Below are 56,099 nucleotides of genomic sequence, written 5' to 3' on the forward strand. Positions count from 1 at the left end.
GTGACCGATCGGCCCTGCCTTCGTTCCCCCGCACGGGGGACGGCACGGGAACTATGGATCTGAACCGAGGTGTACGCGCATGGAGGCCCCGCCGGACAACGACGTGCTCTGGGCACGCGCCCTGCACTTCCAGCACGACGACGGCTCGCCCGCGCTCTGCGGCGTCTCGCTCGGCGTGCGCGAGGGCGAGATCCTCGCCATCGGCGGCCCACGCGGCAGCGGCAAGACGACCCTGCTGCGGTGCCTGTCCGGCCTGGTGCCCGTGCGGCGCGGCGAGGTCTGGTTCAACAGCGTGCCCGTGCACACCATGGGCCCCCTCACCCGCGAACGGCTGCGCCGCGACCGCTTCGGCTGGATCGACCCGGCCCCCTCCCTGGTCCCGGAGCTGAACGCCTGGGAGAACGCCGCCCTGCCGCTGATGCTGCGCGGCACCAGCCGCCGCCGCGCCAAGACCGCGGCCCTGGAGTGGCTGGAGCGCCTGGACATCGGCGACAGCGCCCGCAAACGGCCGCACCAGCTGGTGCAGGCCGAGCGGCAGCGGGTCTGCATCGCCCGCGCGCTGGCCCCCGCGCCGTCGGTGCTGTTCGCCGACGAGCCCACGGCTCCGCTGCACCGCGCCGACCGCGCCCATGTGCTGCGCACCCTCACCACGGCGGCCCGCTCGCATCGCATCACCGTCGTGCTGGCCACCCATGACGCCGAGACCGCGGCCCTCGCCGACCGCACGGTGTCGCTGCTGGACGGGCGGCGCGTGCAGACGGTGCACCTGCCGCCGGTCGCCGAGCCCCGCGAGCCGGAAGGCCGGGCCGCGTGCTCGCTCTCCGTCTGACCCGCGGCGCCCACCCCGCCGTCCAGCTGCGCCGCCTGCTGGTCGCGGCCGCCTCGGCGGGCACGGCCTTCCTGCTGCTCTGCGCCCTCGGCTACGCCCTGGGCCACCCCGGCTCCCCCGGCACCGCCCTGCTGCGGCTGGCCTGGTGCGCCGCCCCACTGGCCGCCACGGTGTACTTCGCGGTCGCCGTGGCCCGTACCGACCCCGGCACCAAGCCCCGCGCCGGCCTCTCGGCGATCGGCCTCGGCCCGGTGCGCATGATGGCCGTCTCGGCGACGACGACGGCCCTGTCCTGCACGCTGGGCGCGATGCTGGCCCTGCTCGTCTTCCTGCACCTGCGCGGAGACCTGACGGGCATGCCCTTCGACGGTGCCGCCGCCGACTTCCTCGCCGCGGACCGGCCCCTGCCGCTGCCGGGCGCCCTGACCCTGCTGGCGCTCGTGCCCGTCGGCGCGTCGGTGGCGGTGGCGCTGGCCCTGCGTCCGCGCGAGGCGAGGGCCGCCGGGCCCGGGGCGGCCCGGCTGTACGGCCGCTTCGGCGCGTACCGGCGCACCAGCACCCGCGAGACGTTCGGGGCGTACGGCCGGTTCGGACGGCAGATCAACCGGCCGGGCACCGGCCCGGGGAGCGACGAGGCCGCACCGGGTGACGCCGAGCCCGCCCCGCCCGCGGCCCGGACCGGCGGCACCGCACCGGCGGCGGTCACCGGCCCCGGCGGCACCGTGAGCGCGATCGCGGCCCCACCGGCCCAGCTGCCCGACCACCAGCCCGGCGACCCGACCCGCCTCACCGCCCCGAACACGGACACCGGAACCCCGCACCCGGACGCGACAGGCACCCAGGGCCGTCCCGGCGACCCCGCCCGCTGGCCCAGCCCGCGCGCCACCGCCCCGAACACCCCCGGAGCCACCACCCCCGCCGCAGACCCCACCCCCCACCCGGACGCGACAGGCGCCCATGACTGGTCCGGCGACCCCGCCCGCTGGCCCAGCCCGCGCGCCGCCGCCCCGAACACCCCGGGAGCCATCCGCCCCGCCGAGGACCCCACCCCGCACCCCGACGCGACAAGCACACACACCCACTCCGGCGACCCCGGCCGCTGGCCCAGCCCGCGCGCGGCGGCGCCGGACGCGCCGGGGGCCATCAGCCCCGCCGGGGCCCTGGCCGTTCACCCCGGCCCGGGTGAGACGGAGTCCGGCGGGCCCGACGGCTCCCCGGCGCCCGACGCGGCGCTGCCGGACACCATCGTCGCCCCCTCCGGTCTCCCCTGGGGGATCACCGTGCTGGCCGCGGGCCTGGCCGTGGAGAGCTACACGAGCCGTACCTCCCCGACACCCCCCGACCTCTCGTTCTCCGGCGCCTCCCCGGGCGTGATGGCGGGCTGGGCGCTCGCCGTCGTCGGTCTGGCCCTGGCCGGTCCCGGCCTGACCCACCTGTGCGGACGACTGCTGCAGTCGGCCCGCCCCGGCGCCCTGCGGCTCCTGGCCGGCCGCATCCTCATGGCGGAGTCCGTCCGCATCGGACGCCCCCTGGGGGTCGTCTGCGCGGTGCTGTCCGCCGCGTGGGCCATGGCACTGCTGCACGCCCCGGACGGGCTCTCGCTCGGCCCGCTCACCACCCTCGGCGTGCTCCTCGTGACCGGCTGCACCACGGCCACGCTCCTCACGGCCGCCGTCGAGGCCCGGCAGGCCCGCGCCGCCACCACGGCCGCGCTGTTGCGCCTCGGCGCCCCCGCCACGATGCTGCGCAGCGCCGCCGCGCTGCGCGCCGTCGCACTGCTCGCCCTGTTCGGCCCGCTCACCCTGACGGTCGCCGAACTGGCGGCGCTGCCCTTGGCCCGCTGAGCCGCGCCCCCGCCGACCCTCACCCCGCTGGAAAACCCGTACGAAAAAACTCTCCGTACGGCGATGAGTTTCCGACCGGCCCCCGGTCTATCCCCGCGTAACGACACGGACTTGATGGGAGAGACCTCGCATGTACCAGCAGATGATCTTCGTGAACCTGTGCACCGGCGACCTGGGCGCCTCGAAGAAGTTCTTCACGGAGCTGGGCTTCACGATCAACGAGCAGTTCAGCGACGACACGACCGCCTCGGTGGTGATCAGCGAGACCATCGTGGTCATGGTGCACACCAAGGAGAAGTACCTCCAGTTCACGAAGAAGGAGGTCGTGGACTCGAGGAAGAACAGCGAGGTGCTGATCGCGCTGAGCGCCGAGAGCCGCGAGAAGGTCGACGAACTGGTCGAGAAGGCGGTCGCGGCGGGCGGTTCCGTCTCCGGCGAGACCCAGGACCACGGGTTCATGTACGGCCGCGCCTTCGACGACCTGGACGGCCACACCTTCGAGGTCGTGTGGATGGACCCCGCGGCCGTCCAGGGCTGACGGTGGCTGTGCCAGCATGGGCGGGTGCAGACGATGCCCGCCCATGCGGCCCACCACGACGACCGTGAGATAGAGACCCTCGAGGAGTTCGACGCCACCGTCTCGGCGCGCGGCACCCTCGCCGGACACCGCGTCCAGGCCGTCGACCTGACGGACCGTACGCGCGAGCTGCTCACCACGGACACCGCGGGCGCGGTCTTCCTCGGCTGCGCGATGCGCGAGGACGCGGACACGAAGGTCCGGGCCGACGGCGCCCTGGTCTTCCCGCCGGTCCCGGGCCTGCCCTTCGACCCGTACCGCGGCCTGCTGTACTCCCCGGACGAACTGTTCGCGTCACTGGCCGACGGTTACGAGGCCACGCCCGACGCCCTCGCCTACGCCTGGTTCCAGCGCACCAAGGCCGACCGCGACATCCACGCGTCCATGCTGCGCTCGGTCCACGACGACTCCGTCTCGGACGCGCTCGACGAACTCCTGACCGGCGCCCGGGTCGTGGGCGTCATGGGCGGCCACGCGATGGCCCGCGGCACCGAGGAGTACGCCGGTGCCGCACGGCTCGGCCGGGAACTGGCCCGCGCCGGGTTCACGGTCGCCACCGGTGGCGGTCCGGGCGCCATGGAGGCGGCCAACCTCGGCGCGTACGCCGCCCCCTTCGGCGACGAGATGCTCAGCGAGTCGCTCGAACTCCTCGGCAAGGCGCCGCACTTCACCCCGTCGATCACCGAGTGGGCCTCGGCGGCCTTCGAGATCCGGGCCCGCTGGCCCCGGGGCGGCGACTCGGTGGGCATCCCGACCTGGTTCTACGGCCACGAGCCGCCGAACGCCTTCGCCTCCCACATCGCCAAGTACTTCGCCAACGCCACCCGCGAGGACGGCCTGCTGGCCAGGTCCGACGCGGGCGTGGTGTTCCTGCCGGGCGCCGCTGGGACGTTGCAGGAGATCTTCGACAACGCCACGCCGAACTACTACGAGTCGCGCGGCGAGCCCACGCCGATGGTGCTGGTGAACCGCGCGCACTGGACGGAGAAGCTGCCCGCCTGGCCGCTGCTGCGGTCGCTGGCCGCGGGGCGCTCGATGGAGGCCCGGATCGCGCTGGTGGACCGGATCGAGGAGGCGCCGGCGGCCTTGAAACGTCTCGGCGGTTAATAAGAAGGCAAAGCAAGTGCTTGCAACCTGCATATGCGTTGACACTACTTATGCGGCGCTTATAGACCTGTGAGTCTCCCGGTAGTGCTGATACTCAGTCAACACTGCCTCAGCCCCCCGCTTTAGCAATCCTGTAAAGGACAAACGTGGCAGTTCTGTCCGTATCCCGCCGCTCACGCGCCGTGCGCGTCCTCGGTGTCGTCTCCGCCTCGGCCGCGCTCGCGCTCGGCGCCGCGGGCACCTCGTTCGCCTGCGACATCAGCGAGTTCTCCGCCGAGGCGAAGTGCGATGGCGACAAGGGCGTCATCACCGTCACCGACGTCGACCCCGCCGGCATCCCGGCCACGGTCACCGTGTACCTGCAGAACAACGGCGCCGACGCGAAGAAGGTCGGCACGCAGGTCGTCAAGGGCTCGCGCGAAGGCACCACCATCACCTTCGCCGACGACTGGAAGCCGAACGCCGAGTACCGCATCCACGTCAAGGCCGCTCGCTACGTGGACGAGGACATCAAGCCGAACCTCGTCACCCCGGCCACGGCCTGCAAGAAGGAGGAGGAGCCCCCGGCTTCGACTCCCCCGGCCACGCCGACCACCCCGTCGGCCTCCCCGTCCAAGCCGGCGGAGGAGACCGAGACCCCCGCTCCGGAGCCGTCGGAGAGCCAGAGCACCTCGCCGGCGGGCAACGTGCCCGCCCCGGCCGGTGACTCCAACCTCGCCGAGACCGGTGCCAACTCCAACACCGGCCTCATCGCCGGCATCGCGGCGGCCCTGGTCGTCGTCGGCGGTGGCGCGGTGTTCTTCGGCATGCGCCGTCGCGGGGCCAACAGCGACAGCTGACCCCCGCGCACACCCGGACGACCGTCTGTACCGTGGCCCGTCCCTCACCAGGGGGCGGGCCATGTGCCGTACGAGGGTGCGGGCCCGCGTCCTGCACGGGGGGGGGCGGGCCCACGTCCCGTACGGGGGGGGCGGGCCCACGTTCCGCACGAGGGAACGCGGGCCGCGGCCCGGCTCACCCGAAGGTCGCCCGCTCCAGCCAGAACTCCAGCAGCTCCCGCTCGCCCAGCACCTCCAGCTCCGGCGCGTCCAGCGGCAGCCGGCGGTAGAACGCCAGCAGCACGGAGGTGAGCGGCCCGCGCAGGGCGACGGTGGCCTTCTCATGGCCCCGTCGCCAGCGGACACCGTCCTCGGTGAGCTCGACGATCCACTCGGCGTGCAGAGCGGACTCGGTGTCGGTGGCGTGCAGATGGATGCTGCTGCCCGTGCCGACCAGCTCCCCCACCACGTCCTGCGGCTCCGTCCGCTGCACGTACTCCACTATCTGGAGCCACTCGTCGATCGCGTCGGCGGCGACCTCGGGCGCGACCGCGTAGGGCAGCCCGGCGGCGAGGGCGGCGTCGGCGCGGTGCACGGTGATCTCGTGCGTCATCCGGCGGGCCCAGAACCCGGAGCTCTGAATCCCGGCCCAGCCCCATACCTTCGCGTCCGGTCCGGCCTCCCGCAGCGTGGCGACGATCTGCTCGCCCGTCTCCTTCAGCCAGGCGTCCAGTGCGGCGGCGTCACCGACGGCCTCGGGACCGGCCGCGCCCGGCACCCGCTCCTCGGGCACCTCCTCCTCCGCCCGGGTGCGCACCATCAGCTCCGCCCAGCGCAGCGCGGCGCCGGTATGCCGGACCAGATCCTCCAGCGACCAGTCGGGGCAGGTCGGCACGGCGGCGGACAGGTCCGCTCCCGAGGTCACCACCTGCCGCAACAGGGCGGTCTGGTGGTCGATTTCGTCGCAGTAGCGGTGGTGTTCGAGTAGCGTCATGCCTCGCACCCTAGGCTGCGGACGATCAGCCGAGCACCACGATTTCTGCCGCGTCGAACTCCACGCCGACCTCGTCCCCGCTCTCCGGCGCGTCCCGCAGCGCGCAGGCCGCCTCCAGACGCGGCGCGTCGGAGGGCTGGAGGTGCACGGCGACATGGGTGCCCCGGAAGGTGCGCGCGGCCACGGTGCAGCGCAGGCCCGTGCCAACGGGCACCAGGCGCACTCCTGCGGGCCGCACCAGCAGGGTCCGGGTGCCCTGCGGGGCGCCGTCCGGCACCGGGACCTTGCCCCATGGCGTGTCCGCGGCTTCAGCACCGACCGTCGCCTCGACGACGTTCTCGAAGCCGAGGAAGCGGGCGACAAACGCGTCGGCGGGCCGCTGCCACACCTCAAGGGGCGTACCGGACTGGGCGATCCGCCCCTCCCGCATCACCACGACCCGGTCGGCCAGCGCGAAGGCCTCCCCCTGGTCGTGCGTCACGGCGAGCACGGTCGTGCCCAACCGTCCGAACAGTTCCTTCAGTTCGACCACCAGCCGTTCCCGCAGCGACCGGTCGAGCTGACCGAGCGGCTCGTCCAGCATCAGCAGCCGGGGGCTCGGCGCGAGGGCCCGGGCCAGTGCCACCCGTTGCTGCTCCCCGCCCGACAGCGCGGCCACGGCCCGGCGTTCCGCGCCCGGCAGCCCCACGAGGTCCAGCAACTCCCGTACCCGCTCGGCCTGCCGGCGCTTCGGCTCGCCGTGCATCCGCAACCCGAAGGCCACGTTGCCGCCCACGTCCCGCTGCGGGAACAGCTGATGGTCCTGGAACATCAGCCCGACCCCGCGCCGGTGCGCCGGCAGGCCCGCCTGGTCGCGCCCGTCGAGCAGCACCCGCCCGGCGTCCAGGGGTTGCAGCCCGGCCACCGCCCGCAGCAGGGTCGACTTGCCGCTGCCGCTGGGCCCGAGCACGCACACGATCTCGTGCTCGGCGACCTCCAGATCGACGGCGTCCAGCACGGCCCGGCCGCCGAAGCGGACCGTCGCGTCCCGCAGTGCCAGCAGCATCAGAACTCCCCCGTCCGGTCCGTGCGGAGCCTCTCCAGCACCAGCAGCGCCACGGCGCACACCACCATCAGAATCGTCGAAAGAGCCATCGCCTGGCCGTAGTTGAGGTCTCCGGGCCGACCGAGCAGCCGGGCCACGGCCACCGGCAGCGTCGGGCGGTCGGGCCGTGCGATGAACACCGTCGCCCCGAACTCCCCGAGGGACACGGCGAAGGCGAACCCGGCGGCGATCAGCAGCGCCCGCCGCATCATGGGCAGGTCCACCTCCCGCCACACCCGCCAGGGCGAGGCCCCGAGCACCGAGGCCGCCTCCCGCAGCCGCACGTCCACCGCCCGCAGCACCGGCAGCATGGTCCGTACGACGAACGGCACACCGACCAGCGCCTGCGCGAGCGGCACCAGGATCCACGAGGACCTGAGGTCCAGCGGCGGTTCGTCCAGGGAGATCAGGAACCCGAAGCCGACGGTCACCGCGGACACCCCGAGCGGCAGCATCAGCAGGGCGTCGAAGCCGCGCACGAACCGCCCGGCGTCCCGGCGGGTGAGCGCGACCGCGGCGAGCGCGCCGATCAGCACGGAGATGAGCGTGGCGACGACGGCGTACGACAGGGAGTTGCCGATCGCCTCGATCGGCGGGACCAGGAACATTCCCCCGTCCTCGCTGGTCAGCGCCCGGTAGTAGCCCAAGTCCGGCGCGCCGAGGGACCGCTGCACCAGCACGGCCAGCGGCAGCACCAGCAGTACGGCGACGGTGGCGAGCACCCCGCCGAGCAGCGCCCACTGCCCCGCTCCACGCGGCCGGCGTGCGGTCACGGACGCGTCCACCAGTCGCAGCGCGCTCTCCCGGCGTCGCACGGTCCAGGCGTGCACGGCGAGGATCGCACCCACCGCGACGAACTGGATCAGTGTCAGCACGGCCGCGGTCGACAGGTCGAAGATCTCCGAGGTCTGCCGGTAGATCTCCACCTCCAGGGTGGAGAAGGTGGGCCCGCCGAGGATCTGCACGACCCCGAAGCTGGTGAAGGTGAACAGGAAGACCATGAGCGCGGCGGCGGCCACGGCCGGGGCGAGTGCGGGCAGGGTGACCTGCCGCCAGGCCTTCAGCCGGGACGCCCCGAGCATCCGTGCGGCCTCCTCCTGCCGCGGGTCGAGCTGCGCCCAGAGCCCGCCGACGGTCCGCACGACGACCGCGTAGTTGAAGAAGACGTGCGCCAGCAGGATCGCCCACACCGTGGTGTCAAGGCGTACGCCCCACAGCTCGTCGAGCAGCCCGCCCCGGCCGACCAGCGCGAGGAACGCCGTACCGACGACGACCGTCGGCAGTACGAAGGGGACGGTGACGACCGCCCGCAGGACCTGCTTGCCCGGGAAGTCGAAGCGCGCGAAGACGTATGCGCCGGGGAGCGCGACGAGCAGCGTGAGCGCGGTGGAGACGAGCGCCTGCCAGGTGGTGAACCACAGCACGTGCCGGACGTCGGACTGGGCGAGCACCTCCCCGATCCGGCCGAGGTGCCAGGTGCCGTCGGTCTTCAGGCCGCGCGCGACGATCGCGGCGACGGGGTAGGCGAAGAAGACCGCGAAGAACGCGACGGGCGCGGCGAGCAGGCCGAACCGCGCCGCCGCGCCGCGCCGCCGGGCGGCTACTTCAGTACGAGTGAGGTCCACGACTTGACCCACTGGTCACGGTGGTCGGCGATCTTCGCCGGGTCCATGGTCTGGGGGTCCTTCGCCTGCGGGCCGTACTTCACGAACTCCGGCGGGACCTGGGCGCCCTCGGTCACCGGGTACACGAACATGTTGAGCGGCATGTCCTCCTGGAACTTCTTACTGATGAGGAAGTCGAGGAGGGCCTTGCCGCCCTTGCTGTTCTCGGCGTTGGCGAGCAGCCCCGCGTACTCCACCTGCCGGAAGCAGGTGCCCTCGGCGACACCGGTCGGCGCCGTGCTGGGCCTCGGGTCGGCGAAGACGACCTCGGCGGGCGGCGAGGAGGCGTACGACACGACGAGCGGCCGGTCGCCCTTGGCCTTCTTGCCGCCGGCCGAGCCGGAGAACTCCTCGTTGTAGGCCTGCTCCCAGCCGTCGACGACCTTCACGCCGTTGGCCTTGAGCTTCTTCCAGTAGGTCTCCCAGCCGTCGTCGCCGTACTTCGCGGCGGTGCCGAGCAGGAAGCCGAGGCCGGGCGAGGAGGAAGAGGCGTTCTCCGTCACCAGCAGGTTCTTGTACTGGGGCTCGACCAGGTCGTCGAAGCTCTTCGGCGGCTCCAGATCGTGGTCGGCGAAGTACTTCTTGTCGTAGTTGACGCAGATGTCGCCGGTGTCGATGGGCGTGACCCGGTGCTTGTCCTGGTCGACGCGGTACTCGGCCTCGATCCGGTCGGAGCCCTTCGGCTCGTACGGCTGGAACAGCCCGTTGTCGAGCGCCCGCGAGAGCAGGGTGTTGTCGACGCCGAAGAAGACGTCGCCCTGCGGGTTGCCCTTGGTCAGGATGGCCTTGTTCACGGCCTGCCCGGCGTCGCCGTCCTTCAGGATGTCGACCTTGTAGCCGGACTGCTTCTCGAAGGCCGCGATGACGTCCTTGGAGACGGCCCACGAGTCGTGGCTGACGAGCGTCACGGTCTTGGAGTCGCCGGACCCCTGACCGCCGTCGGACGATCCGCACGCGGCGAGCGTGCCGGCCAGGCCGAGCCCGACGACGACAGCCGTCAGCCGCTTTGCGTTGATGCTCACTGGATTCCTCCTGGAGTGACCAGGAGAAGACGCGGCCCTGCCCGGGACTTCCGTGGTCCCGGGCAGGGCGCAACAGCTCGAGTGGTGACCGATCTCCCTACCCAGAATGACCTGGGCCAGGTTCGGAGGGTCTGCGGCCGTGTGCCGCACTCTCAGCGCTGTGGCGCTCCCCTGTCGGAATATGCAGGTGTGGATGGTGCAGGTGTCGCTTATGCAGATGTGCTTACGACGGTCAGACTACCGTTCGGTGGCGGCGAGCTGACCACACGCCCCGTCAATCTCCTGACCACGGGTGTCCCGGATCGTCACCGGCACACCATGGGCGGCGATGGCCTCCACGAACGCCTTCTCGTCCTCGGGCCGGGAGGCGGTCCACTTCGACCCGGGCGTCGGGTTCAGCGGGATGAGGTTGACGTGCACGGGCCTGCCCTTGAGCATCCGGCCGAGCCGGTCACCGCGCCAGGCCTGGTCGTTGATGTCGCGGATCAGCGCGTACTCGATGGACAGCCGCCGCCCCGACTTGGCGCTGTACTCGAAGCCGGCGTCCAGCACCTCGCGGACCTTCCAGCGGGTGTTCACCGGCACGAGGGTGTCGCGCAGCTCGTCGTCGGGGGCGTGCAGCGAGATGGCGAGGCGGCACTTGAAGCCCTCGTCGGAGAACCGGTGGATGGCCGGGACGAGCCCGACCGTCGAGACGGTGATGCCGCGCTGCGACAGGCCCACCCCGTCGGGCTCAGGGTCGGTCAGCCGCCGGATGGCACCGGCGACCCGGTTGTAGTTGGCGAGCGGCTCGCCCATGCCCATGAAGACAATGTTGCTGAGCCGCGCCGGGCCTCCGGGCACTTCCCCGTCCCGCAGCGCCCGCATGCCGTCCACGATCTGGTGCACGATCTCGGCGGTGGACAGGTTCCGGTCCAGCCCCGCCTGCCCAGTGGCACAGAACGGGCAGTTCATCCCGCACCCGGCCTGCGAACTGATGCACATGGTCACCCGGTCCGGGTAGCGCATCAGCACCGACTCGACGAGCGTCCCGTCGAACAGCCGCCACAGCGTCTTGCGGGTGGTCCCCTGGTCGGTCGACAGATGCCGCACGACGGTCATCAGCTCGGGCAGCAACGCCTCCCGCAGCTTCCCCCGGACACCGGCCGGAATGTCCGTCCACTGCTCCGGATCGTGCGCGTACCGCGCGAAGTAGTGCTGCGAGAGCTGCTTGGCACGAAACGGCTTCTCCCCGACAGCGGCGACGGCCTCCTTGCGCTCGGCAGGAGTGAGATCGGCAAGATGCCGCGGCGGCTTCTTGGCTCCGCGGGGGGCGACGAAAGTGAGTTCTCCGGGCTTAGGCATGGCCGTACCAGTGTCGCAGATCCAATCGGGTGACTCGGGCGGCCGCTCGGGACGGCTGCCGAGACCCGGGCTGCGTGCCGGGCCGTCCGGCCGGGCCTCCAGGAAGCGGAGCCCTACTCGCCCGTGCCCTCCAGCCGGTCCTTGAGGAGCTGCTCGTTGCGTGGGAGTTCCTTGCGGACCTGGGGGCGTACGACGAGCGGGACCATGACCTTGCCCATGCCGTGGCCCTCGAAGTCGATGTCGATCGTGACGTGGGAGCGCCGGCCCTCGTCGTAGGGCTCGACCTCGCCGTGCACCTGCGCCCGGACCGGGCCGTCGACACCGCGCATGCCCCAGCTGTGCGGTGGGTCGTACTCGGTGACCTCCATGGTCATCGGCATGACGCGACGGCCCACGTGCCGGGTCACCCGGACCTTGCTGCCGATGCCGACGGGCCCCTCGTCCAACCGCTCCGCGGACACGGCGCTCAGTTGCCACTCCGGCATGTGACCGGCGTCCATGACGTACTGGTAGACCTCCTCGGGGCGGCGGTCGACATCGATGCTCTCTCGGATGATGGCCATGATGGCCTCCTTTGGGAGGTACACCTGAATCGTCCCACTTCGACCCCTCGGGGTCAGCCCGAGACGGCGCAGAGCCCCCGTCCGGTCGGGCGGGGGCTCTGCGGAAGACCGGTCGGCTCAGCCGGATCCCACGAACAGCACGAGCAACAGCCACACCACCGGAGCCGTGGGCAGCAGCGAGTCGAGCCGGTCCATGATGCCGCCGTGGCCCGGCAGCAGCGTGCCCATGTCCTTGATGCCGAGGTCCCGCTTGATCATGGACTCGCCGAGATCGCCCAGCGTGGCCGTGACCGCGACCGCGAGGCCCAGCACCAGGCCCTGCCACCAGGCCCCGTCGTCGATGAGGAACTGCATGCACAGCGCCCCCGCGACCATGGCGAAGGAGACCGCGCCCAGCAGGCCCTCACGCGTCTTGCCGGGGCTGATGCGCGGGGCGAGCTTGTGCCGGCCGAACCGCCAGCCGACGGCGTAGGCCCCGGTGTCGCTGACGACCGTGAGCAGCAGGAAGGTGAGCACCCGCTGCGGCCCGTCGTCCGCGGTCAGCATCATCGCGACGAAGGTCGCCAGGAACGGCACGTAGAACGCCGCGAAGACGCCCGCGGTGACGTCCCGCAGGTAGCCTTCGGGCGGTTCGGTCATGCGCCACACCAGCACCGCCAGTGCCGTGAGCGCCATCGCCACCCACGCGCCCTCGGCGCCCCGGACGTACCCGGCGACGACCATCGCGGCACCGCCGAGCGCCAGCGGCACGAGGGGTGCCCGGATGCCCTTGCGCTCCTCCAGCCGCTTCGTCAGCTCCCACAGGCCCACCACCACGGCCACGGCCACGACACCGACGAACACGGCCTTGACGACGAACAGCGACGCGACGATCACCGCACCGAGCCCGACACCGACCCCTATCGCGGCGCTCAGGTCGCGCCCCGCGCTCTTCTTCGGCGGCTTGGGCGCCGGCTGCGAGGCGTCGGGCATGGGCTCCGGATTCGTGTCGTTTCGGACCGGGGTGCCGCTCAGCCGAGCAGCCCCCCGGTCGTCATCCTGGTTTCCGCCGAATTCGGTCACGTCGGGCACGATGGGCATGGGGCGAGTCTGAGGCGCTTCATACGCATCGTATGCGGGACCCGCCGGAGCGGCCCCTTGGACGTGCCCGTGGCCGGGGCCGTGGACCTGCCCGTGGCCGGGGCTGTGGACCTGCCCGTGACCGGAGCCCTGGGCGTGGCCGTGGCCATGCCCTTGATCGGTGGGCCCCCAGTACCCGGCCTGTGGCGGCGCCCCCCAGGAAGAGTCGTTCATCAGACCTCGAGCAGCTCCGCTTCCTTGTGCTTCAGGAGCTCGTCCACCTGCGCGACGTACTTCGCGGTGGTGTCGTCGAGCTCCTTCTCCGCACGGCGGCCCTCGTCCTCGCCGACCTCGCCGTCCTTGATCAGCTTGTCGATGGCTTCCTTGGCCTTGCGGCGCACGGAGCGGATCGAGATCTTCGCGTCCTCGCCCTTGCCCTTGGCGACCTTGATGTACTCCCGGCGGCGCTCCTCGGTGAGCTCGGGGAACACCACCCGGATGATGTTGCCGTCGTTGCTCGGGTTGACGCCCAGGTCGGAGTCGCGGATCGCCTGCTCGATGTTGCGCAGCGCGCTCTTGTCGAAGGGGGTCACCACGGCCATACGCGGCTCGGGCACGGAGAACGAGGCCAGCTGGTTGATCGGCGTCGGCGCGCCGTAGTAGTCGGCCACGATCTTGTTGAACATCGCCGGGTGCGCACGGCCGGTGCGGATCGCGGCGAAGTCCTCCTTGGCGACCACGACGGCCTTCTCCATCTTCTCCTCGGCCTCGAGGAGGGTCTCTTCGATCACCACTTGCTCCTGCGTGTCTTGAGTAGGCCCGGCTGCGGTTCCATGTGGGCGGCGGCCGGCTGCGTCGCGTCTTCTTCCTGCACGGTTCCCGACCGGCAGGACATTGTCCATCCCCCGGCCCGGCTCCGACCCGTCCGTCCCCCGGACGGGGTTGTACCCGGGGTGTCAGTCCCGGCTGCCGGGGTCCCCCACCAGCGTGCCGATCTTCTCACCCTTGACGGCGCGTCCGATGTTGCCCTCGGCCAGCAGCTCGAAGACCACGATCGGGAGCTTGTTGTCGCGGCACAGCGTGACGGCCGTGGCGTCGGCGACCTTCAGATCGCGCGTGATGACCTCGCCGTAGCCGAGGTGATCGAACTTCACCGCGTCCGGGTTGGTCTTGGGGTCGGAGTCGTAGACCCCGTCCACGCCGTTCTTGCCCATCAGCAGCGCCTCGGCGTCGATCTCCAGGGCGCGCTGGGCGGCGGTGGTGTCGGTGGAGAAGTACGGCATGCCCATCCCCGCGCCGAAGATGACCACACGGCCCTTCTCCAGGTGCCGCACGGCGCGCAGCGGGATGTACGGCTCGGCGACCTGGCCCATGGTGATAGCGGTCTGCACCCGGCAGTCCACGCCCACCTTCTCCAGGAAGTCCTGGAGGGCGAGGCAGTTCATGACCGTGCCGAGCATGCCCATGTAGTCGGAGCGGGCCCGGTCCATGCCGCGCTGCTGGAGTTCGGCGCCGCGGAAGAAGTTGCCACCGCCGATGACGATCGCGATCTCCGCGCCGTCTCGTACGACGGCCGCGATCTCTCGGGCGATCTTGTGCACCACGTCGGGGTCGACGCCAAGGCCGCCGCCACCGGAGAAGGCCTCTCCGGACAGCTTCAGCAGAAACCGGCCGCGCACTTTGCCGTCGTCGCTTTTCTGGGCCTTGGTGGTCATGGGGGATCCCGCCTCTTTCACGTGTTGCACATACCAAGAAGGCCATTGCCGGTGGGGCGTGGTTCGCATCCCATACGGCAATGGCCTCCTCGTCAGATCTGCTGTCGTCCGCCACTCATGTGACGGCGTACGCGGACGACTGCTGTCGACCCTATAGGGGTCGGGCGTCGAGCGCGGTACGGACTCAGATGCCGACCTTGATGCGCGTGAAGCGCTTCAGGGTGACACCGGCCTCGTCCAGAACCTTCTGGACCGACTTCTTGTTGTCGAGCGCGTACGGCTGGCCGAGCAGCGTGGCGTCCTTGAAGAAACCGTTGAGGCGACCCTCGACGATCTTCGGCAGGGCGGCCTCGGGCTTGCCCTCGGCGCGGGTGGTCTCCTCGGCGACGCGGCGCTCGGACTCGACGACCTCGGCCGGCACGTCCTCCTTGGAGAGGTACTTCGGCGCGAAGGCGGCGATGTGCTGGGCGACGCCCTTGGCGATCTCCGCGCTCGGCTTGTCCAGCTCGACGAGGACACCGATCTGCGGGGGCAGGTCGGGCATCGTGCGGTGCATGTACGCAGTCACGTAGCCGTCGGCGAACTGCGCGAAACGGTCCAGGACGATCTTCTCGCCGAGGTTGGCGTTGGCCTCGTCGACGAACGCCTGGACGGTCTTGCCGGGCTCGATCTCGGAGGCGAGCAGGGCCTCGATGTCGGCCGGGGAGGTCTTGGTGACGTGCTCGGCGATGGTCTTGGCCACGGCCTGGAACTTGTCACCCTTGGCGACGAAGTCCGTCTCGCACTTCAGCTCGACGATGACGCCGGCGGAGTTGTCCTCGGCGATGATCGAGACGACGGCGCCGTTCTCGGCGGAGCGGCCCTCGCGCTTGGCGACGCCCTTCTGGCCCTTGATGCGGAGCGCCTCGACGGCCTTCTCGACGTTGCCCTCGGCCTCGTCCAGCGCCTTCTTGCAGTCCATCATGCCGGCGCCCGTGAGCTCACGGAGCTTCTTGACGTCGGCGGCGGTGTAGTTCGCCATGAGTCTGTGAATCTCTCTCGAAGTCTGGAAGATCGAAGATCTGCGGATCCTGCGGGGTGCGCCTCCATGGAGCCTGAGGGCGCTGTCCTTCCGCCGACCTACGGGTGAACGGCGGGAGCGGGCTTCACCGCGCCGAGGGCGCTGGTGCCGCGGCCGCTCCCGCCGTCAACTCGGACTGACGGGTCAGGCCTGCTCGGCCTCGGCCGGCTTCTCGCCCTCGACCGGCTTCTCGGCCTCGGCCGGCTTCTCGGCCTCGGCGGCCGGAGCGGCCTCGGTGGCCGGGGCGGCCTCAGCGGCCGGCGCAGCGTCGGCGGCCGGAGCGGCCTCGGCGGCGGGGGCGGCCTCGTCGGCCTTCTTCTCGCCCTCGAGCAGGTCGCGCTCCCACGCGGCCAGCGGCTCGCCCGCGGCCTTGTCGCCCTTGCCCTCGGTGGCGACACCGGAGCGGGCGATGAGACCCTCGGCGACCGCGTCCGCGATCACACGGGTGAGCAGGGTGACGGAGCGGATCGCGTCGTCGTTGCCCGGGATCTTGTAGTCGACCTCGTCGGGGTCGCAGTTGGTGTCGAGGATCGCGACGACCGGGATGTTCAGCTTCCGGGCCTCACCAACGGCGATGTGCTCCTTCTTGGTGTCCACGATCCAGACGGCGCTGGGCACCTTCTGCATCTCGCGGATACCGCCGAGGGTCTTCTCCAGCTTGGCCTTCTCGCGCGAGAGCACGAGAAGCTCCTTCTTGGTCAGACCGGACGCGGCGACGTCCTCGAAGTCGATCTGCTCGAGCTCCTTGAGGCGCTGCAGACGCTTGTAGACGGTCGAGAAGTTGGTGAGCATGCCGCCCAGCCAGCGCTGGTTGACGTAGGGCATGCCGACGCGGGTGGCCTGCTCCGCGATGGCCTCCTGCGCCTGCTTCTTCGTGCCGACGAACATGACCGTGCCGCCGTGGGCGACGGTCTCCTTGACGAACTCGAAGGCGCGGTCGATGTACGACAGCGACTGGAGCAGGTCGATGATGTAGATGCCGTTGCGCTCCGTGAAGATGAAGCGCTTCATCTTCGGGTTCCAACGACGGGTCTGGTGACCGAAGTGGACGCCGCTCTCCAGCAGCTCCCGCATCGTGACGACGGCCATGGCCGTATCTCCTTGAATTTCTCGGTTGTGCCGCGGATGCCGGACGGCTTCCGCGCCTGACGCCCACTGCGCGCCGTTCCACGAGGGACCGAGGGGCGCTGATACGGGCCCGTTGCCGGGGTTCGTATCGGGGCGTGCGAAGTCGACCCGATGACTCGGGTCGCCACCAGAAGTGTACGGGACCCGTGGGGTGCCGGGTGACGCCGTTGTCCACAAGCGGGCGGCCGCCCACAGCCGCGAGCGGCGGCGCCGGTGTTCCGGAACGCTTTCCGCATGCGAGCGAACCGATGCGCACGTGTCTGTGCGCGCCTGATCCTGCTGGTGATCGTCACCGCGACGGCCCTGCTGGCCCCGCCGCCACCGCTGTTCGCGGCGGACGCTCCCGCGGCCGAAGCCGACCCGCCGGCCACCGTGCCGGCCGTCGGCCGCGCCTGGCCCGTGGGCCTGCGCCCCCGGGTCCTGCGGGGCTGGGAGCCCCCGGCGACGGCCTACGGCCCGGGCCACCGGGGCGTGGACCTGGCGGCACCGGCGGGCACACCGGTTCGCACGGTGGCCCCGGGCCGGGTCGCCTTCACGGGCCGGGTGGCCGGCAGAGGGGTCGTCTCGGTGGACCTCACGGGGACGGGTGATCCACCCCTGCGCACGACGTACGAGCCGGTGACGGCGACGGTCGAGGAGGGCGCGGAGGTGGAGCCGGGCGAGGTGATCGGCACGGTGGACGCCGACGGCTCGCACTGCACGGCCCCCTGCCTCCACTGGGGCCTACGCCGCGCCGACACCTACCTGAACCCCCTCTCGCTCCTGCCACCGTGGCTCCTGCACCGGGGCCCGTCGAGACTGCTGCCGCTGGCGTAGGTGGGGTGCCGCGGGCGTGGGCTGGGGGTGTGGTGCCGCGGGCGTGGGCTGGGGGTGTGGTGCCGCGGGCGTGGGCTGGGAGGGGTGCCCCGGGCGTGAACGGGTGTAGCCCGGGGCGGACTGCCGCCAGCCTGGCTGCAGGGCGAGGTGCGCGGGTGTGGCCCGGGGTACGGACGCCCTGACCAAGCCCGGGGCGTGGGCGTCGGCGGCGTGGCCCGGGGCGTGAGGGCCGCTGGCGAAGCAACGTCCGGGCGTGAGGGCCGCCGGCGAAGCCGAGGCCGGGGCGTCAGCCGCGTACGCCCCTCAGGGCCATCGACACGGCCGCGTCCGTGATCGCCGTGGGCTCTTCCGCCGCTCCGAGTTCGATTCTGCGTACCGCCGCGTCCACCACGCCCTGGACCAGCATCGCCGCCAGGCGGGGCTGCTCGTGGCCGAGTTCGGCCAGTGCCTCGACGATCATCGCCACCAGCCCGCCGTGCGCCGCCCGGATCTTCTCCCGGGCCCCCGCGTCGAGTTCACTCGCGGAGATCGCGACCACGGCGCGGTGCCGCCGGTCGCCGACCAGCTCCAGTTGCCGCCGCACATACGCCTCGACCTTGGCCTCGGCGGCCCCGGCGTGCTCCATCGCCGCCGACACGTCCGCCGCCCAGACCGGGAAGTCGACCTCGCACAGCTCCTCGACCACGGCCGCCCGCGACCGGAAGTACTCGTAGACGGACGAGCGCGCGAGGCCCGTCCGCTCGGCGAGGGCCGGGAAGGTCAGCGCCTCCGTACCGCCCTCGGACAACAAGGAACGAGCCGCGTCCAGCAGGGCGGCTCGCTGCATCGACCGGTGCTCGGCCACGGAGGCCGCTCGAATCCTTGGCACGTCAACACTCTACGGACGCGTCCCGCCCGACGGGAGTAGTTGCCGCCGAACCTTAGGCATCCGGGCAGGTCAGCGGCCGAAGCTCGCCAGTTTCGCTCTCAGCTGCAGCACCGACTTGGTGTGGATCTGGCTGACCCGGCTCTCGGTCACACCCAGCACGTTCCCGATCTCGGCCAGTGTGAGGCCCTCGTAGTAGTACAGCGTGACCACGGTCTTCTCGCGCTCCGGCAGCGTGTTGATCGCCCGTGCCAGGAACCTCCGCAGCTCCCGGTCCTCGGCGACCTCGACGGGGTTGTCGGCGGCGGTGTCCTCCAGCGTGTCCATGACGCTGAGCCCGTCGCCGCCCTCACCGCCCCCGTGCAGGAGTTCCTCCAGGGCCACCACGTTGGCCAGCGACAACTGACTGAACACCGCGTGCAGTTCCTCGACGGCGATGCCCATCTCGGAGGCCACCTCGCCCTCGCTCGGGGTCCGCCGCAGCCGGGCCTCCAGCGTGGCGTAGGCCCGCTCCACGTTGCGCGCCTTCTGCCGCACCGAGCGGGGGATCCAGTCCAGCGCCCGCAGTTCGTCGATCATCGCGCCACGGATCCGGGTGATCGCGTACGTCTCGAACTTGATCTCCCGGTCGATGTCGAACTTCTCGATCGCGTCGATCAGCCCGAACACCCCGGAGGACACGAAGTCCGCCTGCTCGACGTTGGACGGCAGGCCCACGCTGACCCGTCCCGCGACGTACTTCACGAGCGGCGAGTAATGCAGGATCAGCTGCTCCCGCAGCCGCTCGTCCCCCGTCGCCTTGTACGACCGCCACAGCTCGTCGAGCGTCGAGGGAGCGGGCGGCCGCACGCTGCCACCGTCACGGGCGGCTGGGGGGATCGCCGCCCGGTCGGACCCGGAGGTGTGCTGGGGCATTCGTCGCCTTGTGCCGTTCTGCTGCGGAGTGGTGCTGCCGGTGTGGGCTGTCTGTCTGATGTCGAGTTGCCTGTCCGTGTCGGGATCCTCGTGAGCGTAGCGTGACTGCGGTGTCGCGGTGTGCGAAGAGCGGAGGCCAAGGCGGGCGCAGATACGTTCCTGAAGGCGTCCGGGCGAGGCGTGGCGACCGCCCGGTGTAATCACCGGATGGCCCCAACTGGGCGCATTTCCAAGGGTTCTCGGGGTTCCCCCGGACGGCCGAACACCCCCGGTCACCCCGGCCCGCGGGCGCCGCGGACCGACATCACCGCCTGGCGTGTCAACTTCCAGCCGTCGCCGTGTCGTTCGACGTAACCCAGTGCTCGGAGTTCGTACAGTCTCGCGATCGCGTCGTCCGGTGCGGTCTGCGCGGAGCGGGCGATGTCCTCGGGCCGGGCCGTCCCTCGCCCCGGCAGCGCGGCGAGCACCTGCCGGGCGGCCGGCTCCAGCAGGTCCCGGGGCAGGACAGGGCCGCGCCGCTCGGGGGCCAGCTCCCCGATGTCACCGACGAGTTCGACGACGTCCGCGGCGTCGGTGACCAGGGCCGCCTCACCGCGCAGTAGATCGTGGACTCCGGCGGAGAGCCCGCTGGTGGCCGGGCCCGGCACGCCCATGGTGTGCCGGCCGAGGCGCTGGGCGGCCCGCGCGGTGACCAGGGAGCCGCTGCGGTGGGCGGCCTCGACCACCACCGTGCCGCGGGTGAGGGCTGCGATGACTCTGTTCCGCAGGATGAACCGGCTCGGCGTCGGATGGTCGCCGGGTGGCAACTCGCCGATCACCAGCCCCTGTTCGGCGATCCTGCCGATCAGCTGGGTGTGGCCGCGGGGGTAGGGCCGGTCGACGCCGCAGGCGAGGACGGCGACGGTGGCGCCGCCTGCTCCGAGCGCTCCTCGGTGGGCGGCGCCGTCGACTCCGTAGGCGCCGCCGGACACCACGACCCAGCCGTGCTCGGCGAGGCCGGCGGCGAGGGTCGCGGCCATGTGGGCCCCGTACTCGCTGCAGGCCCGGGCGCCGACCACGGCGACGGACTTGAGCGCCCACATCCGCAGACTGGGCCGGCCGCGCACCCACAGCCCCAGGGGCCGGGCGTCCCCGAGATCGTCGAGCTGCCCCGGCCACTGAGCGTCCCCCGGAGGGAGGAACCGCACCCCGGCGTCCCGGGCGGCTGCCAGATCGCGCTCCGGCCGGGCGGCCCGAGCCCTGGCCAGCAGTCCGGCCCAGCGCTTCCCACTCGCCCCCGGCAGTGCGGGCCCGCCCTGGCGTAACCGCCGCACCACGGCCCCGGCCCCGAGCTCCCGCACCCACCGCCCGCCGACCTCGTCACCGGGCTCCAGGACCCGGGTGAGCAGCACCCGGTCGAGCAGTTCGCCTTCCGGGTCACCGCCCGCGCTCACGTCGCCGCCCGCGCTCACGTCACCTCCCGCGCTCACATCGCCGCCCGCGCTCATGTCGTCGCCCGTGCTCATGTCAGCGCCCCGATGGCCATGGGGACCCCGCGCGGCACCCCGGTGCGCAGCTGGAGCGCGAGGGCGACGTCCGTGGCGTCGGGCCGGTCGTGCCCGACGAGGTCGGCGACGGTCCAGGCCACGCGCAGGACACGATCGAGGCCCCGGGCGGTCAGGGCGCCCCGCTCCAGATTCCGCTCGGCCTCGTCCATCGCGCCGGGCACGGCGTACCAGCGGCTGCGCAGCTCACGGCCGGGCACCTCGCTGTTCGTGCGCCAGGGGGTGCCCGCGAGGCGCTCCATGGCCCGCTCCCGGGCCGCCCGCACCCGGTCGGTGACCGTCGCCGTCGACTCGCCCCTGGCCCCGACGGCGGTCAGCTCGGTGCGGGTGATGCGGTCCACCTCGACGCGCAGGTCGACCCGGTCCAGCAGCGGGCCGGAGAGCCTGGCCTGGTAGCGGCGGATCGCCGAGGGCGGGCACTCGCACAGGTCGTCCCGCTGCGAGAACCGCCCGCACGGGCAGGGGTTGGCCGCGAGGACCATGAGGAACTTCGCCGGGAAGCGCACCACTCCCGCGCTGCGGGCGATCACGACGTGCCCCGCCTCCAGCGGCTGGCGCAGGGCGTCCAGGGCCTGGCCGCTGAACTCCGGAGTCTCGTCGAGGAACAGCACCCCGCGATGGGACAGCGACACCGCCCCCGGCCGCGCGACGCCCTGGCCCCCTCCGACGAGGGCCTGCATCGTGGCCGAGTGATGCGGGGCGCAGTAGGGCGCGATGTCGATCAGCGGCTTGCCCGGGGGCAGCAGACCCGCCACCGAGTGGACGGCGGTGACCTCCAGCGACTCCTGCCGGCCCAGCCGGGGCAGGATGGCCGGCAGCCGCTCGGCGAGCATGGTCTTGCCGGCCCCGGGCGGCCCTTCGAGGAAGAGGTGGTGCCCACCGGCCGCGGCCACCTCCACCGCCGTGCGCGCCGAGGTCTGCCCGACGACGTCCGCCAGGTCGTGACCGTGGTCGTGCTGGGCGGCGCCGACGCTGTGCATGCCCGTGGCCGCGCCCGTGCCCGGTACGCGCAGCCCGGCGAGGAGCGGGTCCGGGCGGCCCTGCTCGTCCTGTTCCTCCTCCGGCACGGGCTCGTCCGCCAGGACGGCGATCAGCTGCCGCAGGCTGCGGACGCCCAGCACCGACACCCCGGGCACCAGGGACGCCTCGGCGGCGGCGCACTCGGGCACCACCACCTGCTCGTAGCCCGCGTCGGCCGCCGCCAGCACGGCCGGCAGCACGCCCCGCACCGGCCGCACCCGCCCGTCGAGCCCCAGCTCGCCGATCATCACGATGTCGGCGAGGACCCGTGGGTCGACGCGCTCCGCCGCGCCGAGGACCGCAGCCGCGACGGCCAGGTCGAAGCCGCTGCCGGACTTCGGCACCGAGGCGGGGCTCAGGCCGACCGTGAGCTTCTTCTGGGGCCAGGCCACGCCCGAGTTGACGACCGCGGCGCGCACCCGGTCCTTGCTCTCCGTGAGGCTCTTGTCGGGCAGTCCCACCAGCGTGAACGCCGCCACGCCGGGTTCCAGGTCGGCCTGGACCTCGACGACCACTCCCTCGACGCCGACCAGCGCCACCGAACACGTACGGGCGAATGCCATTCAGGCCACCCCCCGCACATGCTCGATCACGGCGGCGCCACGGGCCGGCAGCAGCACTCCGACCACGTCGATGCGGACCCCGCCGGGCGGCGCGCCCCCGTGTGTCTGGATCCACCGCTCGGCCAGGTCCCGCAGCCGCTGCGCCTTCTGCGGGGTCACGGCCGCCATCGGATGCTCGAAGCGGCCCTGCCTGCGGGTCTTCACCTCGCAGACGACCAGGACGTCCCCGTCCGTGGCCACGATGTCGATCTCGCCGGTCCGGCCGGCGCGCCAGTTGCGCTCCAGGACCGTCAGACCGGCCTCGGCCAGCCGCCGTGCGGCCAGCTCCTCTCCGTACTTCCCCATGGCACTGCGTGCCAGCTGTGCGGTCATGTCGGCACCACCTCCGGCGCCAACGATCACGCACCCGCCCCCAAGAAGTGGATCTTGGTGGACGGCTCAGAGACTGTGGACAACTCCGTCACCCACACGTGCGACCTCAGCCGCTCGGCAGCTCCAGGTCGCTCTTGTTCAGCTCCTCGATGTTCACGTCCTTGAACGTGAGCACCCGGACCTGCTTCACGAACCGCGCCGGGCGGTACATGTCCCACACCCAGGCGTCGGCCATGGACACCTCGAAGAACACCTCACCCTGGACCGAGTGCACCTGCATCTCGTAGTCATTGGTGAGGTAGAAACGCCGCTCGGTCTCGATCACGTATTTGAACAGACCGACGACATCGCGGTACTCCCGGTAGAGCTTCAGCTCCATCTCGGTCTCGTACTTCTCGAGGTCCTCGGCGCTCATGGCATGTTCCCCTTCAGCCGTGCGATCCCCCCATTGTGCGCCAGTCCCGTGAGCCCCTAGACGATTTCCGGGTCAAGGATCACTGGCCTGGCCGGGGGACCTTCGTCGAGCAGCGTGTGCAGCAGCCCGGCGAGTCTGGTCGGATACACCGTCTCATGTGCCCGGCTCAGTTCCGGACACGTCCACCAGCGCGCTCCCGCGACACTGCGCCGTTCCAGCTCGGTCAGCCCCGTGGCGGCCACCGCCGTGCGTTCCGTACGGGCCAGGTAGTACCACTCGTCCTGGTCCCAGCGGCGGCCGGCGAAGGGGAAGGAGCACCTGCGTCGCCACAGCACCGGGCCGAGCTCTACGTCGGTGATGCCCGTCTCCTCGGCGAGTTCCCGCAGGGCCGCCTGTTCACGGGTCTCGTCGCCCTCGACGCCCCCGCCGGGGGTGAACCACCAGTCGTCGGCCGGATCGTCCGGTTCGTGCCCGTGCAGCAGCAGGATGCGGTCCCGCGGGTCGAGCAGGACGACCCGGGCGACCTTGCGCAGCCCGCCCACATAGGTGTCCCGGCCCGCTCCCACGGCCTCAGCGGACACTCGTGGTCTCCGCGGCTTCCGCGTTCTCCCGTCGGGCCCGGGCGGCGCCGGTGCGCTTGGCAATGGGCCCGTAGGCCCCTCCGCCCAGGACGAGCACCGCGCCGGCGATCACCAGGAAGGTGATCGTCCGCAGCGGGCCGGGCGAGGAGAGGGCACCGAGCGGCTCGAAGCCGGTGGGGCGCTCCAGCATGCCCTTCATCGGCCACACGACGGAGTCGACCCGGGCGTCCACGGCGGAGCGGGCCACCGTGCCGCTGGCGGCGTCGGTCAGGTGGGCGGTGGAGTCCACCGAGTTGCCGCGCTCGTCACCGAGCAGGAACAGCCGGCCCTTGGGGACGGTCACGGTCGGGAAGTTGCTCATCTCGGCCGGTGTGCCCTGGGGCAGGTACGTTTCGTCGATCTCCTTGCCGTTGACCTTCAGCTTGCCGTCCTTGCAGCAGGAGACCGTGTCGCCGCCGACGGCGACCACGCGCTTGACCATCGGCGCGTTGGCCCATGTCGTGTCCTTGAAGACGACGACGTCACCGCGGCGCACCTCGCCGCCGTCCACGCGCTGCGCCAGGATCCGGTCGCCCGCGTCGATCGTCGGGGTCATGGAGCTGGTGGGCACGGTGTACGGCCGGTAGACCACCGCTCCCCAGGCGAAGCCGCCCAGGAACAGTACGAGGCCCAGCCCCACCATCAGTCCCGACAGCCGCTGTCCGAGCCGGCTCCCGACCGGTGCCGCTCCTGTGCTCCCGCCGCCGTGCGGGGCTGTGCGCATCGCGCTCTCACCACCCATGGAGCCGCACCCTACCCGTCGGTTTCGACGAACGGCAGTCCGCCCGGGGAACCCGAAAACGCGATGGCTCCCCGGGACCGAAGATCCCGGGGAGCCATCGCGCTCACGGATACGCGCCGCAGGTGGAGATCAGGCGGCGCCGCAGCTCCAGTAGCCGAAGTAGCCCCACTCCCCGCTGCGGTACTCGCCCGCACCGGCCTGCATGCAGACGCCGGTGCCCTCGGCGTAGGACTTGTTGACGGTCACCGGGGAGCCGTCGGCCGAGTTGGGGTTCCAGATCGCGAAGTCGTAGCCGCCGTTGGACTTGTAGGGCGCGACATCCACCTTCACGACCGCGGCCCAGCCGTCCGCGCACTTGTCGTACACGGTGAACACCTCGCCGTAGGAGGCGAAGTGGGCGGCGGAGGCGTTCGCGCACCCCGCCTGGAAAGCCGGCCCGTAGACCGTCACATCCGTACCCGCCAGGGCCGGCGAGCTCGCGAGCCCGACCAACGCGACCGCACCCGCCACCGTTCCTGCCCACCGCACATGCTTCATGACGCCCCCACGCTCCCACTGGATCTCATCGCTTGAACAGAGCGAGGCCCGGGAGCTGCGCAAAGATCACGCCCGCTCCCCGGGCCCCGCGTCAGAACCATCGAACCGGGGGCATGTCAGGGCCGACAGGCCATCAGCGCCCACCTCGGTCCGCTCGGGCCGTCAGGCCGCGCCGCAGCTCCAGTAACCCCAGGAGTTCGAGCCGGTCTGGCCGCTGGAGTACTCGCCCGAGCCGGCCTGCATGCAGACGCCGACGCCCTCGCCGTAGCTCTTGTTGACGGTCACCGGGGAGCCGTCGGCGGAGTTGGGGTTCCAGATGAGGAAGTCGTAGCCGCCGTTGGACTTGTAGGGCGCCACGTCCACCTTCACGACCGCGGCCCAGCCGTCCGCGCACTTGTCGTACACGGTGAAGACCTCACCGTAGGACGCGAAGTGGCCCGCGGAGGCATTCGAACAGCTTGCCTTGAAGCTCGGCCCGTAGACCGTCACATCCGTACCCGCGAGAGCCGGTGAGCCGGCCAGTCCCACGAGTGCGACCGCACCGACCAGCGTCCCTGCCAGCCTCATCTTCTTCATGATCCCCCCATGTTCATATGATCTTCACCGCTTGGACAAGATCAGAGAATAGGGGGGCACCCCTGGTGCGGCAAGACTCTTTTTCGAACAGGGGCGATCTGTCACGCCTTGGTCAACAAGGCGGGAAACTCAGGGGTTCAGCCCGTCCTGGTCGAAAGTGTCGGGCACGGGCAGCGTGCCCCAGCGGTCGATCGGCCAGGCCTTCACGATGGCGCGTCCGACGACTTCCTTGACCGGGACCATGCCGTGGTACTTCTCGCCCTGGTTGTAGCGCGAGTCGCGAGAGTTCTGCCGGTGGTCGCCCATGACCCAGATGTAGCCCTGCGGCACCTTGACCTTGAACTGGCCGCCCTGGTCGTCGTTCGAGCAGGGGGTGTTGCCGGGGAAGACGTACGGCTCGTTCAGCGCCTTGCCGTTGACCTTCAGCGGACCGGTGCCCTCGCACTCGACGGTGTCCCCGCCGACTCCGATCACGCGCTTGATCAGGTCCTTCTCCTCCACCGACGGCATCAGGCCGATCCAGCTGAGGAACGTCTGCAGCGCGTTGGGGTCGGGCGTGGGCTCGCCCCTGAGCCAGTTGCCGGGGTCGTGGAAGACGACGACCTCGCCGCGCTCGGGCTCGGAGCCGAACCAGGGGGTGAGCTTGTCGACCAGGACGCGGTCACCCTGCTGCAGGGTGTTCTGCATCGAGTCGGAGGGGATGGAGAAGGCCTGCACCAGGAAGGTCTTGATCAGCAGCGCCAGCACCAGCGCGATACCGATCAGGATCGGCAGCTCCTTCCAGAAGGAGCGTGGCTTCTTCGGTGTCCGGGCCGTGCCGCCCGGCCCCTGGTCCCCGGCTGTCGTGTGCTCGCCCGTCATCCTGTCGTCCTCGGCTGCTCCGGAGTCATTCCCGGAGGTCGCGGCGCTGTCCGCGGCCGGGACGGCGGATTCCGCGGGGCGTCCGCGATGCTCCTCGCCGTCGTGTCCGGACCGTGCGCCGACCGCCACATCCCCCACGCCAACTCCTCACTCTGTGCCGCTGCCTGCCCCACACACGGCGCAGGCCCACCACTCCCATAACGAGCGGGAGTTCCGCAGGGCTCGGGAGGTGGATCGTTCCGTTCGGATCGTCAGGAGCAACCCTATGCGACAGGCGGGGAGCGGCGGTCGACCCGGCGCCCGAGTCGGACACGGAGGCGTAGGTGTTCGGCTCTTCCAGCGTGGTCCAGTGGCCCAGGGGCCAGGCGATGACCATGGCCCGGCCGACCACCTCGTCCTCGGAGACCGTGCCGCCGTAGTCGGTGTTCTGGTGCACGCGGGAGTCGGCGGAGTTGTTGCGGTGGTCGCCCATCACCCACAGCCGGCCCTGGGGGACGGTGATGTCGAACGGGGTGTCGGACGGCGCGGCGCCGGGATACAGGTAGTCCTCGACCAGCGGGACGCCGTTGACGGTCACGCGGCCCTGTGTGTCGCAGCACTTGACGCGGTCGCCGCCGACGCCGACGACCCGCTTGATGAGGTCCTTCTCGTTGTCGGACGGCAGCAGGCCGATGAAGGTGAGCCCTTCCTTGACCTGTTTGATGACGACGGGGTCGTCCTTCTTGGGGGTGGTCTGCTCGTCCTGGAGCCAGCCGCCGGGGTCCTTGAACACGACGACGTCCCCGCGCTTCGGCTCGGAGCCGAACCACGGGGTGAGCTTGTCGACCAGGACGCGGTCGCCGATCTGGATCGTCTGCTCCATGGAGCCGGACGGGATGACGAAGGCCTGGACGAGGAACGTCTTCAGCACCAGCGCTATCAGGACGGCGACGCCCACGAGGAGCGGTATCTCCTTGACGGCACTGCGCCTGCGGCGCCGCTTGACCCTGCGCTGGAGCTTGCGGCGCTCGGCACGCGTACGGCCGCCGCCGGACGGACCGGAGGCGCGCCGGACGCCGGTGGGCAGCAGGTTCTCGGTGGGCCCCGCGGGGACGCCGCGCGGTTTGCCTCGGTTACCCATGGGCGCCCGCCTTTCCGGCGGCGGGCACGCGCGCGTAGCCGCCGGGACGGTCCAGCCCGGTGGCGTGACCGAACGGCCAGATGATCCAGTCGGCGCGGCCGATCACGTCATCGACGGGGATCATGCCGCCGCCCGGTGAGCCGAGGTGGTCGCGGGAGTCGCTGGAGTCGCTGCGGTGGTCGCCGAGGACGAAGAGGGTGCCGCGGGGCACGACGACGTCGAAGGGCACAGCGGACGGACTGTCGCCGGGGTACAGGAAGCCCGATTCGTCGACCGGACGGCCGTTCACCTGGATTCTCCCCTCCCTGTCGCAGCAGACCACGTGGTCTCCCCCCACGCCGACAACGCGTTTGATGTAGTCCGCGTGCCCGAAGTACCCGGTCCCGTCGAACACGACGATGTCTCCCCGCTGCGGCGCGGCACCGAAACGGTACGCCAACTTATTTACGAGAACCCGGTCCCCGATCCTCAATGCCTGCTCCATGGATCCGCTGGGGATCTGGAACGGGCGCACCACGAATGTGCTGACCGTGAGCAGGAACACCAGGCAGAGCAGCAGGGTGAGAGTGATCCGGCCGCCCGGGACGTGGGCGCTGAGGCGTGAAACCAACGCGAAACGCGACCGGTCCTCCGGCCCTGCGGGTTCCGGGGTCGTTCCCTCGGAGCCGGAAGGGCGGGAGGAGCGGTCGCGCTCCGTCGGCTGTGCTTCGGTGTCCATCGGAGCCAGATGTTATCCGGCCCCGATGTGAACCCCGGAGAGCGCTCAGTTCTCGCGCTTCTCCTTGATCTTCGCGGCCTTGCCGCGCAGCTCGCGCAGGTAGTACAGCTTGGCGCGGCGGACGTCACCCTTGGTGACGAGCTCGATCTTCTCGACGATCGGGGTGTGCACCGGGAAGGTGCGCTCGACGCCGACGGAGAAGGAGACCTTGCGGACCGTGAAGGTCTCGCGCACGCCGGAGCCCTGGCGACGGATCACAACGCCCTTGAACTGCTGCACACGGGAGCGGTTGCCCTCGATGACGCGGACGTGGACGTTGACGGTGTCGCCCGGACGGAAGGCGGGGACGTCGCTGCGCAGCGACGCGGAGTCGACGGTGTCGAGCAGGTGAGACATTTCGTCTGCTTTCCTCGCTGATGCCACAGGTCATCAACGGAAACTAGGTGTTTCAGGAGTGGGTGTGTGCGGGTCGGGGCGGACGTCGTCTCCCCCTGTGGCAGGGGCGCACGCCGGACGGACGCACAACAGCTGGCTATTCTTCCACGCCGTCGGTCCTGCGCCAAAATCGGCCGTACGGCTCCCCCGCCGGGTCGGGTGCCCAGCCGAGGATGGAGAGCATCTCGCGGTCCTTCTTGTCGAAGGCCTTGGGGTCGCACCGCTCGATCAGGTCGGGCCGGTGGGCGGTCGTGCGCTTCAGGGCCTCGTCGCGGCGCCAGCGGGCGATCTTGCCGTGGTGGCCGCTGAGCAGCACCTCGGGGATGTCCCGGCCGCGCCACTCGGGCGGCTTGGTGTAGACGGGCCCTTCCAGCAGGCTCGCCATGGCGCCGGGCGCGAAGGAGTCGTCGCGGTGGGACTCGGCGTTGCCCAGGACGCCGGGCAGCAGCCGCGCCACGGCCTCCGTGACGACCAGGACGGCCGCCTCGCCGCCGGCCAGCACATAGTCGCCGATGGACACCTCGTAGACCGGCATCCGGGTCGCGTACTCGTCGACGACACGGCGGTCGATGCCCTCGTAGCGGGCCGGGGTGAAGATCAGCCAGGGTCGCTCGGAGAGCTGGACGGCGAGTTCCTGGGTGAAGGGGCGGCCGCTGGGGGTGGGCACGATCAGGGCGGGCGCCCTGGAGCCCGTTTCGTAGCCGTCGGCGAGGACGGAGTCCAGGGCGTCCCCCCAGGGCTCGGTCTTCATGACCATGCCGGGGCCACCGCCGTAGGGGGTGTCGTCGACGGTGTTGTGCCGGTCGTAGGTCCAGGAACGCAGGTCGTGGACGTGCACGTTCAGCTGTCCGCGCGCGCGTGCCTTGCCGACGAGGGAGACGTTCAGCGGTTCCAGGTACTCGGGGAAGATCGTGACGACGTCGAGGCGCATCAGGACTCTTCCCGGCTGGAGGCGATCTCGGCGCGGTCGTCGATCAGGCCCGGCGGCGGGTTGATGACGGCCTTCTGCTCCTCGAGGTCGATCTCGGTGACGATCTCCTCGACGAAGGGGATCATCACCTCGCTGCCGTCGGGGCGCTCCACGATGAAGAGGTCCTGCGAGGGCAGGTGGGAGATCTCCGTGATCCGGCCGACCTCGGTGCCGTCCGCGGTGACCACGTCGAGGTCCATGAGCTGGTGGTCGTAGTACTCGTCCTCGTCCTCGGGCCGTTCCTCCGGGTCGATCTCGGCGATCAGGAGGGTGTTGCGCAGGGCCTCGGCGCCGGTGCGGTCGCTGACGCCCTCGAAGCGCAGCAGGAGGCGGCCGCTGTGGACGCGGCCCGTCTCGATGGTGAGGGGTCCCGCGGATGCGGGATCGGTGGTGAGTACGGCGCCGGGGCCCAGCCTCAGCTCCGGCTCGTCGGTCCGTACCTCGACGGTGACCTCACCCTTGATGCCATGGGCACGGCCGATCCGTGCGACTACCAGCTGCACGTGTGCGATCTCCTGTCATACGACTGCGGGCCGGGGACGGCCCTCAGGCCTTCCCCGGCCCGAGCCGGTTACGCGAATAGCGTCAGCGGACGTGGTCCACGTCGACGAGGTCGACGCGGACGCCTCGACCGCCGATGGCGCCCACGACGGTGCGCAGGGCGCGTGCGGTGCGGCCGTTGCGGCCGATCACCTTGCCGAGGTCGTCCGGGTGGACCCGGACCTCGAGCACGCGGCCGCGGCGCAGGTTGCGCGAGGCGACCTGCACATCGTCAGGGTTGTCGACGATGCCCTTCACGAGGTGCTCGAGAGCCTCCTCGAGCATGCTCAGGCCTCGGTCGAAGCGGACTCGGCGGCCTCGTCCTTCTTCTCGGCCTTCTTCTTCTGGGTGATCGCCTCACCCTTGCCCTCGTCGTCGCCGCCGATGGCCTCGAAGGACGGACGCGCCGCCTTCTCGGGCTGCGTCAGCAGCGGAGCCGGGGCGGGCTCGCCCTTGAACTTCTGCCAGTCGCCGGTCTTCTTGAGGATGGCCATCACGGGCTCGGTCGGCTGGGCGCCGACACCGAGCCAGTACGCCACGCGCTCGGCGTCGACCTCGATCACCGACGGGTTGTACGTCGGGTGGTACTTGCCGATCTCCTCGATGGCCCGGCCGTCACGGCGGGTACGGGAGTCGGCGACGACGATGCGGTAGTGAGGCGAACGGATCTTGCCCAGACGCTTCAGCTTGATCTTGACTGCCACGGGAGTGGGTTCTCCTGGTTTTGACGTGGTTGGGCACGGCGGAAATGCCGCGTGGGGATTTGCGGTACCCGAGTGCCCGATGGACGCGTCAGCCGGAGGCGAGAGGGTTCCTGTGCGACTGTCGAGTACAGCTAGCCATTGTGCCACACCCCGCGGGCCGCTCAGGGCCCGGGCCCCTGGCCACGGTGCGGGCATGCCGAGAGCGCACCCGGCGTGAGTGGGGTACGTCGGGTGCGCGTCACGGCCCGAGCCCTGCGCCATGGACCGGCAGCCACGAGTTGCCGGTGCGAGGCTTCAGCTCGCGACCGCTCCCACCACGTCCGGGATCCGGAACGGCTTGCCGCAGCCGCCGCAGACGATGGGGGCCTGGGCCAGCACCGACGGGACGACGCGGACGTTGCGGCCGCAGTCGCAGACGGCCTTGACGCGTACGCCACCACCGGAGGAGCCGTGCCGGGCGGCCGGTCCCCGGAACGTGCGGGAGGTGTCGGAGGAGGTCGCGGCGGTGTGGGCCTTCAGGGCGCGCTGGAGACGCTCCATCGTCGGGCGGTAGCGCCGCTTCGCCTCGGGGGTGAGCGTGACCAGCGAGAAGCCGCTGCTGGGATGCGGTTCCTCGGGGTGGTCCAGGCCCAGCTCCTCGGCGATCGCGAGGAATCTGCGGTTGTGGTAGCGGCCGGCACGGGAGGTGTCGCGGACGCCGCGCGAGGCGGCGATGCCATGGACTGCCTCATGGAGCAGTCGCTCGAAGGAGAGCTCGTGACCGCACGCGGACGACGACTCCCCGATCAGGGACTCTGGCGCGGCAAGGTCGGGCAACTCGGGGTGGTACCGCTGAATATCGGCCCACGCCTGTGCCAGCTCTGCGGCGAGTACAGGTGGTGTCTGTGTCGTGCTCACGTAATGACAACGAGCCGGGGTGCCCCAGTGTTCCGATTCCGGGGCATCCCAAATAATTTGCACGTACCCGTCAGTTGCCTCTGATGCGTCCCGAGGAGGGCGGGTGCGCAGATCTGTGGATAAGCCTCACAGCTCACCACAAGGTGGTGCGTAGTCCCGCGTACGCCCGTCCGTCTCCCGTCACCACCCCAACGGGGCTCCCCGGGGCACCCTCCCGGGCGGTGCGGGGGCCGTGTCCGCGCGCTGGTCCGGCGGAAGGAGGCTGACGCGCAAGGGGCGTTTCGGCCGCCTCGCGCCTCGTGCGGCAGGCGCCGAGCGCGGTGCCCTCATCCCAGTCAGCGCCTGCGACGCCCGCGACGTTACCGGGTGGCTCCTCGGCGCCCGGCACCGGCCCGTCCCCGGCGCCCGGCACCACCCCGTCCCGACGCGGACTCGCGGCGCCCGCGTTGCCGGGATGTGAAATCTCGCCATAGGCACATGACATCTCACAAGCCCTGCCGCATTCCACTGGACGACAGGTCGAGGGGGGAGTTTCCTGGCATACGGGGGTAGTGCGAGCGCACTGTCACGGGGGCCATGTAATCGGGCAAGAGGCAACTCTCGGCGGATTGGGGCGCTTACTTATGACACCTGTGCTCGTGCGGCAGCACCTGCCTCACGCGGGGGCCGAACCCCGTGTGGACCTGCGTGCACGCGCGCGTGACTGGTCCGAGATCCAGGAGCGGATGCTCGTGCCGCTCTACGAGGCCGTCTACGAGCGACTGGAAGTGGGTCCCGCCACGCGGCTGCTCGGCCTCGGCTGCGGTTCCGGGCTCTCCCTGCTGATGGCCGCCGCCCGGGGAGCGGCGGTCACCGGTGTCGACGTCTCCCCCGAAAGAATGTCCCTGGCGCGGGAGCGGCTGCTGCCCGAGCCGCCGGGCACGCGTGCGCGGCCGGAGATCCGGCTGGTCGACGGCTCGCCCCGGGACACCGCGGCGCCGGGCACCGCGGGGTACACCCTGGTGACCGCCTTCGAGCCGATCGGGTGCCTGGCGGGCGACTCGGAGGGGCTGGGCGGACTGCTCGCGGAGGCGGCCCCGCTCGCCCAGCGCGGTGGGGCCGTGGTGCTGGCCGGCTGGGGTCCTCCGGAGCGGTGCGCCACGGCGTCCGTGATGCGGGTGGCCACGAAACTGGCGGAGCCGCTGCGCCATACGGGCAGCTGGCGTCCGGCGCGCCGCGACGACCTGGAGGACGTCGCCGAGCGGGCCGGTCTCAAGCCGGACGGGTCGGGGCGGGTGGCGTGTCCCTTCGGGTACGCCGACGTGGACAGCGCGGTACGCGGCCTGAAATCGACGGGGCTGTTCGACGCGGCGATGGCGGCGACGGACCAGGTGCAGGTGGACAAGGAGCTGACCGAGGCCCTGCATCCGCACCAGCGGCAGGACGGGACGGTGTGGATGCCGAACGTGTTCCGGTACCTGATCGCCCGGACGCCCTGAGACCACCGGCCGCCCGCACACCACTGAGGGCGCCCCCTGTCTCGGCAGGGGGCGCCCTCGGTGCGGCTCGGTCGGGCGTCAGCCCATGAACTTCTTGAACTCGTCGGGGAGTTCGAAGTCCTTGCCGCCCTGCTGGGGCAGACCGAAGGCGCCGCCGCCCTCGGCCGCGGCGGCCCGGCGGGCGGCCTCCTCCTGCTCCTGCTGCTTGCGCTTCATCGGGTTGCCGGAGCGCTGCTTGCCCTTGGCCTTCTTCGGCTGCTTCTTGCTGCGGCCGGGGCCGCCGCCCATGCCCGGCATGCCGGGCATCCCGGGCATGCCGCCGCCCTGGGCCATGCGGGACATCATCTTGCGGGCCTCGAAGAACCGCTCGACCAGGTTCTTGACCGCGCTGACCTCGACGCCGGAACCCCGGGCGATACGGGCGCGGCGCGAGCCGTTGATGATCGTCGGCTCCTGGCGCTCGGCCGGGGTCATCGACTTGATGATGGCGGCCGTGCGGTCGACGTCCCGCTCGTCGAGGTTGTTGATCTGGTCCTTCATCTGGCCCATGCCCGGGAGCATGCCGAGCAGCTTGGAGATGGAGCCCATCTTGCGGACCTGCTCCATCTGGGCCAGGAAGTCGTCCAGGGTGAAGTCCTGGCCCTTCTTGGACGCCAGCTTGGAGGCCATCTTCTCGGCCTCTTCCTGGCTGAACGTCTTCTCCGCCTGCTCGATCAGGGTGAGGAGGTCACCCATGTCGAGGATGCGGGAGGCCATCCGGTCAGGGTGGAAGGCGTCGAAGTCGTCGAGCTTCTCGCCGTTGGAGGCGAACATGATCGGCTTGCCGGTGATCTGCCGGATCGACAGGGCGGCACCACCGCGGGCGTCACCGTCGAGCTTGGAGAGCACCACGCCGTCGAAGCCGACGCCGTCGCGGAAGGACTCGGCGGTGTTGACGGCGTCCTGGCCGATCATCGCGTCGACGACGAACAGGATCTCGTCCGGGGAGACGGCGTCGCGGATGTCCGCGGCCTGCTGCATCATCTCCTGGTCGATGCCGAGGCGGCCGGCGGTGTCCACGATCACGATGTCGTGGACCTTGGACTTGGCGTGCTCGATGGAGTCCTTGGCGACCTTGACCGGGTCACCGACGCCGTTGCCCGGCTCCGGCGCGTAGACGCTGACGCCCGCGCGGTCGGCGACGACGCTCAGCTGGTTCACGGCGTTGGGGCGCTGGAGGTCACAGGCGACCAGCAGCGGGGAGTGGCCTTGCTCCTTGAGCCAGCGGCCGAGCTTGCCCGCGAGGGTGGTCTTACCGGCACCCTGCAGACCCGCCAGCATGATCACGGTGGGCGGCTGCTTGGCGAAGCGCAGCCGCCGGGTCTCGCCGCCGAGGATGGTGACGAGCTCGTCGTTGACGATCTTGAGGACCTGCTGGGCGGGGTTCAGCGCCTTGCTGACCTCGGCACCGAGGGCGCGCTCCTTGACGTTCTTGATGAACGTCCGGACGACAGGAAGGGCCACGTCCGCTTCAAGGAGCGCGATCCGGATCTCGCGCGCCGTGGCGTCGATGTCCGCCTCGGAGAGCCGTCCCTTGCCGCGCAGGTTCTTGAAGGTCGCTGAGAGGCGATCGGAAAGAGTATCGAACACGGCGCTCGCGGTCCTCAGGGTCGGTGGCTACAGGGAATCGCCCTACAGGGTATCCCGGCGTGACAAGTCGCCGGGTCGGCCTCACCCACGCAGTGTCTCCTCCAGCTTCCGTGCCACCGACGCCGCCTCGTCCCCGGGCAGCGGCGCGCCCTCCGGGCCGGTCACGTAGAAGGCGTCGACGGCGTTGGCGCCGAGGGTCGAGACATGCGCGCTGCGCACCCGCACGCTCGCGTCCTCCAGGGCGCGGCCGATGCGGAACAGCAGGCCGGGGGCGTCCTGGGAGCGGACCTCGATGACCGTGGCCAGCCGGGAGGCGGCCGGGTGGACGGACACCCGGGCCGCGGGGGCGACGACGCCCCGGCGGCGCGGATAGGCCGCGTCCCGCTCGGCGAGGCGGCCGGCGATGTCCAGGGAGCCGTCCAGGGCCCGGACCAGGTCCGAGCGCAGCCGGGCGGCCTGCGGCAGCGAGCCGTACTCGGCGGCGACCCGCCAGTCCAGCAGCAGGACGGAGCCGTCGACACCGTCCGGGAGGTGCAGGGAGCGCAGCTCGGCGGTGCGGACGGTCAGCCGGTGCATGGCGAGGACCCCGGCCACCGCGGGCAGCACCCCGGGCTGGTCGGGTACGGCGATGAGCAGCTCCACGCCCAGCGGCTCGGGGGCGCCGGACGGCTCTTGACCGGCGGGTGGCTCGGTCTGGGCCCGCAGGGAGAGCACCGGGCTGCCCGTCGCGGCCGCCTCCAGGGCGAGCCGCTCCTGCTCGGCGGTGGGCGCGGCCTCCTCGGGTTCGTCCGGGGTGTCGCCCGCGAGCACCGCCGAGACGCGTTTGACCAGGTCGGCGACGAGCGAGCCGCGCCAGGACGACCAGGCGGCCGGGCCGGTGGCGAGCGCGTCGGCCTCGGTGAGCGCGTGCAGCAGCTCCAGGGTGCCCTGGGAGCCGACGGCCTCGGCGACGGAGCGCACGGTGGCCGGGTCCTCCAGGTCGCGCCGGGTGGCGGTGTCGATGAGCAGCAGGTGGTGCCGTACGAGGGTGGCGACGACGGTCACGTCGTGGCGGTCGAAGCCGATCCGGGCGGCGACGTCCTTGGCGATGATCTCGCCGGCCACGGAGTGGTCGCCGGGCCAGCCCTTGCCGATGTCGTGCAGCAGCGCGGCGACCAGCAGCAGGTCGGGGCGGCTGACCCGGCGGGTGAACTCGGAGGCGCGCACCGCGGTCTCGATCAGGTGCCGGTCGACGGTCCACAGGTGCACGGCGTTGCGCTGCGGGCGGCAGCGGACGCGCTCCCAGTCGGGCAGCAGCCGGGTGATCAGCCCCTCGGCCTCCAGCGCCTCCCACACCTCGATGGTGGGGCGTCCCGAGCCGAGCAGGGTGACGAGCTGTTCGCGGGCCTCGGCGGGCCAGGGCGTGGGCACCGGGCGCACGGTGGCCGCGAGGCGCCGCACGGCGTGCAGGGAGAGCGGGAGTCCGGCCTGTGCGGCGGCGGCCGCGGCACGCAGTGGCAGCACGGGGTCGCGCTCGGGGCGCGCGGCACGGGCGAGCACCACCTCGCCGTCCTGCTCCACCACGCCCTCGGCCAGCGGGGAACGCTCACCGGCGGGTTTGCCGCCGCCCAGCATGGCGCGCAGCCGGGGCCGCACGGCGCGCGAGCGCAGGACGCGTCCCACTTCGCGCCAGGTGACGTCACTGGCGTAGGAGACGAGCCGCGCGGCCTCGTAGACCTGCCGCAGCAGGGTGTCCGCGTCGAGCAGGCCGAGCTCGGCGGCCACCTGGTCCTGTTCCTGGAGGGCGAGGCGGTCGGTGGCACGCCCGGTGGCCAGGTGCAGGGCGTCCCGGACGTCGAGGAGGCGGCGCCGGGCGTCGGCGAGGCCCTCGCGCGGGGCGTCGGCGAGCCAGGAGGCGGCGACGGCGCGCAGCGCGGTGGCGTCCCGCAGCCCGCCGCGGGCCTCCTTCAGATCGGGTTCCAGCAGGTACTGCAACTCGCCCTGGCGCTCGGCGCGTTCGGCGCACAGTTCCTGGAGTTCGGGGAGGCGCTTGGGCGCCTGGTTGCGCCAGTCGGCCAGGACGGCCGTGCGCAGCGACGCGGTGAGGCCGAGGTCGCCGGCGATGTGCCGGGCGTCCAGCAGGCCGAGCTGCACCTTGAGGTCCTCGCCGGCGGTCTTGCGGGCCTCGGCCGGTGTGCGCACGGAGTGGTCGAGGTCCAGGCCGAGGTCCCAGACGGGGTACCAGAGCCGGTCGGCGAGGGTCGCGACGGCCTTGGGGTCGCCGCCGTCGTGCAGCAGGAGCAGGTCGAGGTCGCTGCGCGGGGACAGCTCGCCCCGTCCGTAGCCGCCGACGGCGACCAGGGAGGCGCCGCGCAGCCCTTCGGCGCCCGCGGCGAACAGGCCGGTGAGCCACTGGTCCGTGAGGTCGGCCAGGGCCGCACGGCGCGGCGGCCCGGACCGCGTCTCCTCGGTGAGGAGACGCAGCCGGGCCGCCGCGTAGCCGCTGGGTCCCGAGTCCTCTGCTTCCTTCTGCACGTCCGTACCCGTCACCCAGTGGCTCCTGTTCCGTTCGTCTGCCCGAGTAGTCCGGCCTCAGAGCGCGTCGGGGCCGCGCTCGCCGGTCCTGACCCGTACGGCCGTCTCGACCGGGATCGACCAGACCTTGCCATCACCGATCTTGCCGGTGCGGGCCGCCTTGACCACGACGTCGATCAGCTGCTCGGCGTCGTCGTCCTCGACCAGGACCTCGATGCGGATCTTGGGGACCAGGTCGACGGTGTACTCGGCGCCCCGGTAGACCTCGGTGTGGCCCCGCTGCCGACCGTAGCCGCTGGCCTCGGTGACCGTCAGGCCGTGTACTCCGAAGGCCTGCAGGGCCTCCTTGATCTCGTCGAGCCGGTGCGGCTTCACGACGGCCGTGATGAGCTTCATGCGTCCACCTTCTTGCTCGCGCCCGCGGCGACCGGGGCCGTGGCGGCGGTCTTGGCGGCACCGCCACCGGCGCCGCTGAAGTCGTATGCGGTCTCGGCGTGCTCGGCCTGGTCGATGCCGGCGATCTCGTCGTCCTCGGGGACCCGCATGCCCAGGGTCTTGTCGAGGATGAAGGCGAGGATCGCGGAGACGACCAGGGAGTAGGCCAGCACCGCGAAGACACCGGCGCACTGCTTCCAGAACTGGGTCAGGCCGCCGCCGTAGAAGAGGCCCTCGACGGTGGACTGGCCCTTGCCGCTGGCGAAGAGGCCGATCAGCAGGGAGCCCGCGATACCGCCGACCAGGTGGACGCCGACGACGTCGAGGGAGTCGTCGTAGCCGAACTTGTACTTCAGGCCGACGGCCATGGCGCACAGCACACCGGCGATGGCGCCGACCGCGATCGCGCCGAGCGGGGAGACCGCGCCGCCGGCCGGGGTGATGGCGACCAGGCCCGCGACGGCGCCGGAGGCGGCACCGAGCGTGGTGAAGGCGCCGTGGCGGATCTTCTCGTAGATGAGCCAGGCCAGCATGGCGGCGCCGGTGGCGACCTGCGTGTTGACGAACATCAGCGCGCCGACGCCGTCATCGTTGCCGAGCCAGGAGCCGGCGTTGAATCCGAACCAGCCGAACCACAGCAGACCGGCGCCGAGCATGACCAGCGGCAGGCTGTGCGGGCGCATCGGGTCCCTCTTGAAGCCGACGCGCTTGCCGATGACGAGGATCACGCCGAGCGCTGCGGCACCGGCGTTGATGTGCACCGCCGTACCACCGGCGAAGTCGATGACGCCGAGCTCGAAGGCCCAGCCGCCGGCGCCCCAGACCCAGTGCGCGACCGGGAAGTAGACGACCGTGGCCCACAGGGCGATGAACAGCGCCCAGGCGCTGAACTTCACGCGGTCCGCGAGGGCGCCGCTGATCAGGGCGGGCGTGATGATCGCGAACATCAGCTGGAAGACCAGGAACACGAAGACCGGGATGGTGTAGCCCGGCCACAGTTCCGTCAGGCCGATGTTGCCGAGGCCGACCCAGTCGGAGTTCCAGCCGATGAGGCTGCCGGAGTCGGTGCCGAACGCCATGGAGAAGCCGTACAGCACCCACAGGATGGTGACGATCCCCAGGCTGATGAAGCTCATCATCAGCATGTTCAGGGTGCTCTTGACCCGGACCATGCCTCCGTAGAAGAAGGCCAGACCCGGGGTCATGAGCATCACCAGGGCGGAACAGATGAGCATGAACCCTGTGTTCGCGGCAGAGAGCTTGGGAGCCTCTGCGGCAAGGGTGATGGCTGGTGCCATCGGCGTCTCCTCGTCATGTGTACGGCCCCGTGCGGGCGAAGCCTCGAAGCGGATTGAGGGGCGGGCCGGTTATGCGCCACGAGATTGGCGCAGCGCGGTTTCGGTCGAAGCCCCTCGTTGTTTCGCGACCGTGACGAAGGCGCCTGCTGTGTTACGCGTCGATGAACTGCCGGATCGCGGGCGCTCTGATCGTTATCGTGGCGCAACCTTCGGCTTTCGGACAGCCGGGGGAACACAGACCGGCCGCGGTCGGCCTTCCGATGACCTGGCATGGGGGAGCCGAGTCGGGCAGTTCGGGAAGGCCGGCCGCGGCCGGGGTTCTGGGGTGGTGCGGTGTGTCAGACCGCCTCGGCGGTCTCGGGCAGCTCGGCGGAGAGCCGCTCGGTGAGGTCGACGACCTCGCCCAGGTCTCCGAAGTCGCGGGCGGCGGTGTCGACCGTCTTGCGGATGCGGGTGTTGACGCGCTCGGAGCGGACCTTCTTGGCGACCTGCATGGCCTCGGTGGCGAAGACCGTGCTCCGCTCGGGCTCGCGCTGGAGGAGGTGGACGGTGGCCATGCCGATGAGGTTCAGCGCGTACGAGCGCTGGTGCTCGTCGTCCTCGGCGAAGAGCTCGACCGCCCTGTTCATCAGGGGTTCGGCCAGCGAGGCGTAGGTGGGGCTGCGCCCGGCGACATAGGCCAGGTCGCGGTAGGAGTGGGAGTTCTCGCCGTACAGCTCGGCCTCGGAGAAGAAGCGGATCCAGTCGGGGTCCGGCTCGTCCCACTCGTCGGCCTCGGCGAAGGTGTCCTCGGCCATCCGGACCGCCCGCTTGCACTTGCCGGGCTGCCCCATGTTGGCGTAGGCGCGGGCCTCCATCGCATACAGCATCGACTGGGTGCGCGGACTCGCGCAGTCCCGGCTGCCGTACTGCGCGAGGTGGATCAGCTCCAGCGCGTCATCGGGCCGGCCGAGGTGGATCATCTGGCGGCTCATGCTGGACAGCACGTACGAGCCCAGGGGCCGGTCACCCGCCTCCTTGGCGGCGTGCAGCGCGAGGACGAAGTACTTCTGCGCGGTCGGCTGGAGCCCGATGTCGTACGACATCCAGCCGGCCAGCTCGGCGAGTTCGGCGGCGACCTTGAACAGGCGGCGGGTGGTGGACTCCGGCTGGGGCTCCTGGAGGAGGTCGGTCACCTCGTGCAGCTGTCCGACGACGGCCTTGCGGCGCAGACCTCCACCGCACTGGGCGTCCCACTGCCGGAACATCACCGTCGTGGACTCCAGGAGGTCCAGCTCCGGCTTGGAGAGGCGGCCGCGGGCGCGCCCGGAGCCGCCCGCGGGCTCGGGCTCGGACCTCGGGGCCGCGGGCGAGGGGACGAGCCAGCGCTGCATGGGCTCGATGAGGGCCGGGCCCGCGGACAGCACCAGCGAGCTCCCGAGGAAGCCGCGCCGCGCCAGCATCAGGTCGCTGCGCGAGAACTCGCTGAGCAGGGCCACGGTCTGCGGGCCCGTCCAGGGCAGGTCGACGCCGGTGGCGGAGGGTGACTGGCGTGCGGTGCGCAGCCCCAGGTCCTCGACGGAGACGACGACCCCGAAGCGCTCCGAGAACAGCTCGGACAGGATCCTGGGGATCGGCTCGCGGGGGTTCTCACCGTCGAGCCAGCGGCGCACCCGCGAGGTGTCCGTGGAGATGTGGTTGGCGCCCAACTGGCGTGCCCTGCGGTTGACCTGGCGGGCCAGCTCGCCCTTGGACCAGCCGCTGCGCACGAACCAGGAGGTGAGCAGCTCGTTCGGGCGCTTGTCAGCGTGCGTCGCGCCCGCAGCGTTCGTTCCGCTTCCGCCGTTGCCGCTCACTGGAACGCCCCCATCCCTGAGACCACTTGTCGCCGAGTGCGCCAAGCCCTATCAGCATGCCGCCTCGTACGGCCGTCCGTCCGGCCCTTGTCACCCTTCGAACGGAATGACGACTTGCCTCCGGCATACCCACGAGCGCATGTGCTCCCAGGGCTCGTGCACACAAAGTAATCCTACGATCACCCGTCCAGCCACGGCTCACACGGAAACGCCACCATTCGCCACCCCTTCGAATGAACTCACGTACGGCTACGCACGATTCACTTGACACAGCACGACCAGGAGCGGGTGCAGCGATGCATTCGGGGGCGCGCGTCGTCGGGCACGCCACCCTGGGCACATCCGGGCGCTGAATGAACCGACCGTCGCCGGGAAGGCGGAAACGGAGAGTCACGCATCGCGTCCGCAGCGTAACCAGCGCTGCGTCGGACCCGTTGGAGGGGGCATGGGCTTCACGATCGGCATCAGCCGGGGCATGCGCGACATCCGGACCGGCTCACGCCGCCGCGGCCGTACGTCGGACGGCACGGCGGTGGCCGAGTACACCGGACTGTGGGGCTGGGACGTGGTGCCGGGCGCCCGCGCTTCGGCGGGTGCCTGTTCCTGCGGCCATGGCGACTGCCCGGCGCCGGGCGCGCACCCGCTGGACTTCGCGCCGGTCCTCGCGGCCGGGGCCACGCTGGACGACGTGACGCGGGCGTGGGGTGAGTTCCCCGGCGCCTCGGTGATGCTTCCGGTCGGCCGGGCGTTCGACGTCATCGAGGTGGCCGAGCCCGCCGGCTGCCGCGCGCTCGCCCGGCTGGAGCGCATGGGCCTGCCCGTCGGCCCGGTCGCGGCGACCCCGGACGGCCGCGCCCACTTCTTCGTCGCCCCCGGCGCCGCCGCCGACCTGCCCGGCCTGCTGTACCGCATGGGCTGGGACGATCCGGACTCCCTCGACCTGCGCGGCCTCGGCCCGGGCGCGCACATCACGGCGCCGCCCTCCGACCGGGGCGGTCTCGGCCCGGTGCGCTGGCTCCGCTCCCCCGCCCTGGACTCGGCGTCCCGCCCGCCGGAGGCCCGTCTGGTGCTGGGCACGCTGGCGTACGTGGCCCACCGGTCGCGGGCCTGATCACCGCGGCGACGCGCACGGCGAAGCGCCCGGCCCCGGCTGATTCCGGGGGCGGGCGCTTCGCCGAACAGATACGACTTCCGTACGTGGGTCTCGGTGGGTGCCGAGCTCACTCTCCGATAAGGGCGTCAACGAACGCCTCCGGCTCGAACGGCGCCAGGTCGTCCGCGCCCTCACCGAGCCCGATGAGCTTGACCGGGACGCCCAGCTCGCGCTGGACCGCGACCACGATGCCGCCCTTGGCCGTGCCGTCGAGCTTGGTCAGCACGATGCCGGTGATGTCGACGACCTCGGAGAAGACCCGGGCCTGGACCAGGCCGTTCTGGCCGGTGGTGGCGTCCAGGACGAGGAGCACCTCGTCGACGGGGGCGTGCTTCTCCACGACCCGCTTGACCTTGCCGAGCTCGTCCATGAGGCCGGTCTTGGTGTGCAGACGGCCGGCGGTGTCGATGAGCACGACGTTCGCGCCCATCTCCTTGCCCTCCTTGACCGCGTCGAAGGCCACGGACGCCGGGTCGCCGGCCTCCGGACCGCGCACGGTGTGGGCGCCGACACGCTCGCCCCAGGTCTGGAGCTGGTCGGCGGCGGCGGCACGGAAGGTGTCGGCGGCACCGAGGACGACGCTCTGACCGTCGGCCACCAGGACCCGGGCGAGCTTGCCGGTGGTGGTGGTCTTGCCGGTGCCGTTGACGCCGACGACCATCACGATGCCCGGCTTGCGGTCCTCCGGCTCGGTCTTGACCGTGCGGTCCATGTCCCGGCCGACCAGCGTGATCAGTTCCTCACGCAGCAGGGTGCGCAGTTCGTCGGGGGTGCGGGTGCCGAGCACCTTCACACGCGCACGCAGCCGCTCGACCAGCTCCTGGGTGGGCTGCACACCGACGTCGGCGGTGAGCAGCGTGTCCTCGATCTCCTCCCAGGTGTCGTCGTCGAGGTGCTCGCGCGACAGCAGGGTGAGCAGGCCCTTGCCGAGGGCGTTCTGCGAGCGGGAGAGCCGGGTCCGCAGCCGGACCAGGCGGCCGGCGGTGGGTTCCGGGATCTCGATCTCGGGCGCTTCGGCGGGCGGCTCCTCGACTACGACCGGAGCCGAGCCGTCCGGGAGATCCACCTCCTCTATCGTGCGCCGCGGTTCCTCCCGCGGCGTCTCGGCCTCGTCGCCGACGTGCGGCTCGGCCGGTGGGGCGGTGATGTCGGGCGCGGCGGGCGGGGGCGGGGGCAGCTGCTTCTTGCGCCGGCTGCCGACGATGAGCCCGCCGAGCGCGCCGAGCACGACCACGGCGATGACTACAGCAAGGATGACGATGTCCATAACGCGTCCAGTATCGGCCATGGGGCCCCGGGTCACCCTGCTCGCACCGCGCCGGAGGGCCGGGCGCCGCCGGATCTCCACACCCCTGGATGTCTGACGCATCGTCAGCTAACGTCCCCCGGACACCCGCCGGTGGAGGGAGACGCCCCCATGCCCGTCACGGTCGCACGCTTCAACCTCGTCGCCCCCGGGGCGCCCCCCGCCGAGCTCGCCGCCCGCTACCGGGCGGCCCTGGAGATGGCCGCGTACGCCGACGACCGGGGCGTGAGCACCGTGCAGACGGAGGAGCACCACGGGGCGGAGAACAACTGGCTGCCCTCGCCCTTCGCCTTCGCGGCGGCCGTCTTCGGCGCCACCCGGCGGATCGCGGTCACCGTCTCGGCGATCATCGGCCCACTGCACGACCCGCTGCGGCTGGCGGAGGAGATCGCCGTGCTGGACCTGCTGAGCCACGGCCGGCTGGTGACGGTCGCCGGGATCGGGTACCGGCCCGAGGAGTACGACCTCTTCGGCGTGGACTTCGCCCGGCGCGGCGCGCTCCAGGACGAGCTGCTGGAGACCCTGCTGAAGGCGTGGACCGGCGAGCCGTTCCCCTACCGCGGCCGCACCGTCCGCATCACCCCACGTCCTCTCACCGATCCGCACCCCCTGCTCCTGGTCGGCGGCTCCTCCCGGGCCGCCGCCCGCCGCGCCGCCCGGCTCGGCCTGCCGTTCTTCCCCAGCGCGCACCTGCCGGAGCTGGAGGCGTACTACAAGGAGCTGCTGGTCGAGTACGGCACCGAGGGCTGGGTGATGATGCCCGCCGCCGAGACGCCCCTGCTGCACGTGGCCGAGGACCCGGACCGGGCCTGGGCGCGGTACGGGCGGCACTTCCTGCACGAGGCGCGGACGTACGCCTCCTGGCAGTCGGGCGCGGTGCGCTCGGCGGTGAAGTCGGCGGCGACGACGCTCGATGACCTGCGCACGGAGGGCGTGTACCGGATCCTCACCCCGGACGAGTGCGTGGAACTCGGCCTCGACTCCTACGTCCTGCATCCACTGGCGGGCGGAATGCCGGTGGAGGAGGGGTGGCGAAGCCTGCGACTGTTCTGCGAGCAGGTGCTGCCACGACTGGAGGGCTGACGGACGGCTGACGGCTGACGGGCATGGATGTGCCGGCTTCGAGTCCTGGCGCCGGACGGTGTGGGGGTCGGAGCCGGTGCGCGTACGGGGCGCCCGGTTCCTGCCGACACCGACCTGGAGATCGAGGCCGGGGACGTCGCGGAGTTCCTGCGCGAGGTGGCGCTGAGACGACAGACCGCCGCCCCGGCTCGGGCAGTGGCCGAACCGGGGCGGCGGCGGGTTACGGGGAGAGGGGCAGCGGGGACTTTGGCCCTTCTCCCCGAGTCTCGGGACGGGTCTAGCCCATCTCCTCCAGGGCCTTGCCCTTCGTCTCCTTGACGAACTTCAGGACGAACGGGATCGAGAGCGCGGCGAACGCGGTGTAGATCACGTACGTCACGGAGAGGTTCCAGTCGGCCAGCGACGGGAAGCTCGCGGTGATGGCCCAGTTGGCGATCCACTGCGCGGCGGCGGCCACGCCCAGCGCGGCGGCACGGATCCGGTTGGGGAACATCTCGCCGAGCATGACCCAGACGACCACACCCCACGACAGGGCGAAGAAGAGGACGAAGACGTGCGCGGCGATCAGGGCGATCCAGCCCTGCGCGGCGGGCAGCCTGCCGTCGACGAGGGGGTGCGAGAACGCCCAGGCCTCCAGGGCCAGGCCGACGACCATGCCCACCGAGCCGATGATGGCCAGCGGCCTGCGGCCCACCCGGTCGACGAAGATCATGGCGATGACGGTGCCGACGATGTTGATGATCGACGTGGTGAAGGAGTAGAAGAACGAGTCCGCCGGGTCGACGCCGACCGACTGCCACAGCGTCGAGGAGTAGTAGAACGCGACGTTGATGCCGACGAACTGCTGGAAGACCGACAGGCCAATGCCGACCCAGACGATCGGCTTGAAGAAGAAGCTGCCACCGAGCAGGTCCTTGAAGCTGGACTTGTGCTCGCTCTTCATGGCGCCCTCGATCTCGGCGACACGGGCGTTCAGGTCGACGTTCTTGCCCTCGACCTCGGCGAGGATCTCCCGGGCGCGCTCGTGCTTGCCCACGGAGATGAGGAAGCGCGGGGACTCGGGGATGGCGAAGGAGAGCAGCCCGTAGAGGACGGCCGGGACGACCATGACGCCGAGCATGACCTGCCAGGCCTCCAGGCCCATCAGCTTGCCGCGCTGGTCACCGTCGGCGGCGTTCAGCAGGCCCCAGTTGACCAGCTGCGACACGGCGATGCCGATGACGATCGCCGCCTGCTGGAAGGAGCCGAGCCGGCCGCGGTAGGCGGGCGGGGCGACCTCGGCGATGTAGGCCGGGCCGATCACGGAGGCCATGCCGATGGCGAAGCCGCCGACGACGCGCCAGAAGGCGAGGTCCCACAGGGCGAACGGCAGCGCCGAGCCGACGGCGCTGACCGTGAAGAGCACCGCGGCGATCTGCATGCACCGGATACGGCCGATGCGGTCGGCTATCCGGCCGGCGGTGGCCGCGCCGACGGCGCAGCCGATCAGGGCGATGGCGATGACCTGGGCCAGGGCCGCGGAGCCTACGTCGTAGCGGTCGCGGATGGCTTCGACGGCGCCGTTGATCACGGAGCTGTCGTAGCCGAAGAGGAATCCGCCCATCGCGGCCGCCGCCGCGATGAAGATGACGTGCCCGAGATGATCGGGGTGAGCCGTCCTGGCTCCTGACTTGGGTGCCTGCGCTGTGCTGGTCACGTGTACTCCTCGGGCCACCGGCAACGCCGCCGGAGGGGGTCAGCCCTTCGAGGTGCCACCTGAAGGTACCTGAAGGTAAAAGGAACGTTGCCGAGACTATGCCTTCAAGTTTCGAAGTCAATAGGCCAATCGCTTTAGATCTGAGGCAGGAGTGTGGCGGGTATGTGTTCAAGTATTGAAGTCTTGAAGAGCCGCAGGTGAGACCGGTGTAGAGCACACCTATCTAGCGGAGGCGCTGGCTGATGACCTTCGACACACCGTCGCCCTGCATGGAGACGCCGTAGAGCGCGTCGGCGACCTCCATCGTGCGCTTCTGGTGGGTGATCACGATCAGCTGGGAGGCTTCCTGCAGCTCCTGCATGATCCGGATCAGCCGCTGGAGGTTGGTGTCGTCGAGGGCGGCCTCGACCTCGTCCATGACATAGAACGGACTGGGCCGCGCCTTAAAGATCGACACCAGCATCGCCACCGCGGTCAGCGACCGCTCGCCGCCCGAGAGCAGCGACAGTCGCTTGACCTTCTTGCCCGGCGGCCGGGCCTCGACGTCCACGCCCGTGGTGAGCATGTTGTCGGGGTCGGTCAGGATCAACCGCCCCTCGCCGCCGGGGAACAGCCGGCTGAAGACGCCCTCGAACTCCCGGGCCGTGTCGCGGAACGCCTCGGTGAAGACCTGCTCGACGCGCTCGTCGACCTCCTTCACCACCTGGAGGAGGTCCGCCCGCGTCTTCTTGAGGTCTTCCAGCTGCTCGCTGAGGAACTGGTGGCGTTCCTCCAGCGCCGCGAACTCCTCAAGGGCGAGCGGGTTCACCTTGCCGAGCTGCTGGTAGGCACGCTCGGCGGCCTTGAGGCGCTTCTCCTGCTCGCCCCGGAGATACGGCCGGGGCCGGTTGCGCGGGTGCTCCGGGTCCTCCGGCAGCTCCTCACCCTCGGCGGGGGGCGAGGGCGGCACGAGCTGGTGCGGTCCGTACTCCGCCACCAGCCCGGCCGGCTCGACACCCAGCTCCTCCAGCGCCTTGGTCTCCAGCTGCTCGATGCGCAGCCGCTTCTCGGCGCCGAGTACCTCGCCACGGTGGACCGAATCCGTCAACTTGTCGAGCTCGGCCTTGAGATCGCGCCCTTCGGTGCGGGCGCGGGCGAGTTCCTGCTCCCGGTGGGCTTTCGCGGCCTCGGCGGCGGCGCGCTCCTCGTCGGCACGGGCCAGGGAGACCTCGACGTGCGCGAGCAGCTGCCGCGCGCCCGCACCGACGGCCTCGGCGACGGCCGCCTCGTGCCGCAGCCGGGCCCGCCGCTGTTCGGCACGCGCGCGTGCCTCGCGTTCGGCACGGGCGGCCCGGTCCAGCGAATCGGCCCGACCGGCCAGTGCCTTGACCCGTTCCTCGTGCGTACGGGCCTGAAGGCGGGCCTCCATCTCGGTCTGGCGGGCGTTGGCACCGTCGGCGGCGAGCCGGTCCCGGGCGGCGGTGTCGGGCTCCTCCTCGATCGGCATCTCCTCGGCGACGGCGAGCCGCTCGGCGAGTTCCTCGACCTCTTCGAGCGCCCGGTCGAGGGCCTCCTGCGCCCGGGCCGCGGCGGCTGCGGACCGCTCGGCCTCCCCCGCGGCGCCCCGCGCCTGTCCGGCGAGACGGCCGAGCTGCTGGGCGACGGCCGACTTCTCCCGGTCGGCGGACCGGCGCCGCTCCCCCAGCTCCTCGACCAGGGCGGCACACTCATTGCGTCGCTCGACCGCCGCGTACTGCGTCTCACTGAGTGCCTCGCAGCGGACGGCCAGCTCCTCCAGCTCGGCCGCGGCCTCGTCGACCGAGGCCTGAACTTCCAGGAGGCTGGGTGCGCCGGCGGAGCCGCCGTGGGCGAAATGGGCGCCGAGGAGGTCGCCTTCGGCGGTGACCGCGGTGAAGTGGGGGTGGGAGTAGACGAGGTCTTCGGCGTCCTCCAGGGTGCTGACGACGACGATGCCGTGCAGCAGCCGTCGGACAGCCGGCATGAGGTCGGAGGGGCCGCGTACCAGGTCTGCGGCGTAGGTGTGGTGGGCGTCCGCAGGGCCGTTGTGGCTGGTCGCGCCGTTCCCCGCGCCCCTGAGGGGTTCTTCTCCCGCCAGGAGCAGGGTGGCCCTGCCTCCGTCCTGTTTGCGCAGGAGCCTGATCGCGTCGGCGGCCGACGACGGGCTGGTCACCGCGACCGCGTCCGCTGCCGCTCCGAAAGCCGCGGCGACCGCGACCTCGTGGCCCGGGGTCACCGTCAGCAGTTCCGCCGCCGGGCCGAGCAGGCCGGAGAGGCGGTCCTTGGCCGCGAGCAGTATTCCGGTGCCGTCCTTGCGGCGCAGGCCGAGGGCCAGGGCCTCGTGCCGGGCCTGGGTGGCGGCGCGCTTGCGCTCCGCCGCCGTGGCGGTCTCGCGGGCGGCGGTGAGAGCGGCTTCGGCGTCGGTGAGGCGCTGCTTGGCCGACTCGTACTGTTCGGCGAGGTCGGCGTCGCCGGCGTCGAGGCCGTCGACCTCGGCCTGGAGGGCCTCGTACTCCTCCTGGGCAGCCACGGCCCGTTCCTGCGCCTCGTCGCGGGCGGCGGCCAGGCGTTCGATCTCGGCCTGGGCCGAGGCCGCGCGGGAGCGGGCGGCGTTGACCTGTCCGCTGAGCCGGGCCAGGCCCTCGCGCCGGTCGGCGATGGCCCGGGCGGCGTCCTTCAGACGCCGTTCCTCCTGGACGAGCGCGCGTTCCAGCTCGGCGCGGTGGGCGACGGTGTCCTCCAGGGCGCGTTCGGCCGCTTCCAGGGCGGCCTCCAGCTCGGCTTCCTGCTCGCGGATGCGGGCGGCCTCGCGCTCCATGTCCTCGGGGTCGCGGCCGCGCCGCTCCTCAGGGGGCGCGGAGGTGGCGCTCTTCACGCGGGCGTCGGCGAGCGAGATCGTGCCGCGTACCCGTTCGGCGAGCTGGGAGAGCTCGTACCAGGTCTGCTGGGCTCGCTGGAGCCGCGGGGTGAGCCGGCGGACCTCGTCCTCCAGGAGGGCCTCGCGCTGCTGTGCCTTGCGCAGGTCCTGTTCGGCGGACTCCTTGCGCTCCTTCAGCGCGGCCTCGTCGGCGACCTCGGCCTTGAGGGCCTCCCGCAGCCGTACGAGGTCGTCGGCCAGCAGGCGCAGACGGGCGTCGCGCAGGTCGGCCTGGATGACGGCGGCCCGGCGGGCGACGGCGGCCTGGCGGCCGAGGGGCTTGAGCTGCCGTCGGAGCTCGTCGGTGAGGTCCTGCACGCGCGCGAGGTTGGCCTGCATCGCGTCCAGCTTGCGCAGCGCCTTCTCCTTGCGCTTGCGGTGCTTGAGGACGCCGGCGGCCTCCTCGATGAAGGCACGGCGGCCCATGGGATCGGCGTGCAGCACGGAGTCGAGCTGGCCCTGCCCGACGATCACGTGCATCTCGCGGCCGATGCCGGAGTCGGAGAGGAGTTCCTGGATGTCCAGGAGGCGGCAGGTGTCGCCGTTGATCTGGTACTCGCTGCCGCCGTTGCGGAACATGATCCGCGTGATGGTGACCTCGGCGTACTCGATGGGCAGGGCCCCGTCGGAGTTGTCGATGGTCAGGGACACCTCGGCGCGGCCCAGCGGGGGGCGGCCGGTGGTGCCGGCGAAGATGACGTCCTCCATCTTTCCGCCGCGCAGGGATTTGGCACCCTGCTCGCCCATGACCCAGCTGAGGGCGTCGACGACGTTGGACTTGCCCGAGCCGTTCGGTCCGACGACGCACGTGATCCCCGGCTCGAACCGGAGGGTGGTCGCCGAGGCGAACGACTTGAACCCGCGGAGGGTCAGGGCCTTGAGGTGCACGCCGCCGGACTCTACCGCCCGGGTTGGTCTCACTCCATGAACCCACGGTTTCGCCGTTGAACGCGCAGGGCACATCAGACGTTAAAGACGGTGAAAGGATGCGGGGGCAAGAAAGAAGGGACGCCGACAGGGCGTCCCTTGCACTTCTGACAACTAGGCGGTTGTGACGGGCGGCCCAACCACTGCTGTGCTGTTGTGGAGCGGTGCAGTGATCAGGTGAGCGCAGGCTCCGCCTGGTGTGCGTCAACGCTCTCCATGATCCTGTCGTGAGAAGCGGCAGCCGTCAGCGCTTCGTTCTCCGCCTGGATTCGTCCGAGTTCGGATTCCAGGTCCTGGACGCGCTGCTGGAGCCGTCGCATCTCGGCGAGGAGTCGCGGGTCGGAGCCGCCGACGTAACCGAGAAGCGCCTTTGCCATGATGGATGGTCCTCCACAATGCGTGACCGACCGCTGCGGTGTGGGTCGTGAGGGATTCGCACCCGCGGTCTTGGCAGGGCCTGGAGTTGTGCTGCCGTTCAGCCATGCCAAACAGCTAAGGTGCGCGGGGCTTTCAGCGTCTCACCAAAAAGTTTGACGGTCAACACGATCACGCCCCGTATTGGGGGGCGGCCCGGGCGCGCGCGGCCTGGAACGGCCGTACCGCGGCTTCTGCGGGGCCCTCGGGGCGTGGCGATCATCCTTGCGTGTGGAGCGGGCCAAGGCAAGCGGTTCTGGCAATCACCAGCGAGTTTCCGTTCGGGACGGCCTCCTGGGGCCTGTCCGCGGGTGGCCCCGGGGGCCGTCCGGCGGGAGTGATCAGCGAATGGCGAAGCCGTCGTAGCCGCCGCGAGGTGTGTCCCAGATCTCGGTGACACCGTCCACGCGTCCGGGCGTGTCGTCGCCGTGGAGCCACTCCAACAGCCCCTCGCAGCCCTCGCGCCCGCCCTCGGCGACCACTTGCACCCGACCGTCGCCCAAATTGAGAGCAAAGCCACTCAAGCCGCCGATCTCCAGCGCCTTGGCCCGCGTGAACCAGCGGAATCCCACGCCCTGGACGCGTCCGCGCACCCAGGCGACCAATCGCACATCCTCGCTCATGACTGCAACCTAACCGCCCAATGTCTCTCCGGGCACGTCCTCCACTTGCGCCATGCGGTACCGTCCCCCCTCAACGAATCTCATATGAAACTCACACGATCGAGTGAGTTTGGTGTTGATCTCGAGGACGAGTCGACCGCCAGGACGAGGAAGGCCAGGACATGGGACGCCACCGACGCTCGGACGCCGGACGCGCCGCCACGGGCCGCGCCACGGGAATCACCCACACCGACGGCTTCGCGGAGGGCCGCGATCCGCTGCACCCGACCGGGGACGACGCCCCGACGATGGGCATCGCGCCCTATCTGAACCCGGAGGCGTACGCCGGCACCTACGCGAAGAGCGAGGCCTACCTGTTCGGGGACGAGGCCTCCGCCGCGGGTGACCGCTACGACGACACGGCCGTCTTCGCGAGCGACGGGTTCGGGAGCGGCGGATTCGGCGGCGGTGGATTCGGTGGCGACGGGTTCGGGAGCGACGGCTTCACGCCGGACGGCGGCGTCCGGCGTGCCGGTTCGCACCGCCGTCGCAAGAAGACCGCCCGGCCGGTGCGGACCGGACTGCTCGGTGTCTCCGCCGCCGTCGCGCTCGGCACGGTCGCGGTCGCCACCGGCGCCGTGCCCGGCCTCGACAACTACAAGCTCGGCGGTGGCGGCGGGGCCGACAAGGTCCAGGCCGGGAACACGCCGACGAACACCCCGGTCGAGCAGGGCGGCACCTCCGGCAGCGCCGAGAACCGCGGCGAGGCGCCGACCAGCCGGGACACCGAGCGCTCCGGTTCGCCGTCGCCGTCCGCCTCGAAGTCCTCGGCCGCGCCGACGAAGACGCCCGAGAAGCCGGAGAAGACGCAGGAGAAGACCCCGGAGAAGAAGACGCCGGCGGCCACTCCGAGCGAGAAGCCGGACAGCACGCCCTCCCGTCCGGCCTCGAAGGCACCCCAGAAGCCCAGCGCCTCCGCCGCCCTGTCCGGCGAGTCCGCCGCCGCGGCCGAGGTCCTCAGCCTCGTCAACGAGGAGCGGGCGAAGGTGGGGTGCAGCCCGGTCGCCGCCAACAGCGCGCTGCGGGGGCTGGCCCAGAGCTACAGCGAGGACATGGCCGCGCGGGGCTTCTTCGACCACACCGACCCGGACGGCCGTACCCCCTGGGACCGGGCCGAGAAGGCCGGGATATCCAACCTCGGCGGCGAGAACATCGCCCGCGGCCAGGCCGACGCCGCGGCCGTGATGAACGCCTGGATGAACAGCCCCGGCCACCGCGCCAACATCTTGAACTGCGACTTCAAGACGCTGGGCGTGGGCGTGGAGCTCGGCTCCGGCGGCCCGTGGTGGACGCAGAACTTCGGCTACTGAGGCTGCCCCGGCCGCGCTGAGCTCGGCAGCCATGCACTAACCCGTAGTTAGCGCAACCTGTTGGTTAGCGCTGTCCTGGCGTAGGCTGGGAGCATGACCACCACCCCGGAGCGCACGGAAGGGCTCGACGACCTTCCGTACAACGTGTTCGCCAAGGCCTGTCCGTCGCGCGGCACGCTGGAGCACGTCATGGGCCGCTGGGGCGGCCTCACGCTCGGCGCCCTGCACGAGGGCTCGCTGCGCTTCAACGAGCTGCGCCGCCGGGTCGACGGGGTGAGCGAGAAGATGCTCTCCCAGACGCTGCACTCCCTGGAGCGCGACGGCCTCGTGCACCGCGAGGCCCAGCCGACCAACCCGCCCCGGGTGGACTACGAACTGACCCCGCTGGGACGCCAGGTGGCCGAACGGCTGCTCGCCCTGATCCACTTCGTGGAGGGCAGCATGGACGAGGTCCTGGCCGCGCGCGAGCGGTACGACTCCGCTAGGGCGTGATCCGCGGCGGCCGCTGGCACTTCGGGCAGTAGTAGCTCGACCGGTTCATCCATGGGCGCCGCCGCATGGGCGTGCCACAGCGCCGGCAGGGCAGACCCTCACGGCCGTACGCGTCGAGCGACCGGTCGAAGTAGCCCGACTCGCCGTTGACGTTGACGTACAGGCTGTCGAAGCTGGTGCCGCCCACGGAGAGGGCCGCGTTCATCACGTCCCGCACATGGCCCAGCAGCATCAGGGTGCGGGGGCGCGTGAACGTGGCGGTGGGGCGCTCGTAGTGGATGCGGGCGCGCCACAGGGCCTCGTCCGCATAGATGTTGCCGACGCCGCTGATCAGCGACTGATCCAGCAGGGCCCGCTTGATCGTGGACCGCTTGCGGCGCAGCGCCCGATGGAAGGCCTCGTCGTCGAAGAGCTCGTCGAGCGGGTCCCGGGCGATGTGCGCGATGACGTCGGGCAGACCGTCGGGGGTGGTCTCGTGCAGCGAGAGGCCGCCGAAGGTGCGCTGGTCGACGAAGCGCAGTTCGGTGTCCAGGGCATCGGTGAAGCGGACGCGGATGCGCAGGTGCTTCTCGTCGGGGGCGGTGTGCGGCTGCACCAGCAGCTGGCCGCTCATGCCGAGGTGGGCCAGGATCGACTGGTCCGTGTCCTCCAGGGGCAGCCACAGGTACTTGCCGCGGCGGCTGGGCACGCCGATGCGGTGGCCCTTCAGACGGTGCGCGAAGTCGTCGGCGCCGGCGAGGTGGCGGCGCACCGCGCGCGGGTGCAGCACCTCGGCCTCGGCGACGCTGCGGTGGGCGACCCACCGTTCGAGACCGCGCCGTACGACCTCGACCTCGGGCAACTCGGGCATGGGGTCCCCCGTCACATACCTGTGGATGACGCGAGCGCCCGCCCCGGGCAGGGGCGGGCGCTCGGGTGCGCTGTGCGTGCCGCCCCCGGTGAGGGGCGGCGGCGGTCAGCCGTCGGCGGGGCCGTCGGCGACCGTCCGGACGGCCTGAGCAGCTGTCGTCTGCGTCTCCTCGGCGGCCTTCGCCGCCTTGGCACGCTCGTCCGCCGCGGCCCGGATGGACCGCCACGCGGACTCGGCGGCCTGCTGCTCCGCCTCCTTCTTGCTGCGGCCGGTGCCGGTGCCGTACGAGACGCCTCCGACGCGGGCGGCAGCAGTGAAGGTCTTCTCATGGTCGGGGCCGGTCTCCGTGACCAGGTACTCGGGAACTCCGAGCCCCTCGGTCGCGGTGAGCTCCTGGAGACTGGTCTTCCAGTCCAGGCCGGCTCCGAGATTCGAAGACTTTTCGATCAGGGGGTCGAACAGGCGGTGCACCAGCTCCGCCGCCGAGTCCAGTCCCTGGTCGAGGTAGACCGCGCCGATCACCGCTTCGAGCGTGTCGGCGAGGATGGACGCCTTGTCCCGGCCGCCCGTGCCCTCTTCGCCCCGGCCGAGCCGGATGAAGGAGCCCAGGTCGAGCCCTCGGCCCACCTCGGCGAGCGCACGCGAGTTGACCACCGCCGCCCTCAGCTTGGCCAGCTGGCCTTCTGGGAGGTCGGGGTGGGTGCGGTACAGCGTGTCCGTGACCACGAGGCCGAGCACGGAGTCCCCGAGGAACTCCAGGCGCTCGTTGGTCGGCAGACCGCCGTTCTCGTATGCGTACGACCGGTGGGTCAGTGCGCGCACCAGAAGGGCGGACTCGAGCTTGTAGCCGAGCCGCCCTTCCAGAAGCGTGTGGGACGAGGCCTGGTTGTCCGCCGGAGCACTCCCGCTCGCACGGGAAGACTTGTTCTTAGGCGTGGACACAGTGCCTCTCACCAGCCGCTCAGACCTCGAGGACCTGGCGCTTGTTGTAGGTGCCGCAAGACGGGCACGCGATGTGCTGCTGCTTGGGCTCGTGGCAGCGCTCGCACGCAACCAGGGTGGGGACCGCAGCCTTCCACTGCGACCGGCGGTGGCGCGTGTTGCTGCGCGACATCTTCCGCTTCGGAACAGCCACGGCTACTTCTCCTGCTTCTCGTCGACGCCCGCTTCCGCTTCGGCGCCGCTCATCTCGTCCTTCTCGCCGTCCTTCATGGTGCCGGCGAGTCCCTGCAATGCCGCCCAACGGATGTCGACGGCGTCGTGGTGGTGCTCCGGGTCGTCCGCCAGCCGCGCGCCGCACTCGGCACACAGACCGGGGCAGTCTTCCCGGCACACCGGCTGCATCGGCAGTGCGAGCACCACCGCATCACGCAGCACGGGCTCGAGGTCGAACAAGCCGTCCTCGAGGAAGAGCCTGTCCTCGTCGTCCTCGGCGTCGTCGCCCGGTTCCGCGATCACGCGGCCCCGGTCGTCGGCGTCAGGGTACGAGAACATCTCCTGGAACTCCGCTTCGAGCTGCTGCTCGAGCGGCTCCAGACACCTTACGCACTCCCCTTCGGCCGCGGCACGGGCGGTGCCTGTGACGAGCACCCCTTCCATGACCGACTCCAGGCGGAGTCCGAGCTCCACCGGGGCGCCTTCCGGCACTCCGATGACTCCCTTGATACCGAGGTCCTTGGGAGCGTCGACCGTGCGGGTCAGGCGCTGCAGCGCACCAGGACGCCGACCCAGCTCGTGTGTGTCGAACACGAGGGGGTTGCGGTGGTCGAGGCGGGCGTTCAGGGCCATTCCTGCTTTCGATCTGGTGAGCTCGGGGGACGCTGCCCTTCGGTGTTCCGGGCAGCGGTGATCGCGGACGTACACGCGACCGAAGAGCCAGGATACTGGACCTTTCGCTGTCGGCCCAATCCGGTGCTCAGCCCTGGCCGCGACCCTGTTCGTAGGCCCGCAGCTGCTCGGCGCTGATCATGCCGGTGTCGAAGAGGCTGGTCTCGTCGAGGGCGTACCCCTGCTGGGCGTGGTGGCCTTGTTGCTGCGCCTGCTGCTGGGCCTGGTTCGGGTCGTA

55 protein-coding genes, 1 pseudogene and 1 riboswitch (1 of these 57 cut by a window edge) are annotated in these 56,099 nt (G+C 71.2%); of the genes and pseudogenes, 11 read left to right on the forward strand and 45 right to left on the reverse strand.

The window, feature by feature from the left end:
* The first annotated feature begins 79 nt into the window (after positions 1-79).
* From ACFZDE_RS26590 to ACFZDE_RS26610, 5 genes and pseudogenes are all read left to right on the forward strand, one after another.
* On the forward strand, positions 80-829 hold the full coding sequence (locus ACFZDE_RS26590) for an ATP-binding cassette domain-containing protein (protein WP_391005673.1): 750 nt from the start codon (positions 80-82) through the stop codon (positions 827-829).
* Positions 811-1,426: pseudogene (locus tag ACFZDE_RS26595) on the forward strand (hypothetical protein); the annotation flags it as partial. The gene ACFZDE_RS26590 and the pseudogene ACFZDE_RS26595, both read left to right, overlap by 19 nt.
* Positions 1,427-2,803: 1,377 nt before the next feature.
* The gene (locus ACFZDE_RS26600; protein WP_391005671.1) at positions 2,804-3,211 is read left to right on the forward strand and encodes a VOC family protein; all 408 of its coding nucleotides are present in this window, start codon (positions 2,804-2,806) and stop codon (positions 3,209-3,211) included.
* A gap of 24 nt (positions 3,212-3,235) precedes the next feature.
* Positions 3,236-4,357, forward strand: coding sequence for an LOG family protein (locus ACFZDE_RS26605; RefSeq protein ID WP_391203922.1), 1,122 nt, complete (start codon positions 3,236-3,238; stop codon positions 4,355-4,357).
* 146 nt (positions 4,358-4,503) lie between these two features.
* Positions 4,504-5,196 (forward strand): LAETG motif-containing sortase-dependent surface protein, encoded by a 693-nt coding sequence (locus ACFZDE_RS26610; protein WP_391203927.1) that lies wholly within the window; start codon positions 4,504-4,506, stop codon positions 5,194-5,196.
* Between the two features lie 175 nt (positions 5,197-5,371).
* On the opposite strand, the gene ACFZDE_RS26615 is transcribed toward ACFZDE_RS26610, so the two are convergent.
* From ACFZDE_RS26615 to rpsB, 11 genes are all read right to left on the reverse strand, one after another.
* Positions 5,372-6,169 carry a maleylpyruvate isomerase family mycothiol-dependent enzyme gene (locus tag ACFZDE_RS26615; RefSeq protein WP_391005665.1) on the reverse strand — a complete coding sequence of 266 codons (798 nt, stop codon included), beginning with the start codon at positions 6,167-6,169 and terminating at the stop codon, positions 5,372-5,374.
* 25 nt (positions 6,170-6,194) lie between these two features.
* On the reverse strand, positions 6,195-7,214 hold the full coding sequence (locus ACFZDE_RS26620; protein ID WP_391203931.1) for an ATP-binding cassette domain-containing protein: 1,020 nt from the start codon (positions 7,212-7,214) through the stop codon (positions 6,195-6,197).
* Positions 7,214-8,878, reverse strand: coding sequence for an ABC transporter permease subunit (locus ACFZDE_RS26625; protein ID WP_391203934.1), 1,665 nt, complete (start codon positions 8,876-8,878; stop codon positions 7,214-7,216). The genes ACFZDE_RS26620 and ACFZDE_RS26625 overlap by 1 nt, the downstream gene beginning before the upstream one ends.
* Positions 8,854-9,939, reverse strand: a complete 1,086-nt coding sequence (locus ACFZDE_RS26630; RefSeq protein ID WP_391203938.1) for a thiamine ABC transporter substrate-binding protein — start codon at positions 9,937-9,939, stop codon at positions 8,854-8,856. Before ACFZDE_RS26630 ends, ACFZDE_RS26625 begins: the two co-directional genes overlap by 25 nt.
* Before the next feature lie 76 nt (positions 9,940-10,015).
* Positions 10,016-10,122: riboswitch (TPP riboswitch) on the reverse strand.
* A gap of 54 nt (positions 10,123-10,176) precedes the next feature.
* The gene (rlmN, locus tag ACFZDE_RS26635) at positions 10,177-11,283 is read right to left on the reverse strand and encodes a 23S rRNA (adenine(2503)-C(2))-methyltransferase RlmN (protein ID WP_391203941.1); all 1,107 of its coding nucleotides are present in this window, start codon (positions 11,281-11,283) and stop codon (positions 10,177-10,179) included.
* 113 nt (positions 11,284-11,396) lie between these two features.
* Positions 11,397-11,846, reverse strand: a complete 450-nt coding sequence (locus tag ACFZDE_RS26640) for an SRPBCC family protein (RefSeq protein WP_391203944.1) — start codon at positions 11,844-11,846, stop codon at positions 11,397-11,399.
* A 117-nt stretch (positions 11,847-11,963) separates the two neighbouring features.
* Complete coding sequence (locus ACFZDE_RS26645; RefSeq protein WP_391203947.1) at positions 11,964-13,139, reverse strand: phosphatidate cytidylyltransferase; 1,176 nt, start codon at positions 13,137-13,139, stop codon at positions 11,964-11,966.
* Positions 13,139-13,696 (reverse strand): ribosome recycling factor, encoded by a 558-nt coding sequence (frr, locus tag ACFZDE_RS26650; protein ID WP_006136598.1) that lies wholly within the window; start codon positions 13,694-13,696, stop codon positions 13,139-13,141. Before frr ends, ACFZDE_RS26645 begins: the two co-directional genes overlap by 1 nt.
* A gap of 165 nt (positions 13,697-13,861) precedes the next feature.
* Positions 13,862-14,620 (reverse strand): UMP kinase, encoded by a 759-nt coding sequence (gene pyrH, locus ACFZDE_RS26655; protein ID WP_030852122.1) that lies wholly within the window; start codon positions 14,618-14,620, stop codon positions 13,862-13,864.
* A 184-nt stretch (positions 14,621-14,804) separates the two neighbouring features.
* On the reverse strand, positions 14,805-15,641 hold the full coding sequence (gene tsf, locus ACFZDE_RS26660; RefSeq protein WP_391203950.1) for a translation elongation factor Ts: 837 nt from the start codon (positions 15,639-15,641) through the stop codon (positions 14,805-14,807).
* 183 nt (positions 15,642-15,824) lie between these two features.
* On the reverse strand, positions 15,825-16,769 hold the full coding sequence (gene rpsB / locus ACFZDE_RS26665) for a 30S ribosomal protein S2 (protein WP_391203953.1): 945 nt from the start codon (positions 16,767-16,769) through the stop codon (positions 15,825-15,827).
* Between the two features lie 273 nt (positions 16,770-17,042).
* Here rpsB and ACFZDE_RS26670 point away from each other — a divergent pair, with 273 nt between their 5' ends.
* On the forward strand, positions 17,043-17,624 hold the full coding sequence (locus ACFZDE_RS26670) for a peptidoglycan DD-metalloendopeptidase family protein (protein WP_391203956.1): 582 nt from the start codon (positions 17,043-17,045) through the stop codon (positions 17,622-17,624).
* Positions 17,625-17,910: 286 nt separating this feature from the next.
* On the opposite strand, the gene ACFZDE_RS26675 is transcribed toward ACFZDE_RS26670, so the two are convergent.
* From ACFZDE_RS26675 to ACFZDE_RS26765, 19 genes are all read right to left on the reverse strand, one after another.
* The gene (locus ACFZDE_RS26675) at positions 17,911-18,468 is read right to left on the reverse strand and encodes a TetR family transcriptional regulator (RefSeq protein ID WP_391004266.1); all 558 of its coding nucleotides are present in this window, start codon (positions 18,466-18,468) and stop codon (positions 17,911-17,913) included.
* 93 nt (positions 18,469-18,561) lie between these two features.
* Positions 18,562-19,404: an RNA polymerase sigma factor WhiG gene (gene whiG, locus ACFZDE_RS26680; protein WP_031103428.1), complete on the reverse strand. Its 843-nt coding sequence runs from the start codon at positions 19,402-19,404 to the stop codon at positions 18,562-18,564.
* Between the two features lie 272 nt (positions 19,405-19,676).
* Positions 19,677-20,909: a DNA-processing protein DprA gene (dprA, locus tag ACFZDE_RS26685; protein ID WP_391203959.1), complete on the reverse strand. Its 1,233-nt coding sequence runs from the start codon at positions 20,907-20,909 to the stop codon at positions 19,677-19,679.
* On the reverse strand, positions 20,906-22,531 hold the full coding sequence (locus ACFZDE_RS26690; RefSeq protein WP_391203962.1) for an ATP-binding protein: 1,626 nt from the start codon (positions 22,529-22,531) through the stop codon (positions 20,906-20,908). The genes dprA and ACFZDE_RS26690 overlap by 4 nt, the downstream gene beginning before the upstream one ends.
* Positions 22,532-22,933, reverse strand: a complete 402-nt coding sequence (locus tag ACFZDE_RS26695) for a YraN family protein (RefSeq protein ID WP_391003896.1) — start codon at positions 22,931-22,933, stop codon at positions 22,532-22,534.
* A gap of 76 nt (positions 22,934-23,009) precedes the next feature.
* On the reverse strand, positions 23,010-23,318 hold the full coding sequence (locus ACFZDE_RS26700; RefSeq protein WP_003993268.1) for a DUF2469 domain-containing protein: 309 nt from the start codon (positions 23,316-23,318) through the stop codon (positions 23,010-23,012).
* 56 nt (positions 23,319-23,374) lie between these two features.
* Positions 23,375-23,899, reverse strand: coding sequence for an NUDIX domain-containing protein (locus ACFZDE_RS26705; protein ID WP_391203965.1), 525 nt, complete (start codon positions 23,897-23,899; stop codon positions 23,375-23,377).
* A complete protein-coding gene (gene lepB, locus ACFZDE_RS26710) occupies positions 23,889-24,680 on the reverse strand; it encodes a signal peptidase I (protein WP_391203968.1) in 792 nt (263 codons plus the stop codon). Before lepB (ACFZDE_RS26710) ends, ACFZDE_RS26705 begins: the two co-directional genes overlap by 11 nt.
* A gap of 129 nt (positions 24,681-24,809) precedes the next feature.
* Positions 24,810-25,217, reverse strand: coding sequence for a hypothetical protein (locus ACFZDE_RS26715; RefSeq protein ID WP_391003902.1), 408 nt, complete (start codon positions 25,215-25,217; stop codon positions 24,810-24,812).
* Between the two features lie 162 nt (positions 25,218-25,379).
* Positions 25,380-25,793, reverse strand: coding sequence for a hypothetical protein (locus ACFZDE_RS26720; protein ID WP_391003904.1), 414 nt, complete (start codon positions 25,791-25,793; stop codon positions 25,380-25,382).
* Between the two features lie 129 nt (positions 25,794-25,922).
* The gene (gene lepB / locus ACFZDE_RS26725; protein ID WP_391003906.1) at positions 25,923-26,792 is read right to left on the reverse strand and encodes a signal peptidase I; all 870 of its coding nucleotides are present in this window, start codon (positions 26,790-26,792) and stop codon (positions 25,923-25,925) included.
* Positions 26,680-27,774 carry a signal peptidase I gene (lepB, locus tag ACFZDE_RS26730; protein ID WP_391003908.1) on the reverse strand — a complete coding sequence of 365 codons (1,095 nt, stop codon included), beginning with the start codon at positions 27,772-27,774 and terminating at the stop codon, positions 26,680-26,682. Before lepB (ACFZDE_RS26730) ends, lepB (ACFZDE_RS26725) begins: the two co-directional genes overlap by 113 nt.
* Positions 27,767-28,492 (reverse strand): signal peptidase I, encoded by a 726-nt coding sequence (gene lepB, locus ACFZDE_RS26735; RefSeq protein WP_391203971.1) that lies wholly within the window; start codon positions 28,490-28,492, stop codon positions 27,767-27,769. The genes lepB (ACFZDE_RS26730) and lepB (ACFZDE_RS26735) overlap by 8 nt, the downstream gene beginning before the upstream one ends.
* A gap of 45 nt (positions 28,493-28,537) precedes the next feature.
* Positions 28,538-28,888 (reverse strand): 50S ribosomal protein L19, encoded by a 351-nt coding sequence (gene rplS / locus ACFZDE_RS26740; protein ID WP_030852073.1) that lies wholly within the window; start codon positions 28,886-28,888, stop codon positions 28,538-28,540.
* Between the two features lie 136 nt (positions 28,889-29,024).
* Positions 29,025-29,858, reverse strand: coding sequence for a tRNA (guanosine(37)-N1)-methyltransferase TrmD (gene trmD, locus ACFZDE_RS26745; protein WP_391203974.1), 834 nt, complete (start codon positions 29,856-29,858; stop codon positions 29,025-29,027).
* The gene (gene rimM / locus ACFZDE_RS26750; RefSeq protein WP_391203976.1) at positions 29,858-30,400 is read right to left on the reverse strand and encodes a ribosome maturation factor RimM; all 543 of its coding nucleotides are present in this window, start codon (positions 30,398-30,400) and stop codon (positions 29,858-29,860) included. The genes trmD and rimM overlap by 1 nt, the downstream gene beginning before the upstream one ends.
* An 82-nt stretch (positions 30,401-30,482) precedes the next feature.
* Positions 30,483-30,722, reverse strand: a complete 240-nt coding sequence (locus ACFZDE_RS26755) for an RNA-binding protein (protein WP_003973401.1) — start codon at positions 30,720-30,722, stop codon at positions 30,483-30,485.
* 2 nt (positions 30,723-30,724) lie between these two features.
* Positions 30,725-31,141, reverse strand: a complete 417-nt coding sequence (gene rpsP, locus ACFZDE_RS26760; RefSeq protein WP_030852064.1) for a 30S ribosomal protein S16 — start codon at positions 31,139-31,141, stop codon at positions 30,725-30,727.
* Between the two features lie 294 nt (positions 31,142-31,435).
* A complete protein-coding gene (locus tag ACFZDE_RS26765) occupies positions 31,436-32,038 on the reverse strand; it encodes a hypothetical protein (protein ID WP_031107038.1) in 603 nt (200 codons plus the stop codon).
* 623 nt (positions 32,039-32,661) lie between these two features.
* Between ACFZDE_RS26765 and ACFZDE_RS26770 the strand changes: the two genes are divergently transcribed.
* Positions 32,662-33,516, forward strand: coding sequence for a methyltransferase domain-containing protein (locus ACFZDE_RS26770; protein WP_391203979.1), 855 nt, complete (start codon positions 32,662-32,664; stop codon positions 33,514-33,516).
* A 78-nt stretch (positions 33,517-33,594) separates the two neighbouring features.
* Here the strand turns inward: ACFZDE_RS26770 and ffh are convergent, their stop codons facing one another.
* From ffh to ACFZDE_RS26795, 5 genes are all read right to left on the reverse strand, one after another.
* On the reverse strand, positions 33,595-35,145 hold the full coding sequence (ffh, locus tag ACFZDE_RS26775; protein ID WP_391003920.1) for a signal recognition particle protein: 1,551 nt from the start codon (positions 35,143-35,145) through the stop codon (positions 33,595-33,597).
* Between the two features lie 81 nt (positions 35,146-35,226).
* Positions 35,227-37,674 (reverse strand): [protein-PII] uridylyltransferase, encoded by a 2,448-nt coding sequence (locus ACFZDE_RS26780; RefSeq protein WP_391203982.1) that lies wholly within the window; start codon positions 37,672-37,674, stop codon positions 35,227-35,229.
* A 42-nt stretch (positions 37,675-37,716) separates the two neighbouring features.
* Complete coding sequence (locus ACFZDE_RS26785) at positions 37,717-38,055, reverse strand: P-II family nitrogen regulator (protein WP_030231663.1); 339 nt, start codon at positions 38,053-38,055, stop codon at positions 37,717-37,719.
* On the reverse strand, positions 38,052-39,392 hold the full coding sequence (locus ACFZDE_RS26790) for an ammonium transporter (RefSeq protein WP_391203985.1): 1,341 nt from the start codon (positions 39,390-39,392) through the stop codon (positions 38,052-38,054). Before ACFZDE_RS26790 ends, ACFZDE_RS26785 begins: the two co-directional genes overlap by 4 nt.
* A gap of 338 nt (positions 39,393-39,730) precedes the next feature.
* Complete coding sequence (locus ACFZDE_RS26795; RefSeq protein WP_391203988.1) at positions 39,731-41,227, reverse strand: hypothetical protein; 1,497 nt, start codon at positions 41,225-41,227, stop codon at positions 39,731-39,733.
* 445 nt (positions 41,228-41,672) lie between these two features.
* On the opposite strand from ACFZDE_RS26795, the gene ACFZDE_RS26800 reads away from it, so the two are divergent.
* Positions 41,673-42,338, forward strand: coding sequence for a bifunctional DNA primase/polymerase (locus ACFZDE_RS26800; RefSeq protein WP_391203991.1), 666 nt, complete (start codon positions 41,673-41,675; stop codon positions 42,336-42,338).
* A gap of 109 nt (positions 42,339-42,447) precedes the next feature.
* Here the strand turns inward: ACFZDE_RS26800 and ftsY are convergent, their stop codons facing one another.
* Positions 42,448-43,647, reverse strand: coding sequence for a signal recognition particle-docking protein FtsY (gene ftsY / locus ACFZDE_RS26805; RefSeq protein WP_391203994.1), 1,200 nt, complete (start codon positions 43,645-43,647; stop codon positions 42,448-42,450).
* Positions 43,648-43,797: 150 nt separating this feature from the next.
* Between ftsY and ACFZDE_RS26810 the strand changes: the two genes are divergently transcribed.
* Positions 43,798-44,769, forward strand: coding sequence for an LLM class flavin-dependent oxidoreductase (locus tag ACFZDE_RS26810; RefSeq protein WP_391003933.1), 972 nt, complete (start codon positions 43,798-43,800; stop codon positions 44,767-44,769).
* Between the two features lie 277 nt (positions 44,770-45,046).
* On the opposite strand, the gene ACFZDE_RS26815 is transcribed toward ACFZDE_RS26810, so the two are convergent.
* The 4 genes from ACFZDE_RS26815 to ACFZDE_RS26830 form a co-directional block, all read right to left on the reverse strand.
* The gene (locus ACFZDE_RS26815; RefSeq protein WP_391003935.1) at positions 45,047-46,465 is read right to left on the reverse strand and encodes a sugar porter family MFS transporter; all 1,419 of its coding nucleotides are present in this window, start codon (positions 46,463-46,465) and stop codon (positions 45,047-45,049) included.
* Positions 46,466-46,688: 223 nt separating this feature from the next.
* Positions 46,689-50,267, reverse strand: coding sequence for a chromosome segregation protein SMC (gene smc / locus ACFZDE_RS26820; RefSeq protein ID WP_391203997.1), 3,579 nt, complete (start codon positions 50,265-50,267; stop codon positions 46,689-46,691).
* Between the two features lie 212 nt (positions 50,268-50,479).
* On the reverse strand, positions 50,480-50,683 hold the full coding sequence (locus ACFZDE_RS26825; protein WP_030852030.1) for a hypothetical protein: 204 nt from the start codon (positions 50,681-50,683) through the stop codon (positions 50,480-50,482).
* Between the two features lie 378 nt (positions 50,684-51,061).
* On the reverse strand, positions 51,062-51,343 hold the full coding sequence (locus ACFZDE_RS26830) for an acylphosphatase (protein ID WP_190902770.1): 282 nt from the start codon (positions 51,341-51,343) through the stop codon (positions 51,062-51,064).
* Positions 51,344-51,504: 161 nt separating this feature from the next.
* Between ACFZDE_RS26830 and ACFZDE_RS26835 the strand changes: the two genes are divergently transcribed.
* Together ACFZDE_RS26835 and ACFZDE_RS26840 are read left to right on the forward strand one after the other, a co-directional pair.
* Positions 51,505-52,692: a CAP domain-containing protein gene (locus ACFZDE_RS26835; RefSeq protein WP_391204000.1), complete on the forward strand. Its 1,188-nt coding sequence runs from the start codon at positions 51,505-51,507 to the stop codon at positions 52,690-52,692.
* Positions 52,693-52,785: 93 nt separating this feature from the next.
* On the forward strand, positions 52,786-53,184 hold the full coding sequence (locus tag ACFZDE_RS26840; RefSeq protein WP_391204003.1) for a winged helix-turn-helix transcriptional regulator: 399 nt from the start codon (positions 52,786-52,788) through the stop codon (positions 53,182-53,184).
* Here the strand turns inward: ACFZDE_RS26840 and mutM are convergent.
* From mutM to ACFZDE_RS26865, 5 genes are all read right to left on the reverse strand, one after another.
* Positions 53,174-54,034 carry a bifunctional DNA-formamidopyrimidine glycosylase/DNA-(apurinic or apyrimidinic site) lyase gene (gene mutM / locus ACFZDE_RS26845; protein WP_391204006.1) on the reverse strand — a complete coding sequence of 287 codons (861 nt, stop codon included), beginning with the start codon at positions 54,032-54,034 and terminating at the stop codon, positions 53,174-53,176. The genes ACFZDE_RS26840 and mutM overlap by 11 nt on opposite strands.
* A gap of 105 nt (positions 54,035-54,139) precedes the next feature.
* Positions 54,140-54,988 (reverse strand): ribonuclease III, encoded by an 849-nt coding sequence (gene rnc / locus ACFZDE_RS26850; protein WP_391204009.1) that lies wholly within the window; start codon positions 54,986-54,988, stop codon positions 54,140-54,142.
* 7 nt (positions 54,989-54,995) lie between these two features.
* The gene (rpmF, locus tag ACFZDE_RS26855) at positions 54,996-55,169 is read right to left on the reverse strand and encodes a 50S ribosomal protein L32 (RefSeq protein ID WP_003951102.1); all 174 of its coding nucleotides are present in this window, start codon (positions 55,167-55,169) and stop codon (positions 54,996-54,998) included.
* Between the two features lie 2 nt (positions 55,170-55,171).
* A complete protein-coding gene (locus ACFZDE_RS26860) occupies positions 55,172-55,822 on the reverse strand; it encodes a YceD family protein (RefSeq protein ID WP_391003950.1) in 651 nt (216 codons plus the stop codon).
* 127 nt (positions 55,823-55,949) lie between these two features.
* Positions 55,950-56,099: the 3' end of a cell division initiation protein gene (locus tag ACFZDE_RS26865; protein WP_391204013.1), read on the reverse strand. Its footprint extends 954 nt past the window's final position; the window shows 150 of its 1,104 coding nt (coding positions 955-1,104); the start codon falls outside the window, past its right edge — the gene reads right to left on this strand; it ends in the stop codon at positions 55,950-55,952.

The sequence above is a fragment of the Streptomyces sp. NPDC007929 genome (assembly GCF_042959065.1).
Classification (GTDB): Bacteria; Actinomycetota; Actinomycetes; order Streptomycetales; family Streptomycetaceae; genus Streptomyces.

Excerpts from the sequence above, each read along its gene's own strand:
- ACFZDE_RS26590 (WP_391005673.1), top strand. The coding sequence starts at position 80 with ATGGAGGCCCCGCCGGACAACGACGTGCTCTGGGCACGCGCCCTGCAC.
- ACFZDE_RS26860 (WP_391003950.1), bottom strand. The coding sequence starts at position 55,822 with ATGGCCCTGAACGCCCGCCTCGACCACCGCAACCCCCTCGTGTTCGAC.
- ACFZDE_RS26810 (WP_391003933.1), top strand. The coding sequence starts at position 43,798 with ATGCCCGTCACGGTCGCACGCTTCAACCTCGTCGCCCCCGGGGCGCCC.
- ACFZDE_RS26785 (WP_030231663.1), bottom strand. The coding sequence starts at position 38,055 with ATGAAGCTCATCACGGCCGTCGTGAAGCCGCACCGGCTCGACGAGATC.
- ACFZDE_RS26720 (WP_391003904.1), bottom strand. The coding sequence starts at position 25,793 with ATGAAGAAGATGAGGCTGGCAGGGACGCTGGTCGGTGCGGTCGCACTC.
- ACFZDE_RS26830 (WP_190902770.1), bottom strand. The coding sequence starts at position 51,343 with ATGAGCGAGGATGTGCGATTGGTCGCCTGGGTGCGCGGACGCGTCCAG.
- ACFZDE_RS26645 (WP_391203947.1), bottom strand. The coding sequence starts at position 13,139 with ATGAACGACTCTTCCTGGGGGGCGCCGCCACAGGCCGGGTACTGGGGG.
- ACFZDE_RS26600 (WP_391005671.1), top strand. The coding sequence starts at position 2,804 with ATGTACCAGCAGATGATCTTCGTGAACCTGTGCACCGGCGACCTGGGC.
- lepB (WP_391003908.1), bottom strand. The coding sequence starts at position 27,774 with ATGGGTAACCGAGGCAAACCGCGCGGCGTCCCCGCGGGGCCCACCGAG.
- dprA (WP_391203959.1), bottom strand. The coding sequence starts at position 20,909 with ATGAGCACGGGCGACGACATGAGCGCGGGCGGCGATGTGAGCGCGGGA.
- mutM (WP_391204006.1), bottom strand. The coding sequence starts at position 54,034 with ATGCCCGAGTTGCCCGAGGTCGAGGTCGTACGGCGCGGTCTCGAACGG.
- rplS (WP_030852073.1), bottom strand. The coding sequence starts at position 28,888 with ATGTCTCACCTGCTCGACACCGTCGACTCCGCGTCGCTGCGCAGCGAC.
- lepB (WP_391203968.1), bottom strand. The coding sequence starts at position 24,680 with ATGGGTGGTGAGAGCGCGATGCGCACAGCCCCGCACGGCGGCGGGAGC.
- ACFZDE_RS26690 (WP_391203962.1), bottom strand. The coding sequence starts at position 22,531 with ATGGCATTCGCCCGTACGTGTTCGGTGGCGCTGGTCGGCGTCGAGGGA.
- pyrH (WP_030852122.1), bottom strand. The coding sequence starts at position 14,620 with ATGACCACCAAGGCCCAGAAAAGCGACGACGGCAAAGTGCGCGGCCGG.
- ACFZDE_RS26800 (WP_391203991.1), top strand. The coding sequence starts at position 41,673 with ATGGGCTTCACGATCGGCATCAGCCGGGGCATGCGCGACATCCGGACC.
- ACFZDE_RS26790 (WP_391203985.1), bottom strand. The coding sequence starts at position 39,392 with ATGGCACCAGCCATCACCCTTGCCGCAGAGGCTCCCAAGCTCTCTGCC.
- trmD (WP_391203974.1), bottom strand. The coding sequence starts at position 29,858 with ATGCGCCTCGACGTCGTCACGATCTTCCCCGAGTACCTGGAACCGCTG.
- ACFZDE_RS26620 (WP_391203931.1), bottom strand. The coding sequence starts at position 7,214 with ATGCTGCTGGCACTGCGGGACGCGACGGTCCGCTTCGGCGGCCGGGCC.
- ACFZDE_RS26770 (WP_391203979.1), top strand. The coding sequence starts at position 32,662 with ATGACACCTGTGCTCGTGCGGCAGCACCTGCCTCACGCGGGGGCCGAA.
- ACFZDE_RS26670 (WP_391203956.1), top strand. The coding sequence starts at position 17,043 with ATGCGAGCGAACCGATGCGCACGTGTCTGTGCGCGCCTGATCCTGCTG.
- ACFZDE_RS26700 (WP_003993268.1), bottom strand. The coding sequence starts at position 23,318 with ATGAGCGCCGAGGACCTCGAGAAGTACGAGACCGAGATGGAGCTGAAG.
- rpsB (WP_391203953.1), bottom strand. The coding sequence starts at position 16,769 with ATGGCCGTCGTCACGATGCGGGAGCTGCTGGAGAGCGGCGTCCACTTC.
- ACFZDE_RS26835 (WP_391204000.1), top strand. The coding sequence starts at position 51,505 with ATGGGACGCCACCGACGCTCGGACGCCGGACGCGCCGCCACGGGCCGC.
- ACFZDE_RS26615 (WP_391005665.1), bottom strand. The coding sequence starts at position 6,169 with ATGACGCTACTCGAACACCACCGCTACTGCGACGAAATCGACCACCAG.
- ftsY (WP_391203994.1), bottom strand. The coding sequence starts at position 43,647 with ATGGACATCGTCATCCTTGCTGTAGTCATCGCCGTGGTCGTGCTCGGC.
- ACFZDE_RS26840 (WP_391204003.1), top strand. The coding sequence starts at position 52,786 with ATGACCACCACCCCGGAGCGCACGGAAGGGCTCGACGACCTTCCGTAC.
- ACFZDE_RS26825 (WP_030852030.1), bottom strand. The coding sequence starts at position 50,683 with ATGGCAAAGGCGCTTCTCGGTTACGTCGGCGGCTCCGACCCGCGACTC.
- tsf (WP_391203950.1), bottom strand. The coding sequence starts at position 15,641 with ATGGCGAACTACACCGCCGCCGACGTCAAGAAGCTCCGTGAGCTCACG.
- rlmN (WP_391203941.1), bottom strand. The coding sequence starts at position 11,283 with ATGCCTAAGCCCGGAGAACTCACTTTCGTCGCCCCCCGCGGAGCCAAG.
- ACFZDE_RS26755 (WP_003973401.1), bottom strand. The coding sequence starts at position 30,722 with ATGCTCGAGGAGGCTCTCGAGCACCTCGTGAAGGGCATCGTCGACAAC.
- ACFZDE_RS26715 (WP_391003902.1), bottom strand. The coding sequence starts at position 25,217 with ATGAAGCATGTGCGGTGGGCAGGAACGGTGGCGGGTGCGGTCGCGTTG.
- whiG (WP_031103428.1), bottom strand. The coding sequence starts at position 19,404 with ATGCCCCAGCACACCTCCGGGTCCGACCGGGCGGCGATCCCCCCAGCC.
- ACFZDE_RS26640 (WP_391203944.1), bottom strand. The coding sequence starts at position 11,846 with ATGGCCATCATCCGAGAGAGCATCGATGTCGACCGCCGCCCCGAGGAG.
- lepB (WP_391203971.1), bottom strand. The coding sequence starts at position 28,492 with ATGGACACCGAAGCACAGCCGACGGAGCGCGACCGCTCCTCCCGCCCT.